This is a genomic window from Oerskovia gallyi (genome assembly GCF_014836745.1).
GTDB lineage: Bacteria > Actinomycetota > Actinomycetes > Actinomycetales > Cellulomonadaceae > Oerskovia > Oerskovia paurometabola.
On sequence record NZ_JACSQE010000015.1, the window covers coordinates 1 to 56,321 of the forward strand.

53 protein-coding genes, 3 tRNA genes and 1 riboswitch (1 of these 57 running past the window's edge) are annotated in these 56,321 nt (G+C 72.0%); of the genes, 15 read left to right on the plus strand and 41 right to left on the minus strand.

All coding sequences use genetic code 11. The annotated features are described in order from the left end of the window. Window positions 1-180 precede the first annotated feature (180 nt). Window positions 181-954 (minus strand): hypothetical protein, encoded by a 774-nt coding sequence (locus H9640_RS16630; RefSeq protein ID WP_191791900.1) that lies wholly within the window; start codon window positions 952-954, stop codon window positions 181-183. 295 nt (window positions 955-1,249) lie between these two features. Between H9640_RS16630 and H9640_RS16635 the strand changes: the two genes are divergently transcribed. The 4 genes from H9640_RS16635 to H9640_RS16650 all read left to right on the plus strand — a co-directional run bounded on the left by H9640_RS16635 (window position 1,250) and on the right by H9640_RS16650 (window position 5,375). Next, window positions 1,250-2,227, plus strand: coding sequence for a carbohydrate ABC transporter permease (locus H9640_RS16635; RefSeq protein ID WP_191791901.1), 978 nt, complete (start codon window positions 1,250-1,252; stop codon window positions 2,225-2,227). Further along, window positions 2,224-3,207, plus strand: coding sequence for a carbohydrate ABC transporter permease (locus H9640_RS16640; RefSeq protein WP_191791902.1), 984 nt, complete (start codon window positions 2,224-2,226; stop codon window positions 3,205-3,207). Before H9640_RS16635 ends, H9640_RS16640 begins: the two co-directional genes overlap by 4 nt. Window positions 3,208-3,273: 66 nt before the next feature. After that, window positions 3,274-4,641, plus strand: coding sequence for an ABC transporter substrate-binding protein (locus H9640_RS16645; RefSeq protein ID WP_318243816.1), 1,368 nt, complete (start codon window positions 3,274-3,276; stop codon window positions 4,639-4,641). After that, window positions 4,638-5,375 carry a glycerophosphodiester phosphodiesterase gene (locus H9640_RS16650; RefSeq protein WP_191791903.1) on the plus strand — a complete coding sequence of 246 codons (738 nt, stop codon included), beginning with the start codon at window positions 4,638-4,640 and terminating at the stop codon, window positions 5,373-5,375. Before H9640_RS16645 ends, H9640_RS16650 begins: the two co-directional genes overlap by 4 nt. Window positions 5,376-5,460: 85 nt before the next feature. On the opposite strand, the gene H9640_RS16655 is transcribed toward H9640_RS16650, so the two are convergent. The 4 genes from H9640_RS16655 to H9640_RS16670 form a co-directional block, all read right to left on the minus strand. Next, the gene (locus H9640_RS16655) at window positions 5,461-6,606 is read right to left on the minus strand and encodes a VanZ family protein (protein WP_191791904.1); all 1,146 of its coding nucleotides are present in this window, start codon (window positions 6,604-6,606) and stop codon (window positions 5,461-5,463) included. Between the two features lie 105 nt (window positions 6,607-6,711). After that, on the minus strand, window positions 6,712-8,337 hold the full coding sequence (locus tag H9640_RS16660) for a mechanosensitive ion channel family protein (RefSeq protein ID WP_191791905.1): 1,626 nt from the start codon (window positions 8,335-8,337) through the stop codon (window positions 6,712-6,714). Window positions 8,338-8,447: 110 nt separating this feature from the next. Next, window positions 8,448-9,044 carry an antibiotic biosynthesis monooxygenase gene (locus H9640_RS16665; protein ID WP_191791906.1) on the minus strand — a complete coding sequence of 199 codons (597 nt, stop codon included), beginning with the start codon at window positions 9,042-9,044 and terminating at the stop codon, window positions 8,448-8,450. A gap of 120 nt (window positions 9,045-9,164) precedes the next feature. After that, on the minus strand, window positions 9,165-9,524 hold the full coding sequence (locus tag H9640_RS16670) for an iron chaperone (RefSeq protein ID WP_191791907.1): 360 nt from the start codon (window positions 9,522-9,524) through the stop codon (window positions 9,165-9,167). Window positions 9,525-9,703: 179 nt separating this feature from the next. Here H9640_RS16670 and H9640_RS16675 point away from each other — a divergent pair, with 179 nt between their 5' ends. The 3 genes from H9640_RS16675 (at window position 9,704) to H9640_RS19325 (ending at window position 13,454) form a co-directional block, all read left to right on the plus strand. Then, window positions 9,704-10,186, plus strand: coding sequence for a pilus assembly protein CpaE (locus H9640_RS16675; protein WP_191791908.1), 483 nt, complete (start codon window positions 9,704-9,706; stop codon window positions 10,184-10,186). 38 nt (window positions 10,187-10,224) lie between these two features. Beyond that, window positions 10,225-11,661, plus strand: coding sequence for a threonine/serine exporter family protein (locus H9640_RS16680; protein ID WP_191791909.1), 1,437 nt, complete (start codon window positions 10,225-10,227; stop codon window positions 11,659-11,661). 449 nt (window positions 11,662-12,110) lie between these two features. Continuing rightward, window positions 12,111-13,454, plus strand: coding sequence for a M15 family metallopeptidase (locus tag H9640_RS19325; protein WP_225227380.1), 1,344 nt, complete (start codon window positions 12,111-12,113; stop codon window positions 13,452-13,454). A 94-nt stretch (window positions 13,455-13,548) separates the two neighbouring features. Here the strand turns inward: H9640_RS19325 and H9640_RS16690 are convergent, their stop codons facing one another. From H9640_RS16690 to H9640_RS16735, 10 genes are all read right to left on the minus strand, one after another. Continuing rightward, window positions 13,549-14,469: a prenyltransferase gene (locus tag H9640_RS16690; RefSeq protein ID WP_307823946.1), complete on the minus strand. Its 921-nt coding sequence runs from the start codon at window positions 14,467-14,469 to the stop codon at window positions 13,549-13,551. Next, window positions 14,466-14,780, minus strand: a complete 315-nt coding sequence (locus tag H9640_RS16695; RefSeq protein ID WP_191791911.1) for a lycopene cyclase domain-containing protein — start codon at window positions 14,778-14,780, stop codon at window positions 14,466-14,468. The genes H9640_RS16690 and H9640_RS16695 overlap by 4 nt, the downstream gene beginning before the upstream one ends. Next, window positions 14,777-15,181, minus strand: coding sequence for a lycopene cyclase domain-containing protein (locus H9640_RS16700; protein ID WP_318243817.1), 405 nt, complete (start codon window positions 15,179-15,181; stop codon window positions 14,777-14,779). The genes H9640_RS16695 and H9640_RS16700 overlap by 4 nt, the downstream gene beginning before the upstream one ends. Further along, entirely contained in the window at window positions 15,178-16,911 is a 1,734-nt protein-coding gene (gene crtI, locus H9640_RS16705) for a phytoene desaturase family protein (RefSeq protein WP_191792002.1), read from the minus strand. The genes H9640_RS16700 and crtI overlap by 4 nt, the downstream gene beginning before the upstream one ends. Before the next feature lie 17 nt (window positions 16,912-16,928). Beyond that, window positions 16,929-17,888: a phytoene/squalene synthase family protein gene (locus tag H9640_RS16710; protein WP_191791912.1), complete on the minus strand. Its 960-nt coding sequence runs from the start codon at window positions 17,886-17,888 to the stop codon at window positions 16,929-16,931. Window position 17,889: 1 nt separating this feature from the next. Continuing rightward, entirely contained in the window at window positions 17,890-19,068 is a 1,179-nt protein-coding gene (locus H9640_RS16715) for a polyprenyl synthetase family protein (protein WP_191791913.1), read from the minus strand. Window positions 19,069-19,199: 131 nt separating this feature from the next. Then, window positions 19,200-20,183, minus strand: a complete 984-nt coding sequence (gene galE / locus H9640_RS16720; RefSeq protein ID WP_191791914.1) for a UDP-glucose 4-epimerase GalE — start codon at window positions 20,181-20,183, stop codon at window positions 19,200-19,202. 66 nt (window positions 20,184-20,249) lie between these two features. After that, on the minus strand, window positions 20,250-21,176 hold the full coding sequence (locus H9640_RS16725; protein WP_191791915.1) for a cation diffusion facilitator family transporter: 927 nt from the start codon (window positions 21,174-21,176) through the stop codon (window positions 20,250-20,252). Beyond that, window positions 21,173-21,586: an ArsR/SmtB family transcription factor gene (locus H9640_RS16730; protein ID WP_225227381.1), complete on the minus strand. Its 414-nt coding sequence runs from the start codon at window positions 21,584-21,586 to the stop codon at window positions 21,173-21,175. Before H9640_RS16730 ends, H9640_RS16725 begins: the two co-directional genes overlap by 4 nt. Window positions 21,587-21,618: 32 nt before the next feature. Beyond that, window positions 21,619-21,963, minus strand: coding sequence for a metallopeptidase family protein (locus tag H9640_RS16735; RefSeq protein WP_191792004.1), 345 nt, complete (start codon window positions 21,961-21,963; stop codon window positions 21,619-21,621). 162 nt (window positions 21,964-22,125) lie between these two features. Between H9640_RS16735 and H9640_RS16740 the strand changes: the two genes are divergently transcribed. The 5 genes from H9640_RS16740 (at window position 22,126) to H9640_RS16760 (ending at window position 23,437) form a co-directional block, all read left to right on the plus strand. After that, a tRNA-Glu gene (locus tag H9640_RS16740) sits at window positions 22,126-22,198 on the plus strand. 88 nt (window positions 22,199-22,286) lie between these two features. Next, a tRNA-Asp gene (locus tag H9640_RS16745) sits at window positions 22,287-22,360 on the plus strand. Window positions 22,361-22,405: 45 nt separating this feature from the next. After that, a tRNA-Phe gene (locus tag H9640_RS16750) sits at window positions 22,406-22,478 on the plus strand. 252 nt (window positions 22,479-22,730) lie between these two features. Beyond that, window positions 22,731-23,153 carry a phage holin family protein gene (locus H9640_RS16755; RefSeq protein ID WP_191791916.1) on the plus strand — a complete coding sequence of 141 codons (423 nt, stop codon included), beginning with the start codon at window positions 22,731-22,733 and terminating at the stop codon, window positions 23,151-23,153. Continuing rightward, window positions 23,150-23,437 carry a DUF3618 domain-containing protein gene (locus H9640_RS16760; RefSeq protein ID WP_191791917.1) on the plus strand — a complete coding sequence of 96 codons (288 nt, stop codon included), beginning with the start codon at window positions 23,150-23,152 and terminating at the stop codon, window positions 23,435-23,437. Before H9640_RS16755 ends, H9640_RS16760 begins: the two co-directional genes overlap by 4 nt. Window positions 23,438-23,639: 202 nt before the next feature. Here H9640_RS16760 and H9640_RS16765 read toward each other — a convergent pair whose 3' ends face one another. After that, on the minus strand, window positions 23,640-23,852 hold the full coding sequence (locus H9640_RS16765) for a BldC family transcriptional regulator (protein ID WP_030151000.1): 213 nt from the start codon (window positions 23,850-23,852) through the stop codon (window positions 23,640-23,642). 446 nt (window positions 23,853-24,298) lie between these two features. Here H9640_RS16765 and H9640_RS16770 point away from each other — a divergent pair, with 446 nt between their 5' ends. Next, a complete protein-coding gene (locus tag H9640_RS16770; protein WP_191792005.1) occupies window positions 24,299-24,511 on the plus strand; it encodes a DUF3073 domain-containing protein in 213 nt (70 codons plus the stop codon). 168 nt (window positions 24,512-24,679) lie between these two features. Here the strand turns inward: H9640_RS16770 and purM are convergent, their stop codons facing one another. The 13 genes from purM to gdhA form a co-directional block, all read right to left on the minus strand. Further along, window positions 24,680-25,798, minus strand: coding sequence for a phosphoribosylformylglycinamidine cyclo-ligase (gene purM, locus H9640_RS16775; protein ID WP_191791918.1), 1,119 nt, complete (start codon window positions 25,796-25,798; stop codon window positions 24,680-24,682). A 56-nt stretch (window positions 25,799-25,854) separates the two neighbouring features. After that, window positions 25,855-27,402, minus strand: coding sequence for an amidophosphoribosyltransferase (purF, locus tag H9640_RS16780; RefSeq protein ID WP_191791919.1), 1,548 nt, complete (start codon window positions 27,400-27,402; stop codon window positions 25,855-25,857). A 93-nt stretch (window positions 27,403-27,495) separates the two neighbouring features. Next, on the minus strand, window positions 27,496-27,936 hold the full coding sequence (locus H9640_RS16785) for a hypothetical protein (RefSeq protein ID WP_191791920.1): 441 nt from the start codon (window positions 27,934-27,936) through the stop codon (window positions 27,496-27,498). Between the two features lie 128 nt (window positions 27,937-28,064). Further along, complete coding sequence (locus H9640_RS16790) at window positions 28,065-32,771, minus strand: ExeM/NucH family extracellular endonuclease (protein WP_191791921.1); 4,707 nt, start codon at window positions 32,769-32,771, stop codon at window positions 28,065-28,067. A 387-nt stretch (window positions 32,772-33,158) separates the two neighbouring features. Beyond that, on the minus strand, window positions 33,159-33,536 hold the full coding sequence (locus tag H9640_RS16795) for a sterol carrier family protein (protein ID WP_191791922.1): 378 nt from the start codon (window positions 33,534-33,536) through the stop codon (window positions 33,159-33,161). Between the two features lie 35 nt (window positions 33,537-33,571). Continuing rightward, a complete protein-coding gene (locus tag H9640_RS16800) occupies window positions 33,572-35,158 on the minus strand; it encodes an RNB domain-containing ribonuclease (protein WP_191791923.1) in 1,587 nt (528 codons plus the stop codon). Between the two features lie 158 nt (window positions 35,159-35,316). Then, window positions 35,317-36,204 (minus strand): ABC transporter ATP-binding protein, encoded by an 888-nt coding sequence (locus H9640_RS16805; protein WP_191791924.1) that lies wholly within the window; start codon window positions 36,202-36,204, stop codon window positions 35,317-35,319. Next, window positions 36,204-37,121, minus strand: a complete 918-nt coding sequence (locus H9640_RS16810) for an ABC transporter ATP-binding protein (protein ID WP_191791925.1) — start codon at window positions 37,119-37,121, stop codon at window positions 36,204-36,206. The genes H9640_RS16805 and H9640_RS16810 overlap by 1 nt, the downstream gene beginning before the upstream one ends. Next, a complete protein-coding gene (locus tag H9640_RS16815) occupies window positions 37,118-38,260 on the minus strand; it encodes an ABC transporter permease (RefSeq protein WP_191791926.1) in 1,143 nt (380 codons plus the stop codon). Before H9640_RS16815 ends, H9640_RS16810 begins: the two co-directional genes overlap by 4 nt. After that, on the minus strand, window positions 38,253-39,248 hold the full coding sequence (locus tag H9640_RS16820) for an ABC transporter permease (RefSeq protein ID WP_191791927.1): 996 nt from the start codon (window positions 39,246-39,248) through the stop codon (window positions 38,253-38,255). The genes H9640_RS16815 and H9640_RS16820 overlap by 8 nt, the downstream gene beginning before the upstream one ends. A gap of 46 nt (window positions 39,249-39,294) precedes the next feature. Next, window positions 39,295-40,977, minus strand: coding sequence for an ABC transporter substrate-binding protein (locus H9640_RS16825; protein WP_191791928.1), 1,683 nt, complete (start codon window positions 40,975-40,977; stop codon window positions 39,295-39,297). A 315-nt stretch (window positions 40,978-41,292) separates the two neighbouring features. Next, on the minus strand, window positions 41,293-42,051 hold the full coding sequence (locus H9640_RS16830) for a copper homeostasis protein CutC (RefSeq protein WP_191791929.1): 759 nt from the start codon (window positions 42,049-42,051) through the stop codon (window positions 41,293-41,295). A 225-nt stretch (window positions 42,052-42,276) separates the two neighbouring features. After that, complete coding sequence (gene gdhA / locus H9640_RS16835; protein ID WP_191791930.1) at window positions 42,277-43,614, minus strand: NADP-specific glutamate dehydrogenase; 1,338 nt, start codon at window positions 43,612-43,614, stop codon at window positions 42,277-42,279. 263 nt (window positions 43,615-43,877) lie between these two features. After that, window positions 43,878-43,987, plus strand: a riboswitch (SAM riboswitch). A 20-nt stretch (window positions 43,988-44,007) separates the two neighbouring features. On the opposite strand from gdhA, the gene H9640_RS16840 reads away from it, so the two are divergent. Together H9640_RS16840 and H9640_RS16845 are read left to right on the plus strand one after the other, a co-directional pair. After that, complete coding sequence (locus H9640_RS16840; protein WP_191791931.1) at window positions 44,008-44,661, plus strand: NADPH-dependent FMN reductase; 654 nt, start codon at window positions 44,008-44,010, stop codon at window positions 44,659-44,661. Continuing rightward, complete coding sequence (locus H9640_RS16845; protein ID WP_191791932.1) at window positions 44,658-45,224, plus strand: flavin reductase family protein; 567 nt, start codon at window positions 44,658-44,660, stop codon at window positions 45,222-45,224. The genes H9640_RS16840 and H9640_RS16845 overlap by 4 nt, the downstream gene beginning before the upstream one ends. A gap of 71 nt (window positions 45,225-45,295) precedes the next feature. Here the strand turns inward: H9640_RS16845 and H9640_RS16850 are convergent, their stop codons facing one another. The 12 genes from H9640_RS16850 to H9640_RS16905 all read right to left on the minus strand — a co-directional run. Beyond that, complete coding sequence (locus H9640_RS16850; RefSeq protein ID WP_225227382.1) at window positions 45,296-45,712, minus strand: hypothetical protein; 417 nt, start codon at window positions 45,710-45,712, stop codon at window positions 45,296-45,298. A 160-nt stretch (window positions 45,713-45,872) separates the two neighbouring features. Beyond that, window positions 45,873-46,970 (minus strand): LLM class flavin-dependent oxidoreductase, encoded by a 1,098-nt coding sequence (locus H9640_RS16855; RefSeq protein WP_191791933.1) that lies wholly within the window; start codon window positions 46,968-46,970, stop codon window positions 45,873-45,875. 43 nt (window positions 46,971-47,013) lie between these two features. Next, a complete protein-coding gene (locus H9640_RS16860) occupies window positions 47,014-48,129 on the minus strand; it encodes an LLM class flavin-dependent oxidoreductase (RefSeq protein ID WP_191791934.1) in 1,116 nt (371 codons plus the stop codon). Between the two features lie 13 nt (window positions 48,130-48,142). After that, entirely contained in the window at window positions 48,143-48,790 is a 648-nt protein-coding gene (locus tag H9640_RS16865) for a GNAT family N-acetyltransferase (RefSeq protein ID WP_191791935.1), read from the minus strand. After that, window positions 48,787-49,176 carry a rhodanese-like domain-containing protein gene (locus tag H9640_RS16870; protein WP_191791936.1) on the minus strand — a complete coding sequence of 130 codons (390 nt, stop codon included), beginning with the start codon at window positions 49,174-49,176 and terminating at the stop codon, window positions 48,787-48,789. The genes H9640_RS16865 and H9640_RS16870 overlap by 4 nt, the downstream gene beginning before the upstream one ends. A 40-nt stretch (window positions 49,177-49,216) precedes the next feature. Continuing rightward, window positions 49,217-50,491: an LLM class flavin-dependent oxidoreductase gene (locus H9640_RS16875; protein ID WP_191791937.1), complete on the minus strand. Its 1,275-nt coding sequence runs from the start codon at window positions 50,489-50,491 to the stop codon at window positions 49,217-49,219. Window positions 50,492-50,590: 99 nt separating this feature from the next. Then, window positions 50,591-51,460 (minus strand): NADPH-dependent oxidoreductase, encoded by an 870-nt coding sequence (locus H9640_RS16880; RefSeq protein ID WP_191791938.1) that lies wholly within the window; start codon window positions 51,458-51,460, stop codon window positions 50,591-50,593. Window positions 51,461-51,521: 61 nt separating this feature from the next. Next, window positions 51,522-52,715 (minus strand): FAD-dependent oxidoreductase, encoded by a 1,194-nt coding sequence (locus tag H9640_RS16885; protein WP_191791939.1) that lies wholly within the window; start codon window positions 52,713-52,715, stop codon window positions 51,522-51,524. 97 nt (window positions 52,716-52,812) lie between these two features. Then, window positions 52,813-53,874 (minus strand): ABC transporter substrate-binding protein, encoded by a 1,062-nt coding sequence (locus H9640_RS16890; protein ID WP_191791940.1) that lies wholly within the window; start codon window positions 53,872-53,874, stop codon window positions 52,813-52,815. A gap of 83 nt (window positions 53,875-53,957) precedes the next feature. Further along, window positions 53,958-54,773, minus strand: coding sequence for an amino acid ABC transporter ATP-binding protein (locus H9640_RS16895; protein WP_191791941.1), 816 nt, complete (start codon window positions 54,771-54,773; stop codon window positions 53,958-53,960). Beyond that, complete coding sequence (locus H9640_RS16900) at window positions 54,770-55,918, minus strand: amino acid ABC transporter permease (protein ID WP_191791942.1); 1,149 nt, start codon at window positions 55,916-55,918, stop codon at window positions 54,770-54,772. Before H9640_RS16900 ends, H9640_RS16895 begins: the two co-directional genes overlap by 4 nt. A gap of 73 nt (window positions 55,919-55,991) precedes the next feature. After that, window positions 55,992-56,321, minus strand: partial view of a GNAT family N-acetyltransferase gene (locus H9640_RS16905; RefSeq protein WP_191791943.1) — the 3' portion only. Its footprint extends 282 nt past the window's final position; 330 of the gene's 612 nt are visible here — the last part of the coding sequence; its start codon lies off the right edge, out of view — the gene reads right to left on this strand; its stop codon occupies window positions 55,992-55,994.

The window sequence follows — 56,321 nt, forward strand, 5'->3', positions numbered from 1 at the left end:
CAGCGCCAACAATGGCGACACGCAACGGACGAGAGCTGCTCACAGGAAAGAACGCCTTCCGGTCGAGGAGGGGAGGTGCGGTCCACGCCGGGGTCGGCAGCCGCACGCTTCGACGGTACGTCCTCAACCACGGTTGAGGTCAAGGTGCACGGTGGAGGCGGCGGGGAAGCCCCTGGACTGTCAGGGCTCGTAGCCCTCGACGAAGCCTCGGATCTCCTTGCGCAGCACGTCCTCGCCCAAGGGCTGCCGGGTCGACGTCGCGATCGTGAACCCGTAGCCCTCGATCGGACCGTTCGTCCAGGAGAAGTCGTACACCCCCGGGTCGTGGGGCCTGTCGACGACCGTGAAGACCTGACCGTCGACCGTCATGTGCCACACCTGAGGGGCCCTCCGAGGTGTGGCGCTGACCCGGCTCTGCAGCCGCTCGATCCGCGGTCTCAGGAGCGCGTCCATCGCCGCCGGGTCCTCCCACGTCTCGACGCTCACGAGCATCCGGTGCGGGCCGAGGTCCCGGTGCCACGCGCCGCCCACGGGAACGAGCTCGACGTCGTAGACCACCGGGACGTCCGGGACGCCCGGGTCGCCGATCGGCTCCGGGACGTAACCAGGGGGAAGATCGGCCTCCGAGAAGAAGTAGTTCGGTCGCACCATCTGCTCGGCCCACGACCGGGCCTCGTCCACGAGGGCGTCGACCACCGTCGCCAGCCTCTCCGACGCGGGCCTGACGTCGCGCCCGGTGGGCACCTCGGTCAACCGGTCCCACCACGCGCGCCACCCGTCCGCGAGCGCCGCGGCCTCGTCGCCCGGCAGGGCCTCGACGGCGAGGCGGGGGACCAGCGCCGGGACGTCGTCAGCCACGGGCAGCGCCAGACGGTCGCGGACGAACAGGGCCACCGTGAAGCCGGTGCCGCGCCCCACGTTGATGTTCCGCAGGTCCTGTCGTTCGTGCGTCATCGCTCACCTCGTCGTCGGGCCCGGCAGGAGTGCTGGCCGGACCGCCCATGCTAGGCCGTCATCGACTCGCCGACCTGGCCTCGGGGGCGAGGTGCGGTCGCCTGCGGCTTTTGGCTTCGCCCCCGCCGCGCGTGTGCCCCGCAGATGACCTCCCGGCATCCCCGATGACCTCGCGCCGAGGCCCCGATGAACGCCTCGGGAACGTTCGGGGAACGGAGCCGCTGAGGCCACTTCTCGGACACTTCGCCCTCCTAGGGTGACGGCGTCCACCCGCTCGTGACTGGAGCCCCACCCCATGACCTCCGTGTCAGCCCCCGTGCGCCCCGCGCCACCCGCACGCCCTCGGACGATCCCCGGGCGGGCCCCGACGGCCCGGTCCCGCTTCACGCGCCCCACCCCGCGCGCCCTGCGCACCTGGCTCGCGTTCCTGCTGCTCGCGGGGCCCAACGTGGTCCTGCTGCTCGTGTTCGTCTACCGCCCGCTGCTGCAGAGCTTCTACTACTCGACCCTGCAGTGGAACATGGGCTCCCCCACGGCCCGCTCGGTCGGACTCGGCAACTACGTCGAGTGGTTCCAGGACCCGACGACGGCCGACGTCATGGTCACGACGGGCGTCTTCACGGTCGCGACCGTGGGCGGCTCGCTGGTCCTGGGACTCGGCCTGGCCCTGCTGCTGAACCGGCGCCTCAAGGGTCGCGGGCTCGCGCGGACCGTCGCGTTCGCTCCCTACGTCCTGTCGGGCGTCGCGGTCGGCATGCTGTGGCTGTTCATCTTCGACCCCCGCTACGGCCTGCTCTCGGCGGGCCTGCGCGCGATCGGGCTCGAGTCCCCCGACTGGTACACGACCTCGCCCTGGGCGCTCGTCATGATCATCGTCGTCTACCTGTGGAAGAACGTCGGGTACGTCGCCCTGATCTTCCTGGCCGGTCTCCAGGCTGTCCCGCAGGAGCTCAAGCAGGCCGCCGCCCTCGACGGAGCGTCCTCGGCCCGCACGTTCCGTTCGATCGTCCTGCCGCTGCTCGCGCCCACGACCTTCTTCCTCACGGTCACGACGCTGCTGAGCTCGCTCCAGTCGTTCGACATCATCCAGGCCATGACCAAGGGCGGCCCCCTGGGCTCGACCACGACCCTCATGTACCAGATCTACGAGGAGGGCTTCGTGACCGGCCGCGCCGGCTACGCGTCGGCCGTCGCGACGATCCTCTTCCTCCTGCTGCTGGTCGTCACGGTCGTCCAGCTGCGCTTCGTCGAGAAGAAGGTGCACTACGCATGAGCGTCCAGAACCCGGTCCGGGACGTCCCCACCACCGCACCTCGCACGACCTCGGGCGCGCCCAGCGCTCAGCACCCCGGGTCACCCGTGGACGCACCACCGGCCCCCGGCGGTGCGAGCCACCGCCCGAGCGGCGCCCGGGCGCCGGAGCGCACGCGCCGTCGTCGGCCTCTGCACCTGGGCTCGTACGCGACCCTGCTGGTCGCGACCGTCGTCATGGCGCTGCCGCTCGTGTGGATGGTGCTCGCGAGCTTCAAGCGCCCTGACGAGCTGTACTCGATCCCGCTCCAGTGGCTCCCGCAGAACCTCGACCTCGCGAACTACGTCCAGACGACGCAGAGCATCCCCGTCGGGCAGCTCTTCCTCAACAGCGTGGGCCTGACGGTCGTCGGCTCGACGCTCAAGCTGCTGCTGGGCCTGTGCTGCGCGTACGCGCTCGTGTTCCTGGACTTCCCGTTCAAGCGCGCGGTGTTCGTCCTGGTCCTGTTCACGCTGCTCATCCCGCAGCAGATCACGATCATCCCCAACTACACGTTCGTCGCCCAGCTCGGGTGGCTCAACACCTACCAGGGCATCCTCGTCCCGGGCCTGGCGAGCGCGTTCGGGACCTTCCTGTTCCGCCAGCACTTCCTGTCGCTGCCGATCTCGATCCTCGAGGCCGCCGAGCTCGACGGCGCGGGCCACTGGCGCAAGCTGTGGCGGTTCGTCGTGCCGCTGTCCTACCCCACGATCGCGGCCGTCGCGCTCGTGTCCGTCGTCGCCGAGTGGAACGACTACCTGTGGCCGTTCCTCGTGACCGACGACGCCGAGAAGATGACGCTCCCCGTGGGACTCACGCTCCTGCAGAGCGTCGACGGCATGAACAACTGGGGCGTCCTCATGGCCGCGACCGTGCTCGTGACCCTCCCGATCCTCGTCGTCTTCCTGCTCCTCCAGCGCCGGCTCGTCGCCGGGCTCACCGCCGGAGCCGTGACCGGCTGACGTGCCGGTCTCCCCCTGTCCCCCGGCACCTGCCGGATCGCTGTTCCCCACCCCAAGGAGCATCACGTGAACCAGCCCCTGCCCGCCCAGTGGACCCCGTCTCGACGCGACGTGCTGCGCCTCGGCGGCCTCGGCGCCCTCGCCCTCTCCCTCGCCGCGTGCGCGGGACCCACCGTCGGCGGCGGCACGTCCGCCCCGTCCGCCTCCGCAGGCACCGACTGGACCACGATCACGCCCGCCTCGCAGATCACGTGGTGGAGCAACCACCCCGGCGCCTCCAAGGCCATCGAGGAGGAGCTGATCCGCCGCTTCAACACGAAGCACCCCGACATCGCGGTCAAGCTCGTGACCGCGGGCGCCGGGTACGACGAGGTCGCGCAGCGCTTCCAGGCCGCGTCGTCGTCGAACAACCTCCCCGACCTCGTCATCGCGAGCGACGTGTGGTGGTTCCGCTACTACCTCAACGGCCAGGTCATGCCGCTCGACGACGTGTTCGCGCACCTCGACGTCGACGTCACCGACTACAACCCGACGCTGTACGGCGACTACGCGTACGACACCCGGCACTGGGCGGTGCCGTACGCGCGCTCGACGCCGCTCTTCTACTACAACAAGACCATGTGGGCCGCAGCCGGCCTGCCCGACCGCGGGCCCGCGACGTGGGCAGAGCTCGCCGAGTGGGCCCCCGCGCTGCGCGCCCAGGTCCCGGCCGACGGCGCCCCGCTGGGCCTCGCGACCGGCACCTCGTGGGCCGCGTGGTGGTTCGAGAACATGCTGTGGGGCCAGGGTGGGCAGTACAGCGACGAGTTCACCGTCACGCTCGACACCCCGCAGGCCCTGGCCGCGGGCGACTTCCTGCACGACCTGTTCCACGGGTCCAAGGTCGCGGGCGTCGGGACCGACGCCGGGGCCGACTTCGCCGCCGGCATCTTCGCCTCGACCATCGGGTCCACGGGCAGCCTCACGGGGCTCCTCGACGCCGCGTCGTTCGAGCTCGGCACGGCCTACCTGCCCGACGGCCCGAGCGGCTCCGGGACGCCCACGGGCGGCACGGGTCTGGCCATCCCGGCCTCGCGCACGCCCGAGCAGCAGCTCGCCGCCGCGATGTTCCTCGCCTTCATCACGGACCCGGAGAACACCGCATACTTCTCCCAGAACACCGGGTACATGCCGGTGCGTACGTCCGCGGTCGAGGGAGAGACCATGAGCAGCATCTACGCGGCCACGCCGCAGTTCCGCACGGCGGTCGACCAGCTCGCCGAGAAGTCCCGCTCGCAGGACTGGGTCCGGGTCTTCGTGCCTGGTGGCGACCAGATCCTCACCGACGGGATCGAGCAGATCGTCCTCAAGGGCACGCCCGCCGCCGAGGCGTTCGCGTCGATCACGCCGCGCCTCGAGAAGGCGTACCAGGAGAACGTGGAGCCGTACCTGTGACGGGCGCGTTCCGGGTCGTCGCGCACCGGGGGAACTCGTCGGTGGCCCCGCAGAACACGCTCGCGGCGTTCGAGGCCGCGTGGCGCGCGGGCGCGGACAGCATCGAGCTCGACGTGCAGCTCACCGCGGACGGCGAGGTGGTCGTGATCCACGACGACACCCTCGACGCCACGACCGACGCGACCGGTCGCGTCGACGCGCTCCCGCTCGCGGAGGTCCGCGCCGTGGACGCGGGTTCGTGGTTCGCCCCCGCCTACGCCGGGCAGCGCGTCCCGACGTTCACGGAGCTCGTGGACTTCCTCGTGACGCACCCGGGCATCGACCTCCTGCTGGAGATCAAGGGCGACTGGGGGCCCGACGCCGTCCGCAGGGTCACGGAGCCCGTCCTACGCGCCGGGCTCGCCGACCGCGTGATCGGGCAGAGCTTCTGGACCTCGACGGTCGCGGCCCTGGCGAAGGTGGCCCCGGACCTGCGCCGCGGGCTGCTGATCGGCGAGCTGTCCGACGACCTGCTCGCGACGTGCGCCGACCTGGGCGTCATGACGTGCAACCCGGCGGGGCACCTGCTCGTCGAGCGGCCCGGTCTGGTCGACGAGCTGCACGCGGCGGGGCTCGAGGTCATGGTGTGGACCTTGAACGAGCCCGCGCAGTGGACCCTGGCCCGGTTGGCCGGTGTCGACGCGGTCATCACCGACCGTCCTGACCGGCTGCGAGGGTGGCTCGCGGGACGCTGAGAAACTGCCGCCGCCGAGAAGTGAGCAGATGCCCCTGGATCCTGCGATCCGGGGGCATCTGCTCACTTCTCGGTGCGTCCGCCCATCAGCTCCGCGCGTCGACCATCCGGGCCCCCGACACGACCCCCGACACCCCGCGCCGGTCGCGCGTGAACAGGACCGAGACGACCGCCACGAAGGCGACGAGAGAACCGAGGGGCGCTGCGACGTCGGGCAGGAGACCACCACTCGGGACCTCCGCCAGGACCAGGCACACCCCCCAGAGGCCGCCCGACACGAAGCCACGCACCACGCGACGCACCGTGGTCCCACGCCCCAGGCCGTCCGCACCGACCGAGCCCTGCGCGACGTCGGCCGTCCAGCGCGGCTCGAGCCACATGGCCCGCTGCCCCCACGACGCCCCGCTCCCCAGGAAGGGCGGCACGAACAGGACCAGGACCACGGGCACGACCGAGCCGAGCACGACGTCGACCGCGCCCGCCTCGACCGGGACGTCCTGCCCCAGCGCGACGAGCGTCACCCGGTAGAACAGGACCAGCACCGTCCCGGTCACCGACACCAGGAACGCGTCGAGCAGCATCCCCAGCCACCGCCGCCACACCGTGACCGGGCGCGGCACGCCCCGCTCGGTCGCGAGGTCCGTCGAGCGCGGCATCCACCGCAGGACCACCGGCGCGATCAGCGCACCGATCAACCCGCCCAGGGTGTTCGTCAGGAGGTCGTCGACGTCGGCCAGCCGGTACGAGCACGGGATGAGGCCGAAGATCCCCGTGCCCTGCGTCGTCTCGATGAGCAGCGACGCCGCGAACGCCGACAGCACCGTGAGCGGTAGCCGCCACCCGAAGAAGCGCCGCACCAGGACGCCCCACGGGACGAAGAGCACCACGTTGAACACCGTCTGGAGCACCGCCGGGCTCCGCAGCCGAGCCGCCGCGCTCATGCCCGCGGTGTCCCGGCGGATGTCCTCGACGAACTGGAACGGGTTCAGCTGCGGCCCCGAGAACCCGTGCTGCGCGCACCACAGCGCGAGGTCGCCCGAGGGCAGCGGCAGGAGCGTGTACGCCACGAGCGCGACACCGTAGACCGCGACCGCCGCCGACCCGAGCAGGCGCAGCCAGCTCAGTCGCCCGTACCGGCGGTACTGCCAGACCACGATCGGCAGCAGGAACATCACGAAGACGACGACCCCGCCGATCACGCCCACGTACGCGGGCCAGGTCCACCTGCTCACGACGAGACCCTAACCAGGGGCGGTCGTCACGGCGCGGCGGACGCGGGTCGGGTGCGTCACGTCGGGGCTGACGGGACCATCACCGTCGGCATCAGGCGTCAGGCGTCAGGCGTCACCGTCGTGGCCGCCGTCGCCCTGCGACTCACCGCGCCCCAGGTCGCGGTCGCCCGGGCGCTCCCTGTCGCCGGGGCGCGCAGCCTCGCGGTCCCGCTCGTCGTCGTCCGGCGAGGCCGGCGCGTCGCGTTCGTCCTCGACCCGGTTCCGCTCGGCCGTCTCCTCGCGCTCGTCGATGACCTCCTGGCCCGGGCCCGCGAAGGCCTGCGCCCGCTCGACTCCCTCGGCCGTACCGCTGAAGAAGGCCGACTCGGCCGCGCCACCGGGCAGGTCCTCCGGAGCGACCTCGGCCTCGCGCCCTACCGCTACGGCTACCTCGACGGGGTCCATGACCCGCGTCTCGACGACGTCCGGTGGTGCGCTGACCGACCCGATGACCCTCGCCTTGTCACGCACCGACAGGCGCCGTGTGGCCTGGCGGGTCGAGAGCGGCGGCTGCCCCGGGATTCCTGGCCCCACGGGGATCGAGGGCGGGAGGTGGACCTCGCGCTCGGGGATCGCGGGGTGTGCCGCCGCGCCCTTCTCCTGCGTGCGACCCGGCGCGACGTCGGGCTCCTCGCTGATGCGTCCTTCCTCGACGCCCTCGAAGCGCGTGCGGGGCAACGAGTCGGCGCTCGACCGCTGGAGCCACTCGACGAGCCCCTCGCGCACGAAGCACCGCAGGTCGAACAGCGTCGGGGCGTCGCGGGCGCTCACGAGCGCTCGCACCCGGACCACGCCGTTGATCGCGTCGGTCACCTGCAGGATGCCCACGCGCTGGTCCCACAGGTCGGTGTGCGCGAGGAGCCGCTTGAGCTCGGTACGCATGGCGCCGAACGGCACCCGGAAGTCCAGGTCGAGCTCGACCGTGCCGAGCAGGTCCGCGGCCCGTCTCGTCCAGTTCTGGAAGGGCGTCGTCGTGAAGTAGGTGCACGGCATGATGAGGCGCCGGTCGTCCCACAGGTGCACCACGACGTACGTCATGGTGATCTCCTCGATCCGCCCCCACTCCCCCTCGAGCACCACGACGTCGTCGACCCGGATGCCGTCCGTGAACGCGATCTGCATGCCCGCGAACACGTTCGCGAGCGACGTCTGCGCCGCGAGGCCCGCGACGATCGAGATGACACCGGCCGACGCGAGGATGCTCGCGCCCGCGGCCCGCGCCGCGGGGAACGTCAGGAGCACCGCGGCGATCGCGCAGATCACGATGATCGCGACCGTCAGGCGTCGCACCACGATGATCTGCGTGCGGATGCGCCGGGCGTGCCGGTTGTCGACGACGTCGACCCGGAAGCGCTTGAGCGCGCTGTCCTCCAGGACGAACGCGAGCGCCCCCACCCACCACGCACCGGCGGCGATGAGCGCGACGAGCAGCGCGTGCTCGACCGCGGGCCGCCACGCGACCGACGCGTCCGTCGTGACCCGCACCGCGATCCACACCGCGACGACCATCAGCACCGCACGGTCGGGGCGGCGCAGCCGCTTCGAGATGTCCCGCGCGAGCTCGCTGCGCCGCCCGAGGCGGTTCGTGATCGCCGAGATGATCGTGCCCAGCACGAACGCGGCCACGAGCGCTCCCGCGACGGCGGCCAGGGTCAGGGCGACGTCGGTCGCGCTCTCGATCTCTTCGTCCATCCGTCCACGCTAGGTGCGCGGGGCGGGCGACGCCCGGACAGGCACCGAATGAGACGGTCCTCACAGGCCAGGGAGCACGCGCGACCGGGGCGTGACGGGCCACGCGCGCCTCAGCGCGCCAACCACGGTGCCAGACGGCGGGTCACCCACGGCAGCACCGCGTACGTCATGATCGGGGTCAGCACGAGCGTCGTCACGAGCACCCTCGGGACCACGGGCAGCTCGCCGAAGCTCGGGACCGCCCAGGACATGAGCAGCGTGAACGCGAGGTTCACCGGGAAGAACCCCAGCCAGATGCTCACCGACTGCTTCCAGCGGGCCGGCGCCCGGTCGGCGCTGATCTGCGGCTCCTCGACGCGGGCGGGCGCGTCGAACCACCCCTCGATGCCCGTCCTGCGCTCGACGCGCTGCTCCTCGACGAGCCCCTGCCCCTCCTGGAGCCACGCGACCCGCTCGGGCGAGGAGTCCCAGGCGTCGAGCGTCGCCTCGTCGGCGAAGCGGTAGAGCATGTGCCAGTCGTGCGAGTCCTTCGCGGCGCGCACCCAGCCCGACCCGAGGAAGCCCGGGTACGTGTTGGCCATGTTGACGCCGGCCTGGACCCAGCGCGTCGCGTCCGGGACCAGGTCAGGGTGGATGCGGCGGTGGATGGAGACGGTGACGGGTCGGTCCGGGGATCGCCCGGCCGTGCACGTGGGAGGAACGGTCATGAGGGCGAGTACACGACGCCGACGTTTCGTGGGTGTGACACCCGGCGACCGTGGGACGACACGTCCCGACAGGTGGGCGCGCTCGAGGGGTCGCCGGGCCTCGCCCGGCCCGAGCCCGCGCTACGCCGAGGCCCCGTACTGGTCGAGCAGGTGCCGCGAGACCGTCTCGATCACGCCGTACGGGATCGGTTCCGAGAGCATGAACTTGAGCGTCCCCTTGGAGGCCCGGTAGGGGGCGACGAGCCGCTCGAAGTCCTCGTCGCCGTCGGGCACGGGGTACAGGCTCACGTGGTGCTTCCACCCCGCGAAGTACACGATGACCCGACCCCGCGCCGTCACGGCCGGGATCTGGTAGCTGATCTTCTCGCCGGCGTCGGGCACGACCCGGTGGATCGTGCGGCGCATCTCCTGCAGGACCGCCTGGGTCTCGGGCGGGAACGAGCCGATGTAGTCGTCGACGGTCGCGAACGTCCCGGTCATGCCGACCTCCCCGTGCTGGGGGCCCCGCGGGCTGCGGGAGTCCTTCCCCTACTGTCTCGCGCGAGCGGGTGAAGGGCCTGCGGGAGCGTCACCCTCGGTGGGACGTGGCGTCACCCTCGGCTGTTCCGGACGTCACCTCCAGGGGGCACGGTCCGGCCCGCCCGACCATACTGGCCAGTATGATCTCCTGGGACCTGGCCCTCGCCCTGCGCGAGGCCGGGGTGCGCTGGCACCCCGAGCCCGGCGACCGCTTCCGGCTGCTGGCCACCGGCCCCACGGGCGACCTCTTCACCGTGAGCGACATGACCATCGAGCCCCACGAGTTCGACACCGGCGTGATCCTCGGCTTCAACGGCACGACCGAGTGGGCGCTCGACTCCGTGGCCCTCGAGGACGCGCTCTGGCACCCGCTCGAGCCACAGCTCCGCGCCCTGCTGGGCGGCACCTTCCGCTGGCTCCAACGATTCGTCGAGGACGACGACGTCCCCGCCTACCTCGTCGAGATCGAGCTCGGCGGGCACCCGCTCACGTTCCGCGGCTACGACCCGGCCGACGCCTACGGCGAGGCTCTCCTGCACCTGGTCGCGGCGTCGTCGGGTCCGCCCTCGGTGCGCCCCTCAGCGGCCCCCGGCCCGGCGGACGGACGCGGGGTGGCGACCTGACCGCCGAGGGCCCTCCCGCGGACGCGCCACCCGAGCAGGTGACGACGCCCGACGACGCCCCCACGGCCGACCCCCGGGACACCTCGCCGCACGCCACGGAGACCGACCCCTCCTCCGCCGAGGACTCCGACCCCGCGCCCCGGCACCGGCACCGGCTCCCCCTGCTCGCCGGGCTCCGCCACGCCCCCTCGACCTTCCGGCGCGTCCTGCAGGCGCTCGGCAACGAGGCCACCCCCGACGACGAGCCCGACGTCCCGGAGATCTCGCCCGACCTGGTCCCCCTGCTCCGCACGCTCGGACGGGCGATGCTCGACTCAGGGCAGTCGGTCAACGACGCCCAGGACGTCCTCAAGCAGGTCGCCGACCTGCACGGCGCGCACACCGTGCAGACCCTGGTGCTGCCGACGTGCGTCTTCATCCGCGTGCAGACCGCCTCCGGAGTCGTCACGGACTTCACCGACGCCGCGGGCAGCGGGCTGGACCTCGACCAGATCGGCGCGCTCTACGCGGTCATCCGCAAGCTGCGCTCCCAGACGATCGACCTCGCCGACGCGCGCACCGAGCTGCGCGCGATCCGGCGCCAGCCGGCCCGGTTCGGTGCCGTGCTCACGATCGTCGGGCACGCGATCCTGACGCTGGGCTTCGGGCTGATCCTCAACCCGACCCTGGATCTGCTGCCCGTCTTCCTGGTGCTCGGGCTCGGCGTCGGGGTGCTGCGGTGGCTCGCCGCACGCTGGCCCACGCTCAGTACGGCCCTGCCCGTCGTCGCGGCCTTCCTCGTGACGGTCCTGGCGATCCAGGTGGTGCACCCCTGGCTCGGCGACAGCCCGCTGCAGGTCCTGGTCCCGCCGCTCATCAGCTTCCTGCCAGGGTCGGTCCTGACCGTCGCGGCGATCGAGCTCACGAGCAACCAGATCGTCTCGGGTGCGAGCAGGCTCCTCTACGGGGTCGCCCAGCTGCTGCTGCTCGTGTTCGGCGTCGTGGCCGGTGCAGCGGTCGCCGGTGACCTGGTCGCCGGGCACGGCGGCGAGCGGATGGGGTGGTGGGCCCCGTGGATCGGGGTCGTGCTCGTGGGCGTCGGGCAGATGTTCTTCTCCTCCACCCCGCGCCGGAGCCTGCCCTGGGTGCTCGTGGTCCTGTTCGCGGCGTACGCGGCCCAGCTCGTGGGGTCCTACATCGCCCCGGAGATCTCCGGCTTCTTCGGCGCGCTCGTGATCGTGCCGCTCGCGACGCTCGTCGAACGGACCCGCACCGGTCCCCCGGCCATCATCACGACGCTCCCGGCCTTCTGGCTCCTGGTGCCGGGCGCCCTGAGCTTCCTGGGGCTGTCGGAGCTCGTGGCGGGGGACACGGGTTCTGTGTCCGACATCGCGAACGCCGTCGTCGCCGTCTTCGCGATCGCGTTGGGCATGCTCGTGGGTACGGCGCTGACTCGCGACGCGAGACGCGTCGGTCGTACCTTCTTCACCGAATAGGCCCGGACCCGGCACACCATCGCCAGCGGATCCTTGCTCGACAAGGCCAGACCGCTCACAAACGTAGTTGAAGATGGAACGAGTTGGCAGGCACCGAGGACCGTCCTCGCATCCCATCTGCCGGCGCACGCGGCTCCCACGTCATCCGGACGCGCCGCGACTCAGGCTGCTGAGGCTCCAAGAACGACTCCCGTCACCGCGACGGCACGGTACGGCGTCGAGCTCCCGCTCGACAGCCGCAGTGCGCACGCGGTCCCGGCCTCGGCCCGACGAACGGAACATCCGAACACCGTGACAACTGCACCGCTCAGCTTCGCCGCGCCTGCAGGGCGCCGCCCGCTCCCGGGCGCCGACGACCGCACGACCTCCCCCTTCGGCACCGCTCTCCTCGACACCGCTCCCCTCGGCGCAGCCGACGGGCCGGGCCTGCGCGCGAGAGGGGGCCGTTGATGGGGAAGCACTCCCAGCGTCGCTTCGCCGCGACCCTCCCCGGGCGTTCCCTGCGCCGCCGCTCCCCCTTCGCGATCGCGGCAGCCCTCGCCACGGTCGCCGTGACCACCACGGCAGGTGCGGCCAGCATGACCACGTCTCCCGACGGCTCCCAGGCCGCGACCGCATCGGCGTCCGCACCGGTCACGAGTGCCGCCGGACCCGTCGCGACGACCCCCGAGGAGAAGTCGGCGCTCGACGCGGCCAGCACCCAGCTCGTCCGCGCCGAGTACCTGGCGAGCGAGGGCACGTCCTCCTTGACACCCGAGCAGCTCGCCCAGGTCACTGCGACCCGCGACCAGCTCCGCCAGCTCCTGGACGTCACGCGCACGTCCGAGACGGCGGCGCGTGGGACGACCACGATCGGGTCGGCGACCGACCCCACGCTCGCCGCGAGCACCGCCCTCGAGACGGGCGCGGCTCTCGACACGAGCGCGTCCCTGGACGACGCCACGACCCTCGCCGCCGGCACCGCCGACGGGACGAGCGCCGACGAGACCCTCGACGGCCGCGACACGTTCCGCGCGAGCCGTGCCGGAGCCGACGGTCGCGAGCCCCTCACGACCGACGGCACGGCCGAGGCCCCTGAGGCCTCGACCGACACCGCGACCACCTCCCCGGAGGAGGCGGCGCAGACGACGACGGACCAGGCGACCACCGGTGCGGTGACCGCCGGCACCACGGCCGACCCGGTGATCGACCATGCGCAGGTCGCGCCGACGACCACGGAGATCGGGGCTGCGACCGAGGCGCTGCGCACGGTGCTCGACGCCGCTGCCGTCGCGGTCTCGGTCCAGCCGGCACCGACGGCCGAGGAGATCGCGGCCCAGCAGGCTGCGGAGGAGGCCGCCCAGCGTGCCGCGATGGCGGCACAGCTCGCGGCCTGGGCGAACAGCACCGCTGGCTACTCGAACGGCACCATCCCCGAGAGCCTCCTGTGCTCGCCGAGCTTCGCGCCCGGCCAGCTCGTGCGCTGCGACGCGGCCTACCAGCTCGAGCAGCTCAACGTGGCCTACCGGGCGGCGTTCGGCACCGACATCTCGGTGACGTCGTCCTACCGCTCGTTCGGCTCGCAGGTCGCGGTCAAGGCGTCGAAGGGCTACCTCGCGGCGGCCCCGGGGACGTCGAACCACGGCATGGCGCAGGCGCTCGACCTCGGCGGCGGCATCAGCAGCTTCGGCAGCGCCCAGTACGCCTGGATGCGCGCGAACGCCCCGGCCTACGGCTGGGACAACCCCGAGTGGGCACGCCAGGGCGGCTCCAAGCCCGAGGCGTGGCACTGGGAGTACGGCACCACGTACTGACCTGGGTCTGCCACGAGCACGACGGCCGCCGTTCCGCGAGGAACGGCGGCCGTCGTCGTCCGCGGGACCTCGACCCAGGGGTCGGACCCAGGCGTCAGCCCCAGGTGGCGGCGATGAGCAGCATCGTCACGAGGAACCCTGTCACCAGGTTGAGCCAGAGGAAGCGACGCCAGCCCGCGTTCGCCCGCTCGCAGTCGTCGTCGCGCACCGTCCAGAAGGACGCCACGTTGACGAGGTAGGGCAGCGGCAGGACCGCGGCGAGCCACCCCGGCCACGGGAGCAGCGCGAGCAGCCCCGCGGCCACGAGGTAGGCGGTCGCCGCGACGACGACCGTCCGGTGCGCCCCGATCACGGTCGCGACCGAGCCGATCCCGCCCTCCCGGTCGGCCCGCACGTCCTGCACCGCGCCGAACGCGTGCGACGCGGCCCCCCACAGCACGAACGCCACGAGCACGGGCCACACGGTCCGTGCTCCGAGGTCCGTCCCGACGAGCACGAGCGCGTAGAGCAGGGGCCCCACGAAGTGCATGGCCGAGGTGAACGAGTCGAGGAACGGACGCTCCTTGAAGCGCAGCACGGGCGCCGAGTAGGCCACGACGAGGAAGACCACGACGGCGAGCGTCAGGTTCGCGGCGACGTCGCCCTGGAGGAGCAACCATGCGAGGAACGGCGCGTTCGCGACGACGCACGCCCACAGGATGCGCCGGTGGGTGGTCCGTGCGGTCGCGGGGTCCGCGAGCGCTCCCTCGATCCCGCCCTTGCGCGGGTTGCGCAGGTCGGACGCGTAGTCGAACACGTCGTTGATCCCGTACATCAGCAGGTTGTAGGGGATCAGGAAGTAGAGCGTCCCGACGACGAGCGTGGCGTCGACCCGTCCCCCGGTGGCGACCAGGTAGCCCGCCGCGAAGGGGTACGCGGTGTTGATCCAGGAGAACGGGCGCGAGGCGGCGACGATCTCCCGGAGCGCGACGAGCGGCCCCGGCGCAGCCCCCGGCTCGACCGCGACCCCGGTCACGACTGCCCTCCCGCGTGCCGACGGCGTCGACCGTCCCCGACCCAGGTCCATACCGCGGGCAGCAGCAGCACCGCGGCCAGCGGGTAGGCGAAGTCCTCGAGCGGCGCCCCGGCGAGGTAGATCCCGAGGATCTTGTCGGGGGCGTAGGTGTACAGCCCGACGGCGATCATGATCGTGTCGAACACCAGCGTCAGGACCACCATGACCGCTGCCGTCCACAGGAGCGGCCCCGCCCGGTGGCGCCGGAGCGTCCACACCGTGACGACCGCGACGAGCGCGATCACGACGAGGTTCAGGACGATGTTGGTCATGCGCCCGCTCCCGTCGTCGGACCGTCCGCGGCGCGCGCGGGTGCCTCGTCCGCTCTCGTGGCACCACCGTCCGTCCGCCGGGCTGCGCGCTCCCGCGCACGCAGGTCGAGGAACCGCCAGACGAGCAGGGTGTTGTAGCACAGGAGCGTGAGGAAGACGGCCTCCTCGACGGGCAGCTCGGGGGCGAGCTGGAGCCCGGTCATGTGGGGCGAGTCGCCGCGCGCGAAGATCCCGAGGGCGAGCCCCGCGACGTCCCACGCGAGGAAGAACAGCACGCCGGCCACGAGCGTGATCGCCGTCCGGGCCGGGTCGGCCCAGAACGCGAGGCGGAACCGACGGTCGAGCACGGCGAGACCGCCGAGCGAGACGAGGAGCGCAGCGAGGTACGCGAAGCCGATCACGCGCCACCGCCCCGCAGTCGCTCGGGACGGCGGCTCGCCGCGAGGTAGCCGGGGCGCAGCGGGGTCGGCAGGGGCCGGGAAGACGTCTCGCCCAGGAGCCGCTTGGCGACGAGCTCGGCGCTGATGAGGCACATCGGCAGCCCGACGCCAGGGGCCGTGCCCGCTCCCGCGTAGTAGAGGTTGGTGACCTTGCGCGAGGCGCCCGGCGGGCGGAACATCGCGCTCTGCGCGAGCGTGTGCTCCATCCCGAGGGCCGTCCCTCGCCAGGACGAGAACTCGGTCGCGAAGTGCGCGGGGCCCAGGACCCGCCGGGTCACGACCCGCCCGCGCAGGTCGTCGATCCCGGCCCAGGCGCCGACCTGGTCGAGGTACCCGTCGGCGAGCTCCTCGAGCTCGGCCTGCGACGCGGCCGAGCCACCGAGCGCCGGGTCCGCGGGGAACGGCACCAGGACGAAGAGGTTCTCGTGGCCGGGAGGCGCAGCGGGGTGGTCGATCGTCGCGTCGTCGGTCGCCGACGTCCTCGAGACGTAGAGGGAGGCGGGGGACGGGACCCGCAACGAGTCCACGGGGCTGTCGGCCGCGTCGCCCAGGACGTCGGCGAAGTTCCCCCGCCAGTCCTCGGTGAAGAAGAGCGAGTGGTGGGCCAGCTCGGGCAGCTCGCCACGGACGCCGGCGAGGATCAGCAGCGCCGAGATCCCGGGTCCGCGGTCGTCCCACGCGGGCGCGGGCAGGTCGGCGTACGCGGGGGGCACGAGCGCGGTCTGGGTGTGGTGCAGGTCGGCGGCCGACACCACGACGTCCGCAGGCACGACCTCGCCCGTGCTCAGCCGCACCCCGGTCGCGACGCCTCGTGCGCGTCGCCCGGGCCTGCCGGTCCGCGCGCGGGGCGAGGCTCCGCCGTCGGGCGTGGGAGCGTGCGGCGCGACCTCGATCCCGACGACGTCGCTCGCCGTGCGGATCGTCACGCCCTGCGAGCGGGCGATCTTCTCCATGGCCTCGATGATCGTGTACATCCCACCGCGCGGGAACCGTACGCCCTCGACCAGGTCGAGGTGGCTCATGAGCGAGTACAGCGCGGGCACCCGGTAGGGCGAGCTGCCGAGGAAGACCGCGTGGTAGCCGAGGACCTGGCGCAGGCGCGGGTCGTGCACGCGGCGTTCGACGCGGTCCGCGAGCGAGCGTCCCAGCAGGGCCGCGAGCCGCGGGAGCCGGCGCAGCACGGCGCCGTCGACGGCCCGGTCGGGACGCTCGAACGTCGTGTAGAGGAAGTGGTCCAGGGCGAGGCGGTAGGCCTCGCTCGACTCCTCGGCGTAGGCCCGCATGCGCTCGCCGTCGCCCGGCGAGAGCGCGTCGAAGCGAGCCCAGTTGACCTCCGGGTCGCGGGTGACGTCGAGGACGGTGCGAGCCGGGGGGAGGTTCGTGGCGCCGTCGGGCTGCTCGCTGGACGAGGCCCGCTCGAAGAAGACACGGTACGACGGGTCGAGCGGGACCAGGTCGAGGTGGTCCTCGGCGCGCTCGCCCAGGAGCGCGAACCAGTGCTCGAAGACCTCGGGCATGAAGTACCAGGACGGTCCGGTGTCGAACCGGAACCCGTCGAGGTCGAGCGTCCCGGCCCGCCCCCCGACCCGCTCGTGGCGTTCGAGCAGGGTCACACGGGCGCCGCCCCGGGCCAGGAGCGCGGCGGTGGCGAGGCCGCCGATCCCTCCCCCCACGACCACGACGTGCGGCATCTCGGGTGGGGCGACGTTCACAGGGCTCCTCTGGTGTCGGTGAACCTGGTCGACCGGCGGGACATGGCGTGCACGTCGCGTCGCAGCGACTCACGCGCCACGGCACGCGCCGCGACGACGATCTTGACCGGGTCCGGGACCCGCACGCGCGCCCGGAGCAGGTCCTGCGGAGCCGTCGAGGCGAGCCGTCCCAGCAGCGAGTCGTAGAGCGCCAGGGTCGCGGCGACCGCCATCCGTGCGCGACGCGGGAGGGACGGGAGCGCGGCGCGCGCGGCGTCGAGGTCGCTGCCGATCTCCGCGAGGATCGCGTCGACGTCCTCCTGCGTGAGGTCGGCCGGCGTGATCCCGGGGAAGTAGCTGCGCCCCAGCTCCTCGTGGTCGGTGCGCAGGTCGCGCAGGAAGTTGATCTTCTGGAACGCGGCGCCCAGACCCTGCGCACCGCGCAGCACGGCGGCGTCGGCGCGGACCACGGGATCCCCGGGCCGACGGTCCGCGTTGAGGAACACCGCGAGGCACATGAGCCCCACGACCTCGGCCGAGCCGTGGACGTACTGCTCGTAGCTCGCCTTGTCGTGCACCTGGACCGTGAGGTCCATGCGCATCGACGCGAAGAACGGGTCGATCTCCGGGTGCCCGATCCCGGTGCGCCGGGCAGTGCGGGCGAACGAGTGGACGACGAGGTTGGTCGAGTACCCGCTCGCGAGCGCGCGCGCCGTCTCCTCCTCGAGCCCGGTCAGCAGCGCGTCGGCGCCCTCGCCCCTGCGCGTGTCGACGACCTCGTCGGCCACGCGGACCAGGCCGTAGACCGCGTCGATGTCGCGACGCGCCACGCTCCCCAGGAGCCGGGACCCGAGCCCGAAGGACGTCGAGTACCCGGTCAGGACCGCCCGGCTCGCGCGGGCGGCGGTGCGGTCGTACAGCATCTGCGACACGTTGGCCTCCCTGGCCATGGTCTCGGACGTCGTGCTCGTCGGCATCTCAGGCGACCCTCTCCGCGAACGAGTCGGCCAGGTCGGTCAGATATCGCGCGAGAGGAGCAGGCAGCCGGGAAGCCGCCGCCCGGGCCTCGTCGAGGTGGCGGGTCACGGTCTCCCGGACCGCTCCGGGGGCTCCGGAGCGCTGCATGGCCTCCCGCACGACGTCGGCCTCCGCCTCGGTGAGGTCGGCCCGCCCCACGTACCGGTCCAGCAGCGCGACGTCCGCGGGCGTGGCCCGACGGTAGGCGCAGGCGAGGAGCAGGGTGCGCTTGCCCTCGCGCAGGTCGGAGAGCGTCGACTTCCCCGTGACCCGCGGGTCGCCGAACACCCCGAGCAGGTCGTCGACGAGCTGGAAGGCGATCCCCAGCGCGCGGCCGCAGGTCTCCAGGTCCGACCGCACAGCCCGGTCCGCGCCGGCGAGCGTGGCGCCCGACAGGAGCGGGACGACGCACGTGTAGGTCGCCGTCTTGAGCTCCGCGACGAGCAGGGGGGCGACGTCGAGGGGGGAGCGGAGCTGTCCCGACACGTCGAGCACCTCGCCCGCGACGGCCGTCTGGACCGCGCGCACGAGCTGTCGGGTGACCTCGAGCCGGACGGGCGGTGGGGCGGTCGACGTCAGCACGAGGTCGAAGGCTCCGCTGATCGCGAGGTCCCCGGCGAGGAGGGAGGCGGCCTGGACGAGCTCGTCGGCGTGGGCTGCCTCGACGCCCGTCCCCGCGAGGCGCGCACGTGTGGTGCCCGCGAGGTTGGGGCGGCCGCGACGCGACTCGTCGTGGTCGAGGAGGTCGTCGTGCACGAGCATCGCGGTGTGCAGGACCTCCTGTGCAGCGGCGACGGGCACCGCCGCCCCGAGGTCCCGGCCGCCGAGGCCGAGATAGGCCGCGAGGACCAGGCGCGGGCGGACGAGCTTTCCCCCGGTCTGGTCGGCCAGGTCCTTCCAGAGATCGACGACCCGGGGGTCGGTCGCCCGCGACGCCGCCGTGGCGAAGTACTCGGCGAGCGCGCGACGTGTGGCTGTGAGAGCGTGGTCGAGGTCGACGGCGAGCCGGACGTCCCGCGTCGACGCGGCGAGCCCGGGCTCGGTCCCGGGCCGGGGTTCGGCCCCAGCAGATGCTGCACGGACTGCGCCCGTCGACGACCGCTCGGCGACGTCGTCGATGGTCGTGCTCGTTGCGGACATGGCACACCCCTTCATCCTCAGCGTGCTGAGTAATTTTGCTCAGCATACTGAGGATCTGACGGGATGTCAGCGCCGGACGCGCAGAAGGGCCCCCTCGCGCGAGGCGAGAGAGCCCTTCCGTCACGCCGTGGTCAGACGTCGATGCGGCGCGGCCCTGCCTGCCACGCCTCCCAGGCCGACGAGATGATCTCCTCGAGCCCGTGCGACCCTCTCCACTCGAGCACCGTGTTGATGCGCTCGGGCGAGGCGACGAGCTGCGGCGGGTCGCCGGGACGGCGCGGGAAGACGTCCGGGGTGGCGTCGAGGCCCGACACCCTGCCGATCTCGTCGATGACCTCGCGGACCGAGGCCCCCACGCCCGTCCCCACGTTGAACACGTCGTAGTCCCGCTCGTCCTCGTCCAGGTAGGAGAGCGCTACGAGGTGCGCCTCGGCGAGGTCCATGACGTGCAGGTAGTCACGGATGCAGGTGCCGTCGGGCGTCGGGTAGTCGTCGCCGAAGACCCGGGGCCGCTCGCCCCGTGCCAGGCGGTCGAACACCATCGGGACGAGGTTGAGGAGCGTCTGGTCACCCAGGTCCGGCCACCCCGCACCGGCGACGTTGAAGTAGCGCAGCGCCACGAACCGCAGCCCCCACGACCGGCCGGCCGCCCGCCCGAGCCACTCTCCGACGAGCTTCGTCTCGCCGTAGGGGTTGATGGGGTCGGCGTGCAGCTTCTCCTCGACGAGCGCGACCGAGGGCATGCCGTAGGTCGCCGCCGAGGACGAGAAGACGAGACGGTCGACCCCGGCGGCCTCCATCGCGGCGACGAGGTTCGTGAACCCGCCCACGTTCTGCTGGTAGTACCAGACGGGCTTCTCGACCGACTCGCCGATCTGCTTGCGGGCCGCGAAGTGCACCACGGCGCTGACCTCGTGCTCGACCATGGTCCGGGTCAGCACGTCGACCGCCTCGGCGCTCGACACGTCGAGGTGCACGAGCGGCGCCCCCCCGACGCGCTTCTCCTGCCCGGTGCTCAGGTCGTCCACGACGACGACCTGGTCTCCTCTCTCCTGCAGCAGGCGCACCACGTGCGCACCGATGAACCCCGCTCCGCCTGTCACCAGAATCGTCATGGGAGGAGCGTAGAACGCCCGGCGAGCCACCTTCGACGACACCCTCGCCCGCGAGACGCCCGCCGGTCAGTGGTGGACCGAATCCTCGGTCGCCTGCATCGAGGGCGGCTCGATCTGGAACGTGCAGTGGTCGACGTCGAAGTGCCCGCCCAGGCACTCCTTGAGCCGTCGCAGCACCTCCGTCCCCCCTCCGCTCGCCAGGACCTCGTCCTCGACGACCACGTGTGCCGACATGACGGGTACGCCCGAGGTGATGGTCCAGGCGTGCAGGTCGTGCACGCCCACCACTCCCGGGGTGCCCTCCATGTGGGTGCGCACCTTCTCGAGGTCCACGCCGGCGGGGGTCGACTCGAGGAGCACCGCCGCGACCTCGCGCAGGAGCATGAAGGCGCGCGGCAGGATCAGCAGCCCGATCGCGACGGACGCGAGACCGTCGGCCCCCGGGAACCCGACCGCGACGAGGACGCCGGCGACGATCACCGCGACCGACCCGAGCAGGTCGCCGAGCACCTCGAGGTAGGCCCCGCGGACGTTGAGGCTCTCGGCCTGGCCCGCCGACAGCAGGCGCAGCCCGATCGCGTTCGCGACGAGACCGACGACCGCCACCCCGATCATCAGCCCGGCCTGGATCTCGGGGTCCGGCGCGCGGAACCGCGAGACGCCCTCGATGATCGCGAGCACGGCGACCGTGCCGAGGATCAGCGCGTTGGTCAGCGCGGCGAGGATCTCGGCGCGCTGCCACCCGAAGGTCCGCGTCGGGGAAGCCGGACGCGTCGCGAGCCAGCTCGCGAAGAGTGCGATCCCGATCCCGCTGGCGTCGGTCAGCATGTGCCCGGCGTCGGCGAGGAGCGCGAGCGACCCGGAGACCAGGGCGCCCACGACCTCCAGCATCATCACGCCGAGCGTGATGCACAGGACGATCACGAGCCGACGGCGGTGCGCGCCCGTCGCGGTCGACGCGCCGTGGGAGTGCGAGTGCGAGTGGCCGCTCATCGGGAACCCCTCGTGGCGTCGACGATCCGCTCGGCGTCGGCCAGGATGTGCGCGACCTCGGGGCGCGCGAGGCGGTACCAGGACGAACGACCCTCTCGGCGGGTCTCGACGAGTCCCGCGTCGCGGAGCGTCGCCAGGTGGGCGGACACGGTGGACTGCGCGAGCCCCAGCTCGCGGGTCAGGTCGACCACGCGGTGCTCGGCGACCGCGAGGAGGTGCACCACGGAGAGTCGGTGCGGCTCGGCGAGGGCGTGCAGGAGCCGCGCGACCGCGGTGTGGTCGTGCCCGACGACGGGCGGGGTGCACGGTTGCTGCGGATGCTCGGCCGCCGGCTGCTCGACGAGACCGTCGGTCGCGGTGCGCCGCGCCCGCAGGTGCGTGCGGGTGCTCGTCTCCCTTTTCATCGTCATATAACGATGTTATCGCCCTTCGGCGATGAATGCTAGGCCCATCCGAGCTCGTGCAGCCTGTCGTCGTCGATCCCGAAGTGGTGCGCGATCTCGTGGACGACCGTGACCACGACCTCCTCGACGACCTCCTCCCGCGTCTCGCAGATCGCGAGCGTGGGGTTGCGGAAGATCGTGATCCTGTCCGGGAGCGCACCCGCAGCCCACATGAGGTCGCGCTCTGTCAGCGGGACCCCCTCGTACAGCCCCAGCAGCTCGGGGTCGTCGACGGGCGCGTCGTCCTCGACCAGGACGACCACGTTGTCCATCTGCTCCGCCAGCTCCTCCGGGATCTCGTCCAGCGCATCGCGCACCGCGTCCTCGAAGTCCTCGCGCGTCATCTCCACCACGGGACCATCCTCCCCCGCCCTCCTACGGGGCACCGACAGCCGCGAGCCGCACGCGCGCACCGTTTTGCACGCCGACCTTGCTTCCCCGTATGCTGACGGAGGTCTCTCGGCGACTCGTGCCCCGCAGGCGGTGCGGGTTGTCCAGGAAACTAGGCCCCCATCGTTTAGCGGCCTAGGACGCCGCCCTTTCACGGCGGTAGCACGGGTTCGAATCCCGTTGGGGGTACTCGGAAGGATCCGATTAACGGATTCGCCCGGCAGTGAGATACGATTCTCGAGGTTCGAACGGCCCAGGCCGGGAGAAACTCACGCAAGGCCCTGTAGCGCAGTTGGTTAGCGCGCCGCCCTGTCACGGCGGAGGTCGCGGGTTCAAGTCCCGTCAGGGTCGCTCGACAGCGACTGCCCGGTCATCACGACCGGGCTTTCGTGTCAAGGCTCTGTAGCTCAGTTGGTAGAGCGTTCGACTGAAAATCGAAAGGTCACCGGATCGACGCCGGTCGGAGCCACTTCCACGAAGCCCCGCCTCGTTTCCCACGAGGCGGGGCTTCGTCGTACCCGCCGGTCCCGCCCGCTGGGCCGCCCGCTGGGCCGCCCGCTCTCTGCGCAGCACACCGGACGGACACTCGCACGCCCGGCGCGCGGAATTGCCCTCGGGCCGGTTGACCGGTTGAGTGGGACATGAAGAACCGACTCTTCAGGGCGCGGGTGAACCCCGCGCGCACGGGCGCCCCGACCGGAGCGCCAGGAAGGTGACCACCATGAGCGACTGGGACGACGGACAGCCCCCTCCCCCGAGCCCGAAGCCCTCGATCGGCAAGCTCGTCGAGCAGATGTCCGAGCAGGCCACGCGCCTGGTCCGGACGGAGATCGCGCTCGCCAAGAAGGAGCTGACGACCAAGGCCGCCCGATCGGGCATCGGGATCGGGATGTTCGTGGTGGCCGGTGTGCTCTCGCTCTACGGGCTCGGGTTCGCGCTGCACTCCGCGATGGTCGGGCTCGCGCACGCCGTACCGCTGTGGCTCGCGGCCCTCATCGTCGGCGTCGTGCTGTTCCTGCTCGCGGGCATCCTCGCCTTCGTCGGCAGCAAGCAGCTCAAGAAGGGGATGCCCCCTACCCCGGAGAACGCCATCGCGGGGATCAAGGAAGACGTCGCCACCGTCAAGGAAGGACTGCGCCCGTGACCACAGAACCGACCCAGGCCGAGCTGGAAGCCGAGATCGCCCGGACCCGGTCCGAGCTCGCGAGCACGATCGACGAGCTGACCACCCGCCTCGACCCTCGCACCCAGGCGGCGAACGTGGCGCACCAGACCAAGCAGGCCGCTGCCGACACCGGCAGCTTCTTCACGGGCGGCGGGCTCCCCGAGCACGACCCCGCGCGAGCGCGCAACGTCAAGATCCTCATCGGCGGTGCCGTGGCGACGGTCGCGCTCGTCGCCGCGGCGATCCTCCGGCGTCGCTCCTGACGTCGCGACGTGCTGGCCGGGTCGGCCGAGGTCGACCGAACAGCACCCCCAGGAACGACCGAGCCCGGCGCCACAGGCGCCGGGCTTTCGGCTGGTCGTGAGGAAGGGGTCAGGACGCGACGGGGAGCATCGGGAAGCAGGTCCCGAGGCTCCTCAACGGCCCGACGGCGCAGGCTGGGCGCGCGGGGACACCGCGCGTCGGTCAGCCCTTGTCGACGCCCTCGGCGTTCTCGCTCGCGGCACCCAGGAGTGCGCGAACCTCGGACTCGCGATAGCGACGATGCCCCCCGAGGGTCCGGATCGACGACAGCTTGCCGGCCTTGGCCCAGCGAGTGACGGTCTTGGGATCGACGCGGAACAGGCTCGCGACCTCGGCCGGTGTGAGCAGAACTTCGGACTCTCCATGGACGGACATCACTGCACCTCCTCCTAGCGACTGGCTGGTCCGACGGTGACGTCGGAACGCGACGACAGCGCTGCGCTAGCCCTTCCATTGTCGCAGCATGAGGATTTTGGGCGACTTGGCGGACAGGGTGAATTAGGCGGGGTATGGGTGGTACAGGTGTTTCGGACCGAGATCCGGGCGTGTCGCGCGGCCCGGATCTCTCCCTCCGGCCGCTCCTGCCCCACCCTCTGCGACCTCGCCGCGACCGGCCTCGACCCCCTGGTACGGCGTCCGGCGCGGCCCGACGGGCCGCCGTTGTGTGGAGACAGTGTGACAAGGCACCCGTTCGGGGGACCTGAGTGGCTGGAATGCATCCGGACCATGTACCGTTGGACTCTGAACAGACGAAACACACTCCCGGGGCCGCACGTCGAAGTACGTTGCCGCCCCGCTTCTACGTTGAGGGGGTCGGAGCCATGGGCCGCGGCCGTCAGAAGGCTAAGCAGACCAAGGTCGCTCGTGCGCTGAAGTACTACAGCCCCGAGACGAACTACCAAGCTCTCGAACAAGAGCTCACTGGTCACAGCCACACGGATCTCGCGACAGATCCTCGCTACGGAGCGAGGTCTTCCGAGGACAACAGCGGAGAGTACGACCAGCCGTTCGCCGGCTGGTCCGACGACCGCTGACTCGACCTCACCCCCTCCTGCGACCTTCGGGCCCCAGGCGGTCCGTGAGTCGACAGATCGCGAGTACGTCCTCAGTGACCTGCCCGCGACCTCACGTCGTTCGACGAAAGCGCGTCCTGCACCCCAGGCCTCCCGGCCCGAGTCGCAGGACGCGCTTTTCGTCGTACGTCAGTTGCGGTAGTCACCCGTCAGGCGCACAGCCCCTGCGTGGACGCCCTTGGTGCCGACCACCAGGTCCTCTCCCCCGGCGGCAGACGTCTCGGCCGGGTCGAGAGCGCCCACGGTGCCCAGGACCCAGGCCGTGAGGCCCAGCTCGGTGCATCGCGCGAGGGCGGCGTCAGCGCCGTCGGCGCCCACGATCGCGACCATGCCCACGCCCAGGTTGAGCGTGTTCTCCAGGTCACGTCGAGGCACGTTCCCGAGGTCACGGACCACGGTGAAGATCGGCGGGACCTCCCACGAGCCGCGGTCGATCGTCCCGACGAGGCCAGCCGGGAGCACACGGGCCAGGTTGGCCGCGAGCCCACCACCCGTGACGTGCGTGAACGCGTGCACCTGCGCCGCGTCGTCGTGGGCCAGGGCCAGGCAGTCGCTCGCGTAGACGCGCGTGGGCTCGAGCAGCTCCTCGCCGAGCGTCCGACCGAACTCCTCGACCTCTCGGTCCAGCTCCCAGCCCGCGTGCTTCACGACCGCACGCACCAGCGAGTAGCCGTTCGAGTGCAGGCCCGACGATCCCAGCGCGATGAGGACGTCGCCCTCGCGCACCCGCTCGGGGCCCAGGAGGCGGTCGGCCTCGACCACGCCCGTCGCGGCACCCGCGACGTCGTACTCGTCCTCGCCCAGGAGACCCGGGTGCTCGGCCGTCTCCCCGCCGACGAGGGCCGTGCCGGCGACCTCGCACGCCGCCGCGATGCCACGGACGATGCCTGCGATGCGCTCGGGCACGACCTTGCCGCACGCGATGTAGTCCGTCATGAAGAGCGGCTTGGCCCCCACCACGACGATGTCGTCGACGACCATGCCCACGAGGTCGAACCCGATCGTGTCGTGGACGTCCATCGCCTGCGCGATCGCGACCTTGGTCCCCACGCCGTCGGTCGAGGTGGCCAGCAGGGGCTTGGTGTAGGTCGCGACCTCGCTGAAGTCGTAGAGCCCGGCGAACCCGCCCACTCCCCCGAGGACCTGGGGGCCGTGCGTACGGCGTACGGCGTCCTTCATCAGCTCGACGGCCTTGTCGCCCGCCTCGGTGTCGACACCGGCTGCGGCGTACGTGAGACCTTCAGACACGAATGAACTCCTGGTGGTTGCGGCGCGCCCCGGGTGGGGCGGTGCGTCGTACGGGGTCAGGGGTGGTCGAGGGCGGTCCCGCCGCCGACTCCCACGGAGAGGCTGCGCAGCCCGTCCTCCGGAGCGCCCAGCGGCAGCTCGGCCTGCTCGAGCAGGTGCTTGCCGAGCTGGTCGTCCGGGGGCAGCTCGATGGGGTACTTCCCGGTGAAGCAGGCCGTGCAGAGCTGGGAGGCGGACTGCTCGGTCGCCGCGATCATCCCCTCCTCGGAGATGTACCCGAGGGTGTCGGCGCCCAGCGAGGCGCCCACCTCCTCCGGCGACAGGCCGTTGGCGATGAGCTCGGCGCGCGACGCGAAGTCGATGCCGTAGAAGCACGGCCACTTGACCGGCGGGGAGCTGATGCGGACGTGGACCTCGGCGGCCCCCGCCTCGCGCAGCATGCGGATCAGGGCACGCTGGGTGTTGCCGCGGACGATCGAGTCGTCGACGACGACGAGACGCTTGCCCCGGATGACGTCGCGCAGCGGGTTCAGCTTGAGCCGGATGCCGAGCTGGCGCAGCGTGTCCGACGGCTGGATGAAGGTGCGCCCGACGTAGGCGTTCTTGGTCAGCCCCTGGCCGAACGGGATGCCCGACTCCTGGGCGTACCCCACGGCGGCGGGGGTGCCGGACTCGGGGACCGGGATCACGAGGTCTGCGTCGATGCCGTGCTCGCGAGCGAGCTGGCGCCCCATCTCGACGCGCGCGGCGTGCACCGAGCGGCCGTTGATCGAGGTGTCCGGGCGGGCCAGGTAGACGTACTCGAAGACGCAGCCCGCGCGCTCGACCGGTGCGAAGCGCTGCGAGCGCAGGCCGTCACCGTCGATCGCGATGAGCTCGCCCGGCTCGACCTCACGGACGAACGACGCGCCCACGATGTCCAGGGCGGGGGTCTCGCTCGCGACGACCCAGCCGCGCTCGAGGCGACCCAGGACGAGCGGGCGCACCCCCTGCGGGTCACGCGCCGCGTAGAGCGTCTTCTCGTCCATGAAGACGAGGCTGAAGGCGCCTCTGAGCCGCGGCAGGACCTCCATCGCGGTGTCCTCGAGCGAGTGGTCGTCGTCCCCCGCGAAGAGCGCGGTGATGAGGGCCGTGTCGGTCGTGTTACCGCGGGCCAGCTCGCCGCGGCGCTGCGCGCCGTAGCGCTCGGCGACGAGGTTCACGAGCTCGGCGGAGTTGGTCAGGTTGCCGTTGTGCCCCAGCGCGACCGTCCCCGACGACGTCGCACCCAGCGTGGGCTGCGCGTTCTCCCAGGTCACGCCACCGGTGGTCGAGTACCGGCAGTGCCCGACGGCGATGTGTCCCGTCAGGGCGTTGAGGGCCGTCTCGTCGAACACCTGGGAGACGAGTCCCATGTCCTTGTAGACGAGGATCTGCTCACCATTGCTGGTCGCGATCCCGGCCGACTCCTGACCGCGGTGCTGCAACGAGTACAGACCGAAGTAGGCAAGCTTGGCGACCTCTTCGCCGGGCGCCCAGACACCGAAGACGCCACAAGCGTCCTGGGGGCCTTTCTCGCCGGGCATGAGGTCGTGGTTGAGAAGTCCATCTCCGCGGGGGGCCACGGCTCCAGTGTCCCATACGGTCCCGGGCTGCCCGAAGTCACGACCAGGGGGTGGACCACGTGACCGGACGAGGATCCGGCTCAGCGTGCTCGCTCAGCGGCGCAGGCTGCGCTTGTCCGCCCAGATCGCCAGCGCGCCCGCGACGAGCGTCGTGAGCGTCGTCGTCCCCAGCACGACGACCGTGAGGTAGACGCCGGGCTTGAGCACGCCGCGGGACTCCGGGGAGCCGAGCCACGTGATCCCGAGGCACAGCCCCACGACGATCCCGACGACCGCGCCCGTCGTGAAGAACGCCTTGTACCGGGGCGCGCGACGGATCGTCGTCGGGTCGATCATCGACTCGATCTCGACCTCGTCACCACGGATGCCGCCGTCGTTCGCATCACCGGGCTCGGTCGACGCGGTGTCCGCGGCAGCGGGCGTGGTCGGAGGTACCGGGGCGGCCGGGGCGGCAGCGCCGGTCTCCGGCGGAGCGGCGGGAACGGGGCCGTCAGGGGTCGCGTTCACGTCGGGGGTGGGGGTGCTGGGGCTCACGCGCCGACAGTACCCCGTCCTGCTGAGAATCCCCTGGGCCGCACCCGTGCCAACGGGGCGCGAGACGCCGTCGGGCCTGCTCCCCCAGCAGGGAAGCAGGCCCGACGGATCCTCAGGTGATCAGCGCGTCAGCCGCACGTGACCGCCGGGTAGGCGACCTCATAGACCTCGGTCAGCGTCTGACCGCCCTGCGACTTCGTCGCTCGGACCTCGACCGTGCCGGCCGGCACGGACGTGGCGCGGGTGTTGAACGACTGCGCCGCGATCTTGCCCTCCTTGAGGTTCGGGAAGGTCTTGGTGCCGTAGGGCGTCGTGAACTTCACGTCGATCGGGCCGGACTCGCCGTTCACGCCCTTGACCGACAGGTGCACGCGGCCTCCGACGCACTGGCCCTTCGCGGTCAGGTCGTCCATGACGACGTCGGGAAGGTCGACCCCCTCGACCGTGAGGGCCAGGCGCGTGACCGTGCCGCTCGGGTCCGCGACCACGTACAGGCCGTACTCGCCGCCCGCCGTCTCCGCCGGGACCGGCACCTCGAGGCTCGCAGCCCCGTTCGTGACCGTGCCCGTGGCCACGGGCGTGCCCGGGTTGGCCGCGTCGAACGCCGTGCCCGCAGGCACGAGGTACGCCGAGACCCCCGTGTTGGCCGGGCTGCCGAGCGACGTCAGGTTCAGACGAGAGACCGCCGCGGTGACGGACTCACCTGCGGTGACCGTGCCCAGCCCGTCCGCGACCACGCCACGACGGGCGAAGTCGGGGGCGAGGTCCGGGTGGGCCTGCAGGTAGGAGATCCACGCGTCACGGTCGATCAGACCCGAGTCGCGCGCGTCCGTGCCCTGCGAGAAGACCCGGAAGTTGTCGCCGCCCGTCGCGAGGAACGAGAACGTCGCGACCCGGTAGACCTTCGCCGGGTCGAGCGGCTCACCGTTGATGAGGACCGACGTGATGTTGTCACCCGGGGTGGCGTTCACGTCCGCGGTCTTCGTGGTGTAGCTGACGTTGTCCGACAACCCCAGGGCCAGGTACGGACGCGACGGGCGCGTGCCGTCCGCGTTGGTCTGCCACTGCTGCTCGAGCATCGTCTCGACCTGCGCGCCCGTGAGGGACACGGTCCACAGGTTGTTGACGAACGGCAGGACCGCGTTGGCCTCGGCGTACGTGATGACGCCGTCCTCGCCGAAGTAGAGCTCGTTGCGGAGCCCGCCCGGGTTGACGACACCGAAGTCGGCACCGCCGCGGGCCGGGTCGGCCAGCGTGTCGCGCAGCGAGGTCGCGACGAGGTTCCCGAGCGTCGACTCCGACGCACGGTCGTCACGCCCCGTGGAGGGCAGCGGGCCCGAGCCCGTGTACTTGCCGTCCACGTACGAGCCCCCCAGGTAGGCGGTCGTGATGTCGGCCGTGACCGAGCCGACCGGCTGAGCGCCGATGACCTCGGCCTGCGCGAGCGCCGCGTCGACGATCGTCTTGACCTGGGCCACGCGGGGGTAGGTCGCGACGAGCTCGCCGGCAGGCGTCGTGGTGCGCTTGACGTTCTCGACGGAGTAGTCCGTGACGAGGTCCGTCGCGGTGTCGAACGTCAGGCTCACGTGCCCGACGTTCTCGCCGTAGCTCCCGGTCTGCAGGACCGGACGGGTCCGGTCGGTGCCGGGGATCGGGGCCTCCCACGCGTACTGCTTGTGCGTGTGGCCCGTGAAGATCGCCGAGACGCGGGCGTCCGTGTCGTTGACGATCTGCTCGAACGCGCCCTGGTGGGCGAGCTCCTGCTCGAGCGTCGAGCCGTCGGGCGTGCCCGCGCTGGCGCCCTCGTGGTAGAGGGCGACCAGCAGGTCGGCCTCACCGTTCGCGGCGTCACCGTCGCGCAGCTGCGCGGCGACACGGTTCACGGCCTCGACGGGGTCGCCGAAGTCGAGGTCCGCCACGCCGGACGGCGTCACGAGCGTCGGGGTCTCCTCGGTCACGGCGCCGATGACGCCGACCTTGACCCCGTCGACGTCGATCACCGCGTACTCCGGCAGGGCCGGGTTCGTGGTGCCCTTGGCGTAGACGTTGGCCCCCAGGTAGGACCAGTCGGCCGCGTCGCTCACGCGCCCGGTCAGGTCCGCGAAGCCCTTGTCGAACTCGTGGTTGCCCACCGCGGAGGCGGACAGGTCCAGGGCGTTGAGCACGTCGATCGTCGGCTGGTCGTCCTGCAGCGCCGACGCGAACAGCGAGGCGCCGATGTTGTCACCGACCGAGAGGAACGCGGTACCCGCCGGGTTGGCGGCGCGCAGCTGCTCGACCGTCCCGGCGAACGCGACGGTGTTCGCGTCGATGCGACCGTGGAAGTCGTTGATCGCGAGCAGGTCGAGCTCCTTGACCCCGCCCGGCTCCTCGCCGCCCAGCTCGAGGCCGACGACGATCGGGTCGTGGTCGGACGAGCGGAACGCCGTGGTGTCGTACAGGTTCGAGACGTTGTAGTTGAAGCGGCTGTACTCGTTCGCGATGGGCTCGACCGAGTTGATGTTCCAGATGTCGGTGTCCGTGACCGCGTTCGCGGCGCCGGGCGATGCGAGCACGTGGTCGAGCGAGCCGACGAGGCCGTCGAACAGGTACGTCTCCTTGCCCGTCGTCGGGCCCAGGTCGACGTAGCCCGCGTCCGTGAGGACCTTGATCGGGTCCTCCTGGGCGTAGGCGTTGAAGTCGCCCGCGAGCAGCACCTTGTCGGTGCCCGCAGCCGACGAGACCTGGTCGGCGAACGTCACGAGCGCCGTGGCCTGCTTGACGCGCGACGCGTTCGACGCGCCCTGCCCGTCGCCCTGGTCGGCGTCCGCCCCCGAGCCCGAGCCCTTGGACTTGAAGTGGTTCGCGATGACGACGAAGTCCGTCGAGGCCTCGCCCCCGGCGACCCGGAAGGTCTGGGCGAGCGGCTCACGCGCGTTGTCGAAGGCCGCGACGTCGTGGACGACCGAGGCCCCCACGGGCTCGACGGCCGCCGGACGGTAGATGAACGCCGTGCGGATGACGTCCTCCGACGCGGGCAGCGTCGTGGGCGAGGGCACGAAGGCCCAGGTCCCGGCACCGGCCGCGGCGTTGAGGCGGTCCGTGAGCGTCGAGAGCGCGGCGTCACGGTTCTTGCCGAACGCCTTGGAGTTCTCGATCTCCTCGAGCGAGACGACGTCCGCGTCCAGGGCGTTGATCGCCGCGACGATCTTGGTCTCCTGACGTTGCAGGTTCGCCGCGTTCGCCGCACCGCGGGCGTCGCAGCCCGTGCGCACCGTGATCGGGTTGCCCTCGCGGTCCGTGTAGAACTGGCACCCGCTGAGCTGGTCGCCCGTCGTGGTGAAGTAGTTCAGGACGTTGAACGTCGCCACGGTCACGTCGCCGCCCACGGCCTCCGGGGCGTCCGTGCGCGTGTTCGCGAACGTCGCGGGCTGGACCGCGGCCGCGTTGGCCGGGGTGAGCTCCGTGACGGGCTGGAAGTTCCAGCCGTCGAACCGGTAGTCGAGGACCACGGGCGACGTGAACGTCGCGAGCGCGCCGACGCGCACCGGCGCGCCGCCGGTCAGGTACGGCAACGGCTTGGCCTTGTTCGCGGCGTTGTTGAAGTTCGTCGTCGCCCCGTCGTCGAGGTTGACGCGGCGGGCGTTCGCGTCGGCGACCGCGGCCGCGGCCTCCGCGCTGCCCGGACGGCCGACCGACGTGGGCTGCCGCAGCGGCTCGGTGCCGCTCGCCAGGACGACCGAACCGTAGTAGTTCGTGTCGTAGTTGTCGGCGACGACGTAGTCGCCGGCGGGCTGGACGAGCATGCCCTCGAGCTTCTCGCGGTCCGCGGCGGTCGCGGGGTACGCGACGTTCGCGGGCTTGACGACCTCGGCCGGGTCCGTCAGGACCTTCCAGCCGGTCGCCGCGGGCGTGACCTGCGTCAGCCCGAAGTACTCCGAGACCACGCCCGTGACCTCGACGTGCTGGCCGACCTGCAGCGCCGTCGCCGCAGCCTTCGAGTACACGAAGAGGCCGTCCGACGCGGTGTGCGTCGCGAGGTCCAGGTCGCCCCCCGAGCCGGCCGTCTGGATGTAGAGACCGTCGAAGCCGCCCGAGGGGTAGGTCGCGGTCACGACGCCGCGCGTCGTGACGGTCTGGCCCACGAGGGGGCTCGCGTCACCCGTGCCCTGGATCTCGGCGATGGTCTTCGCTGCGCCGGGCTCCGGGTCGGGGCCGGGTCCTGAGCCGCCGCCGCTGTTCTGCGGCGTGACCGTGCTGCTGACCGCGAAGTCCTTGGAGTTGTCGTCCGTGTCCGCGCCGGCCGCGCGGTTGAGCGAGCCCGGCACGGTGTTGGCCGTTCCCGCGGGAGCCGCCGCGGCCTCGAACGTGTTGGACGTGCCGTAGCCCAGCAGGTCCACGACCTGCGGGTTGCCCACGACGGAGCCGGGCGTGATCGTGATCGCCGAGGCCGACCTGACCAGGGCGAGCGTCCCGTTCTGGCCCTGCGGCGCGATGGTGCCGGTCGCGTCGGGCGTCGGGAGCGCGGCGCCGTTGGCGCCGTTCGAGGCGCCCTGCACCAGGTAGTAGCCGCCCGCCTTGATCTTGCCCGTGAGCGGGACGACGCCGTTCGAGGCGCCCGTGCCCGTCGCGGACCGGTACTGGACCGACCAGCCCGTGAGGTCGATGTCCGCAGCCGTGGGGTTGTAGAGCTCGACGAACTTGTTGAGGTAGGGGGCGTTGGCGCTCCCGCCGTTGAGGTACGCCTCGTTGATGACGACGGACGAGCCGTCGACCGCAGCAGATGCCGTCCCTGCGGCTACCGTGCTGAGCGCCGCCGTGGCGACGAGCGACGCCGAGAGGGTGGCCGCGACCACACCTCTCCTGCGTCGGGACTGGTGGTGACTACCGATCACGCTGACTCCTTCGTGTCGTGGCCGGGTTCCCGGCGCGCCCGCCTCGGCGCGGGTGGCGCGGGTGCAGGCTCTGGAATCCAACAGCAGGCTGATGAACACGTGGTGTCCGGCCGGTCTCCACCGGTCGAACGACCACGTCTCCCAGGCGGACGGCACCCTCCGGCCGGGGTGCGCGACGTCGTCGTGCGCGGACCGGTCGACGGGCACCGTCGCCCGTTCGCCTCGCACGCTATCTCACGATGCAGACACTGCGAACTTCGAAGGGCCCTCGCTCTCGCCCGAGGGCGGCGGCAGCCGGTGCCGAGGGCGACGGCAGCCGGTGCGGGGCGGCTGCGCGTCGAGGGTGGCCTACCGGTCGCGGCGGCGCGCGGCCTGCAACGGCAGCAGCGACGAGATGTCCGACCGTTCGCCCGAGGCGCTGATGCGACCGTCGGCGACGGCCTCGGCCCAGTCGACCGCCCCGGTCACGAGGCCGAGCCACGTCTCGGGGTCGGTCTCGACGACGTTGGGCGGGGTCCCGCGGGTGTGCTTCGGGCCCTCGACCGCCTGGACCGCTCCGTACGGGGGCACCCTGACCTCGACGGCGTGGCCGGGGGCTACCTCGGCCAGCTCTTCGAGCGTGAAGCGGACGGCGGTCGTGATCTCGGGGCGGCCGGCGGCACCGTCCTGCCAGACGGCGAGAGCGGTGCGGCCGACGGCCGGGTCGGTGCGGCGACGAGGAGGCATGGGTCCATCCTCACGCACTCGACGGACCCGACCCCTCAGGCGAGCTCGAAGTCGACCCGACGACGTTCGATCGACGCCTCGCGCACCCTGACCCGCACCGGGTCGCCCAGCGGCAGGTCGGCCCCCTCGACGCTCGCCCGGACCGCGGGCTCGGCGATCACGACCTGGCCCCGCACGAGGTGCCGGTCGTCGGACGCCGGTGCGGGACTGACGGGGGTGGCCTCGGACGCCGGCGTGACCGCCGCAGTCTCCTTCGCCGCCCGCTCCGCAGCCTTGGCCGCACGACGGCCTCGCTCCTCGTCGTTCTCGACGTCGACGACCACGGCGTCGAGCACCTCCCCGACCCGCCCCGTGAGGAGCGCCGCCTCGATGATGTCCACGCTCGCCCGCTCGTACGACCCGGCACGCTGGCCGGTCCTGGCCATGGTGCGCGGCAGTCCCGGCAGGGCGTCGCGCACCCAGGTCGGCACGTCCTCGCCCGCGCACAGGGCCAGGCAGATCTCGGTCCCGTAGCGGTCGACCAGGCGCCGCAGCGGCGCGGTCACGTGCGCGTACTCGGCGGCGATCGCGGCGTGCGCGACGTCGTCGGGCACGCCCGCCGGCTGTCCCGTGCCACCGAACGGGACGTACGACGCGCCACGGAACAGCGACGTCGCCTCGTTGAGGAAGGCCGCGTGCCGTGACGTCGCCGAGTCGAGCGCGGCGAGCAGCTCACCGTAGGACTGGTCCTGAGGCCAGTCGATGCCGAGCGCGCCCGCCGTGCGGCGCAGGCGCGCCAGGTCACGCGGGTCTGCCGCCGGGAGCGTCCGGAAGATCCCCACCCCGCCCGACCGCATGATCCGCGCGGCGGCGATGCCGGTCAGCAGCGAGACCTGCGCGTTCCACCCCTCGACCGGGAGGGTTGCTCGGAACTCGAGCCCGAACGTCCCGTCCTCGTGCGCCACGACGTCCTGCTCAGGAACGTTGAGGGACACCCCACCCCGCTCGCGCTCGCGTGCCTCGCGCAGCAGCCCGATCTCGGGCAACAGGTCGAGCATCTCGCCCGCCTCCCCCGCGTCGAGACGCGCCTGAACCTCCTCGTACGTCAGCCGCGCGGTGCTGCGCACGAGGGCGCGCTCGACCCGGGCGGACGTGATCTCGCCCCGCTCGTCGAGCTCCACGTGCCAGACAGCGGCGGCCCGGTCCGCGTCCGGCAGAAGGCTCGCGGCGGCCTCGGACAGGACCGCAGGATGCAGAGGAGTGCGCTCGTCGGGGCCGTAGAGCGTCATCCCCCGCTCGTTCACCTCGGCGTCGAGGGCGCCGCCCGGGGTCACGAAGACCGCGAGGTCGGCGATCGCGTACCGCACGAGGTAGCCGCCGGGGCGGCTCTCGAGGTGGAGCGCCTGGTCGAGGTCCATCGACCCGGGCGGATCGATCGTCACGAACGGCACGTCACGCTGGTCGGCGCGCCCGTCCGTGACGTCACGTCGTGCGGCCTCAGCCGCCTCGTCGAGGGCCGGCCGGGGGAACTCTGCGGGGATCTCCATCTCGGCCCGCAGCGCGGCGAGCGCGCTCAGGACGGGGTCGACCGCGGGCAGGACGGTGGCGGTGGGGGGCGCGACGCGCAGGTTCCGGGAGGGCACGTCCCGACTCTAGGGGGTGTCTGGCGCTGTCGGGCGGCACGGCGGCTCCTCAGTCGCCGCCCGCCCCGGCACACGAGTGACGGCTCCGGGCCGTGGCCCGGAGCCGTCACTCGTGCGTCGGTCGCCTGCTCGCGCCGACACCGCCTGGTGGAGCCGCCCTAGAGGCCGGCCGTTCCGAAGCGGTCACGCACCGCGGCGGCCTCCCCCGAGGCGGTCGCCGTGGATGCGAGCTCGTTGCGCACCTCGTCTCGCAGCTTGCCCTGGTTCCGAGGATCAGGTGCAGCCGACAGGAGGAGCTTGGTGTACTCGTGCTGCGGGTTCAGGATGACGTCGTCCGCCGGACCCCGCTCCACGATGTTGCCACGGAACATGACGATGATCTCGTCGGAGAAGTGGCGCGCTGTCGCGAGGTCGTGCGTGATGTACAGGACCCCGAGGTTCTCCTCGCGCTGGAGGCGCGCGAGCAGGTTGAGGACGCCGAGCCGGATCGAGACGTCGAGCATCGACACGGGCTCGTCCGCGATGAGGAAGCGAGCCCCCGGTGCGAGCGCCCTGGCGATCGCGACGCGCTGCCGCTGGCCCCCCGACATCTCGTGCGGGCGCTTCTCGGCGAAGATCGCCGCAGGCGTCAGGTTGACGCGCGTGAGCAGCTCCTCGACCGCCTCGTCGAGCTCGGCGTTCGTCTTCGCCCGACCGTGGATCCGGAGCGGGCGCTCGAGGTGGTGGCGGATCGAGTGGAACGGGTTGAGCGACGCGAAGGGGTCCTGGAAGACCATCTGGACGTTGTGCCGGTACGTCGCCAGGGCCCGGCCGCGGTGGGCGCTCGGCGTGCCGTCGATGAGGATCTGCCCCGACGTCGGCGTCTCGAGCTTGGCGATCATGCGCGCGACCGTGGACTTGCCCGACCCGGACTCCCCGACGATCGCGATCGTCTTGCCGGGCTCGAGCGTGAACGAGACGTCGTTCACGGCACGGAGCCGCGACCTCTTGAGCCCGTTGCGGATCGTGAAGTCCTTGGTCACGTTGCGGACCTCGAGCGTGCCCATCAGGCCACCTCTCCCGTGTTGTCTCCCGAGCCTTCGCCGGACCGGACGAACGCCCCGCGCTCCCCCGTCAGGCTGGGGAACGATGCCAGCAGCTTGCGCGTGTACTCGTGCGCAGGTGCGCGGTAGATCTCCTCGGAGGTGTTCAGCTCGACGATCTCGCCCTGGAGCATGACCGCGATGCGGTCGCTGATCTCCAGGAGCATGGGCAGGTCGTGCGTGATGAAGACGACTGCGAAACCGAACTGCTCACGCAGGCGCATGATCTCGCGGAGGATCCCGCGCTGGACGACCACGTCGAGGGCGGTCGTCGGCTCGTCCATGATCATGACCTGCGGGTTCAGCGCGAGCGCCATCGCGATCATGACGCGCTGACGCATGCCGCCCGAGAGCTCGTGGGCGTAGCTGTTCAGACGGTTCGGGTCCACGCCGACCAGCTCGAGAAGCTCGCGACTGCGAGCGACCTTCTCCTTCTTGGACATCCCCCGACGGTGGGTGTCGAGGACGTCGAAGAGCTGGGCCTTGATGCTGATGACCGGGTTCAGGGAGTTCATCGCCCCCTGGAAGACCATGGAGACCTTGTCCCACCGGAACGCGCGGAGCGCGTCCCCCGTCAGGGCTGCCACGTCGATGTCGTGACCGTCCTTGTCGTGCAGGACGATCTCCCCGCTCGTGCGGAGCGCGGGTGGCTTGAGGAGCTGGTTGAGGCCGTACGCCAGCGTCGTCTTGCCGCACCCGGACTCCCCGGCCAGGCCGAGGATCTCGCCACGGTGGAGCGTCAGTGACACGTCCTTGACGGCCCGGACCACGGGACTGACCTGGTACTCGATCGAGACGTTCTTTGCGGTCAGGACGGGGACGGCGTCGGCCGCGGCTCCGGCGTTCCCGGCGGGCCTGGAGGTCAGGGTCGGCGTGCTCATGCTTCCACCTTCTCGTCGTGGCGGGCCGAGACCTCGACCGGCGGACGCTTCGCCGACGGGGTTGCTCCGCGCTTCCCACGCTTCTTCTGGGCGAGCCGGACGTTCTTCACAGCCGCAGGGGCCGTCCGGAGCTTGGGGTTGATGATCTCGTCGATGCTGAAGTTGATCAGCGCGAGACCGCAGCCGAACAGCGCGATCAGCAGGCCCGGCGGCACGAACCACCACCACCGTCCGTAGGCCATCGCGTTCTGGGTGCTGGCCTCGTTGAGGATCGTGCCCCACGTGACCGACCCCGAGGGGCCCAGGCCCAGGTAGGAGAGCCCGGCCTCGCTGAGGATCGCGAGGATCACGGCACCCAGGAAGTTCGCCGCGAGCAGCGGGAGCAGGTTCGGCAGGATCTCGACCAGGATGATCCGGGGCGCCTTCTCGCCCGCGACCTTCGCTGCGTACACGTAGTCACGGCTGCGCAGCGACCGGGCCTGGGCGCGGAGCACGATCGCGGCTCCGGCCCACCCCGTGATACCGAGGATCAGGGCGATGAGCAGGAGCGAGCGGGACTCGAGGTAGGCCGAGATCACGATGATGAGCGGCAGCCCCGGGATCACGAGCATGATGTTCGTGATGAACGAGAGGATCTCGTTGGTCCAGCCGCCCACGTAGCCGGCGATGATGCCGAACGCCAGGGACAGGACCATCGCGATGACACCTGCGAGCAGACCGACCGTGAGGGACCCCATGCCACCGTGAGCGACCTGGGCGAAGATGTCCACGCCGATGTTGTTGGTGCCGAGCAGGTGCTCGGAGCTCGGCGGGAGGTACTGCGCGTTCTTGGTCGAGGTCGGGCTCTGGCTGAAGAGCGGCGCCAGGACCGAGAAGAGGACGATGCCGAGCGTCAGGACGAGACCGACGACGAGCTTGCCGGAGCGGCGAGGAAGCATGGCCCGCAGGCCTCGCTTGGGCGCGGCGCTGGTCTGGACGGGCTCGCCGGCGACGACCGACTCCGGCGACGCGATCGGGACGTCGGGCACGAGCCCGCGCGTCTCGTTGCGGGCGGGAAGTCCGTCGACCACGACCGAGCTGGCCGGGGCGGCGTCGGCAGCCGGGGTGACGGTCTCGGCGTCACGGATGTCGTCAGCCATTGTTGCGCGTCCTCGGGTCGATGATGCCGTTGATCAGGTCCATGAGGAAGTTCGCGGCAAGCACCACGACGGTGATCACCAGGAACGCTCCCTGCATGAGGGCGTAGTCCTTGGCCTGGACCGCCGTGAAGAGCAGCTTGCCGATCCCGGGGTAGCTGAACGCCTGCTCCATGACCACGGACCCTGCGACGACGAAGCCCAGCGCGATGCCGAACCCTGTGACCGACGGCAGGACCGCGTTGCGGGTCGCGTAGGTCGTGGCGACGCGCATGGGGCGCAGCCCCTTGGCCTCGGCCGTGGTGACGTAGTCCTCGGCGAGGGTGGACACCATCATGTTGCGCATCCCGAGGAGCCACCCGCCCATCGCGGACAGGACGATCGTGATGGCGGGCAGGGTGCCGTGGTAGATCACGCTGCCGATGAACTCCCACGACCACTCGGGGCCGTTGTCGAACATGAAGATGTCGTAGGCACCGACGATGGGGAACCAGCCCAGCGACACCGAGAAGACCGAGATCAAGACCAGAGCGAGCCAGAAGTAGGGCACGGCCTGGAGGAAGGTCGACGCGGGGATGATGTGGTCGACCCAGGTCCCGCGCTTCCACCCGACCCAGGCGCCGCCACCGACGCCCAGGAGGAAGGCGATGATCGTCGCCAGCCCGACGAGGCCCACCGTCCAGGGGAGGGCCTCGCCGATCAGCTGGTCGACGGTTGCCGGGAAGTAGACCACCGAGGTACCGAAGTCACCCTTGAAGAGGTTCCCCCAGTAGGCGAGGTACTGGTCCCAGAGCGATGCGTCGTCACTGCCGAAGAGGAGATCGATGCTGTTGAGCATCCCAGGAGTCAGTTCGCCATTCCTCCGCAGAAGCGTATCGATGTAGATCTGCTTCGGGTCACCGGGTATGGCCCGGGGAAGAATGAAGTTGAGTGAGACGGCGGCCCAGAGGGTGACCACGTAGAACGTGATCCGCCGTGCGAAATACCTCATGCGATGGACTCCTCGTGGCTCCGAGCTCCTCTTCGGCAGTACGACATCAGCTGTTGGACTCGAGCTGCGAGAGGATGACGCCGTTGCTGATGGTGGCCCACGACGGCGGGAACGCGTACATGTCACCCTCGGCGGGCCAGCCCGTGTAGTCCTTCGTGTTGACGAACGACATGGTCGGGTTCACGACCAGCGCGATGTACGGGAGGTCACGGACGATCTCCTTCTGGACCGTGGCGTACGCCTCCTTCTTGGCCTCTTCGTCGTTCGTGGCGGCGGCTGCGGCCACCGCGTCGTCGACGAGCGGGTTCGAGTAGCGCGGGAAGTTGAAGCGGCCGGCCTCGATCGTCTCGCCCACCGGCGTCGTGTACTCGGTCGTGAGCCACTGGCGGTAGATCGCGAACGGGTCGTCGAGCGAGGTGCCCGTGATGCCGCTGATCATCATCTGGTAGTTGCCGGCGGTCCGGGCGTCGGACATCTCCTGCTGCGTGATCTTCACGTGGTTGATCTGGACGCCCGCGTCGATCCCCTGCTGAGCGATCAGGTCGCCCGCGGCGTTGTGGTCGCTCCAGCCCTCGACGGAGATGAGCTCGACGACGAGCTTCTGGCCGTCCTTCTCGTAGATGCCGTCGGCACCCTTGGTGTAGCCGGCGCCCGTGAGGACCTTGTCGGCCTCCGCGACGTTGGCCTCCTGCGGGCTCTCCTTCTCGATGTCCGGCGAGATCCACCGGTCGTCGCGACCGACGAGCGCGAGCGAGGGCGACGCCACCGCTGCGTGCCCCGAGAACGCCTTGTCGTTGATCTCGCCACGGTCGATCAGCAGGTTGACCGCCTCACGGACCGCGAGGTCCGTCTGGGGGCCCACGCAGCCGAGCGCGGCGTTCATGCAGGACATGATCGTCGTCGGGTCCTGCGGGGTGTTGAGGAGGGAGAGCTGCCCCTTGCCCGTGATGGGCTCCGGGTCGGCGACGAACATCGTCGTCCAGTCGATCTTGCCCGTGGCCAGGAGGTCCTGGGCGCTCTGGTTCTTGTCGAGGGCCAGGTAGCGGACCTTCTTGAGCTTGGGCGCCTCGCCCCAGTAGTCCTCGTTGGCCACGACGGTGTACGTCGCGTCCGAGATGGTGTCGAGGATGTAGGGGCCGGTGCCGACCGGCTTGTCGTTCGTGAACGTGATCTTGTCGGCGACGCCCTCGTAGATGTGCTCGGGCACCATGAGCGTCGTGCCGAGGATCTGGACGGCGGCCGTGAACTGTGCGCCGTTGAACGTCAGCTTGACCGTCGAGTCGTCGACCTTCTCGGCCGCGCTGAGGTAGTCACGCTTGGCGGTCTCGTTGGTGTACGAGAAGATGACGTCCTCGACCGTGAACGGCTCGCCGTCGGTCCACTTGACGCCCTCGCGGATCTTGATGGTGAGCTCGGTGCCGTCCTCGGACCACTCGTAGGACTCGCCGAGGCGCGGCGTCGGGTCGCCGGCCTCTGCCCGGTTGTAGAAGAAGAGCGGCTCGTAGATCCCGCCGTTGGTCACGTGCAGGGGGTTCGGGGCGTAGGGGTTGAAGTTCGCGACCATGGGGGTCTGCGTCCCGGCCCACACGTTCAGGACACGGCTGCTCTCGCCGCCGCCCCCCTCGTTCTTCTCGCCCCCGGAGCTGGAGCAACCGGCCGCGAACATCGTCACACCGGTCACCAGGGCAACCGCCGTGAGCAGGCGCTTGCGCGCCACGCTTCGAATCATCATTGGTCCTTTCGAGTCGTCAACGCGTCGTCACGCTGATCGGCCGCTCGCCACCGTGCGAGCTCGTGGCAGGAACACTAACGAATCCCGGACGGGGTTCCGACCAATACAACAGGAAAGTTACCTAAATGAAATCTCGCCGACTCCGGAGCACCCCGGAACCGCTAGATCCTGCGGATTCGAGCCGAGGCGCCCCACCGACGATCGGTGCGCAGTGCACAACGGAACCGTCCTGCGGGGACGCTCGTCGGTCGGGTGGCCGCCGTGGGAACGCTCCGACGACGACCTCTCCCAGCGCCCTCCTGAGTGGTGGCCCTAGAGGCGCGCGAGAGCCTCGTCGACCGCGTCCCGCGCCGCGCGGGCGACAGCCGGGTCGGTGACCTCGTAGCCGGCCCCGCCCCCGCCGCCGGGGCCGCCGTCGTCGGACAGCGTGCGCTTGGCCGAGAGGTGGACCGCGTCCACCCCCGCGTCGACGAGCGCGGCGACGTCCTGCGGGCGCACTCCACCGCCCGCCTGGACCTGCACGCGCCCCGCGGAGTGGCGCGCCATCTCCCGCAGCCGGTCGACCCCGTCGATGCTGCTCGGAGCGCCGCCCGAGGTCAGGACGCGGGAGACGCCCAGGCCCGCAAGGAGGTCGAGCGCCGCCGTCACGTCCTCGACGACGTCGATCGCCCGGTGGAACGTCACCTCGCGCCCGTCCGCCGCCTCGACGAGAGCGCGCACCGCGTCGGAGTCGACGAGCCCGTCGGCGGTGAGCGCACCGATCACGACCCCGGACGCCCCCGCGACCACCGCCGCGCGCACGTCGCGCACCTGCACGTCGACCTCTGCCGCAGTGAACACGAAGCCGCCCGGGCGCGGCCGGATCAGGGGGTGCACCTCGACGGGCGCGGCGTCCCCCGCCACCTCGAGGGCCGCAGCGACCGCCGCCTCGACGAGCCCGATGCTCGGCGTCAGCCCGCCCGTCGCCCCGAGCGCCGCGCACAGCTCGACGCGCTGGGCGCCGACCTCCGCCGCGACCCGCACGCCGTCGGTGTCCTGGACTGCGATCTCGAGGGCGACCTCGCGTGCCATGTGGGGATGCTCCTTGGGTCAGGGGTCGGCACGCCGCAGCGCACCCGGTGTCAGCGGTCAGCGTAGACCCGACGGGACCGCGCGCGCTCTGCCGTCAGGGGCCGCTCCCCTCGCCACGGCGTCGAGCCCCCGGAACGCCGACGGGAGCGGCGTCCTGCGCACGCCGTGAGGCGCACGGAGGACGACGCTCCCGTCGGTCGGTAGGGCCCCAAGGGCTCAGGTCGGTCAGATGACGCCCAGCGAGATCATCGCGTCGGCGACCTTGGTGAAGCCCGCGATGTTCGCACCCAGGACGTAGTTGCCCGGCGTCCCGTACTCGTCGGCGGTCTCCTCGCAGCGCGCGTGGATGCCCGCCATGATGTGCGCGAGGCGCTCCTCGGTGTACTCGAACGTCCACGCGTCGCGCGAGGCGTTCTGCTGCATCTCGAGGGCCGAGGTCGCGACGCCGCCGGCGTTCGCGGCCTTGCCGGGTGCGAACAGCACGCCGGCGTCCTGCAGGAGCGCGACGGCGCCCGGGGTCGTGGGCATGTTGGCGCCCTCCGCGACCGCGAGGACGCCGTTCGCGACGAGCTGCTTGGCGTCCTGCTCGGTCAGCTCGTTCTGGGTGGCGCACGGCAGCGCGACCGTCGCGGGGACGTCCCAGATGCTGCCGCCCGTCACGAGGCGCGCGCCGGGGCGGCGCTCGACGTAGTCGGCCACGCGCCCGCGCTCGACCTCCTTGATCTGGCGGAGCAGGTCGACGTCCACGCCTGCCTCGTCCACCACGTAGCCCGAGGAGTCGGAGAAGGACACGACGTTCGCACCGAGCTGCTGGGCCTTCTGGATCGCGTAGGTCGCGACGTTCCCCGATCCGGAGACGACGACGCGCTGGCCGTCGAAGCTCTGGCCCTTGGTACGCAGCATGTGGTCCGCGAAGAACACCGTGCCGTAGCCCGTGGCCTCGGTCCGCACGAGCGACCCGCCCCAGCTGATGCCCTTGCCCGTGAGGACGCCGGACTCGTAGCGGTTCGTGATGCGCTTGTACTGGCCGAACAGGTAGCCGATCTCGCGGCCTCCCACGCCGATGTCCCCCGCGGGGACGTCGGTGTACTCGCCGATGTGGCGGTAGAGCTCGGTCATGAAGGACTGGCAGAAGCGCATGACCTCGCCGTCGGACTTGCCGCGCGGGTCGAAGTCAGAGCCGCCCTTGCCGCCGCCGATGGGCATGCCCGTGAGGGAGTTCTTGAAGATCTGCTCGAACCCGAGGAACTTGACGATTCCCAGGTACACCGACGGGTGGAAGCGCAGACCGCCCTTGAACGGGCCGAGGGCCGAGTTGAACTCGACGCGGAAGCCGCGGTTGATCTGGACGTGGTTCTGGTCGTCGACCCACGGCACGCGGAAGATGATCTGGCGCTCGGGCTCGCAGATGCGCTCGAGCACGGCCGCGTCGACGTACTGGGGGTTCTTCTGGAGCACCGGCCCGAGCGAGTCGAAGACCTCGCGAACCGCCTGGTGGAACTCGACCTCACCAGGGTTGCGGGCGAGGACCTCGTCGAAGACGGACTGCAGACGACTATCCATGGAGTGCTCCTCGGCAGGGCGGGCTTTGAACCGCACCAGGTTACGTACTCGTAAACAGCGCCGTACTCCCGTCCCACTCTGGGAGACGCCGGGCTCACGACCTGGGACGTTGCTCGTGCCCGGGGCAACGGTCCGGTCTCCCTGCGTCGGTCGACACCGTGTGACGTGCCAGAGCACGCAGCACGAAACCTCCGTCCACCCCGTGAGAATTCTCGACCGGATCGGTGCAGAAAGCCCCCCACGGGTCTATACCCCTGTCCAGAGGTCACGAGCACCAGCGCGAAGCCCCGGCTCGCTGGTCAGCAACCCCTTCACGACGGGGTGCTCCGGGAGATGACCCGGCCGCGCCGGCACGACGCGGCAAGCGTGCAGCACGACGACAGTGAGGAAGCGATGACCCAGCACCCTGCAGCCCCCCGCCCCACGCAGACCGACCACCCGCGACCGGCCCTGGTCACCCTGGTCGGCAACCCCCGTCCCGGTTCGCGGACCCTGGCCGCCGCCCGGACGGTCGCGGCCCGGGTCGCCGACCACCTGGGCCTGGCCGCGGCCGACGTGAACGGGCCTGACGTGAACGGGCCCGACCAGGCCACGATCGACCTCGCCGAGATCGCGACCGAGATCCTCGCCCCCGAGCACCCGCGCGCCGACGCCGCGCGGGAGACCGCCGCGGGCGCCGCGGTCCTGGTCGTCGCGACGCCCGTCTACAAGGGCTCGTACACCGGCCTCCTCAAGGCGTTCCTCGACCTCTACGGCCCGGACGGGCTGGCCAGCGTCGTGGCCGTCCCGGTCGTGGTGTCGGGCAACCCCGCGCACGCTCTCGCGGGCGAGGTGCACCTGCGCCCGCTCCTCGTCGAGCTCGGCGCGACGGTCCCCGCACGCACGCTGACCCTCCTGGACTCCCGGCTGGGCGAGGCCGACCTCACGAGCGCCGTCGACGCCTGGCTCGGCCACGCGGGAGGTCCCCTGCTGCGGGCGGCGGGCGACGCCGTCGGGCAGGAGACCACCCACGCGACCGCCCCCGAGCTCGCCGAGGTGACCCGATGACCGCCGAACCCACGACCCGCTCCGACGTCGCGCGCCTCGCCGGGCTCGAGGCCCTGCTCCACGAGCAGGACGAGCCGCAGCTCAGCGCCGACGCCTACAAGGCGGTGTTCCGGCAGCACCCCGCGGGCGTCGCGGTGATCGCGCTCGAGCACGAGGGCCGGCCCGTGGGCTTCACGGCGACGTCGGTCATCTCGGTCTCGGCCGCGCCGCCGCTGCTCGCGTTCTCGCTCGCGTCGACGTCGTCGTCGTGGCCCGCGATCTCCGCGGCCCGCACGGTCACGGTCAACTTCCTCAGCGCCGACCAGGACGACGTGTCCGCGCGGTTCGCGACGAGCGGGATCGACCGCTTCGCAGCCGGCGGGTGGGCTCCTCTCGCGTCCGGGGAGCCCGTGATCGACGGCGCGCTGTCCTGGGTGCGCGGCCGCATCATCCAGCGCACGCCCGTGGGCGACAGCTACCTGGTCTCGCTGCGCGCGCTCGCGTCGGGGACCCGGGCGGACGCCACGCCGCTCGTCTACCACGACCGGTCCTACCACCGGATCGGGGACCACTCGGCCCTCTGAGGCCCACGATCTGGGTGAGGGGCCCGACGGCGGAGCGCGCCGCCGTCGGGCCCCTCACCCGTGCCGCCTGGCTACCAGGTCCACCCGCGCGCGCTGAGCTCGAGCTCCTCGCGCAGCCGCTCGTCCTCGTCGCTGCGCAGGCCCGCGCGCAGCGGGTCGGCCACGACGTCGAGGCCGCTGAGCCGGCACGCCTCGCGCAGCAGCGCGTCGTACGCGCCCTGCGCGGCGAGGTAGTGGTGGGCGCGGGCGTAGACGTCCGGGTCGGCCTCGACCGCGCGCAGCTCGTCGGCGAGCCGCCCGAGGCGGATCTGGAGAGCGAGCGCGACGAGAGGATCGGGAGCCCGACGGCGCCGCTCGCGCAGGGTGGTCCGGTGCGGTCCGGGTGGCGGGAGGGCATCGGTGGAAGACCGGCCGACGCGCATCGTGGACCAGGCGATGGCGGCGACCAGGGCCGCGCCCACCGCTCCGGAGACCACGAGGAGCCACATCGTCGGAGCCTTCTTCCGTGCCCGTGCCCGGCGCACGCGAGGGCCTGCCGGACACTTCCAGCCTAGGCCGAGCGGGAACGCTCCGCCAGGGTGCCGGTCGTGCCCGGCCGGCCCGCGGTCGGCCTCTGCCGGGCGTCCCTCGCCCGCTCCCCAGCCAGGCCTACCGTGCCGTGAACCCCTTGGCCCGGCGGGCGTCGGCGGGCCCCCAGAGGTCGGTCTTGACCTCGGCCCTGACCAGCGGCACGACCTCCTCCGCGAACCGGCGCAGCACGTCGTCCTGCCGGGCGGGCTCCAGGAGGTGGTTGATCGAGACCGACTGGAGGTCGTGCCCGTAGCTCTGGTGGTAGTCGAGGATCTTCTCGGCCACGCGCTCGGGAGAGCCGACGAGGGCGGGGCCGCGCTCGACGGCCTCCTCGATGGTCCGGAAGCTCGTGACCTTGCCGACCGCGGACGGGTCGTGCTTGCGCAGGTCTGCGCGCGCGACGGCGCCCTCGTAGATGGGGCGGAACTCCTCGATCGCCTGCTCGGTCGTGTCCGCGAGGAACAGCCCGCCGGACCCCGACCCGACGAACCCGTACGCCGGGTCGTGCCCTGCGGCCGCGTACTGCTCGCGGTAGTGGTCGATCAGTACCTGGTAGCTCTCGCGGGGCTGGAGCGCGTTGGCGCTCACGATCGGGTCGCCCCACCTCGCGGCGAGCTCGACAGCGAACCGCGAGGTCGCGGACCCGTGCCAGATCCGGAACGCACCGTCGTACGGGCGCGGCAGGGTCGTGGCGCCTTGCAGGTCGGGGCGGTGACGTCCCTCCCAGTCGACCTCCTCGCCGCTCAGGAGCAGCCGGAGCAGCTCGTAGTTCTCCTCGAGGTACTCGTACTGCTTGGCGAGGTCGAGACCCAGCAGCGGGTACTGGAGGGCCTCGTTGCCCTTGCCGATGACCATCTCGAACCGGCCCCGGCTGAGCTGGTCGATCGTCGCGTAGTCCTCGGCGACCCGGATCGGGTCGAGCAGGGACAGCACCGTCACGCCCGTGCTCAGCAGGATGCGCGACGTCCGGGCGGCGATCGCCCCGAGGATCACCGTCGGCGACGAGGACAGCACGTCCCCAGCGTGCCGCTCGCCGACCGCGAACGCGTCGAGGCCGAGCTCCTCCGCCAGGACCGCGGTCTCGACGACGCGTTCGAGCCGGTCGGCCGCGGGCACGGCCTCGCCCGTGACGGGGTGGGGCGGGTTGAAGACGATGTCGAGGACCTGGAAACGCACGGAAGCTCCTTGGTGGGGGTGGGTGGTGGTGCCGAGGGAGTGCTCAGGCCGCCTGGGTCGACGCCGCCTCGGCGTCGCGCTTGGCGACCTCCTCGCGCACGATCGGGATGACGTAGCGACCGAAGTCGGTCGCGTCGTCGAGCAGGTCGTAGCCACGAGCCGAGATGATGCGGACTCCCAGGTCGTAGTACGCGAGCAGCGCCTGCGCGACGGTCTCGGGCGTCCCGACGAGCGCGTTCGAGTTGCCCGCTCCCCCCGTGGCCCTGGCCGTCGCGGTCCACAGGGCCGTGTCGAACCGGTCGCCCTGGGCCGCGATCTCCAGGAGGCGCTGCGAGCCCGCGTTCTCCGGCTTGTCGATCGGGTGGCGACGGCTCGGCACGCCCCCGGCCGCGGCCTTGCGCTCCTCGATCCGGTCGAGCACGCGGTGGGCCTTCTCCCAGGCCAGCTCCTCGGTCGCGCCGAGGATCGGGCGGAACGCGGCGTGGATCCGCGGGGGCGTGGAGCGCCCGGCGGCAGCGGCCTCCGCGTGGACCCGCTGGATCTGCTCGGCCGTGCGGTCGAGCGGCTCGCCCCACACCGCGTAGATGTCGGCCTCGGCCGCACCGACCTTGAACGCCGCGTCGGAGGACCCGCCGAACGAGATCGTTGGCGTGCGTCCCTCGAACGGCTTGGCGTCCAGCACGAAGTCGTCGAAGTCGTAGAACGTCCCGTGGTGGTCGAACGGCTCGGCGCTCGACCACGCCCTCTTGACGATCTGGATGTACTCCTGGGTGCGGGCGTAGCGCTCGTCCTTGGTCAGCGTGTCGCCCTCGCGCCCCTGCTCGTGGTCGTTGCCGCCCGTGATGAAGTGGACGGACAGCCGCCCCTCGGAGAGCTGGTCGAGCGTCGCGAACGACTTGGCCGCGAACGTCGGGTAGGAGACGTTGGGGCGGTGCGCGAGCAGCAGCTCGACCGTGTCGAGGCGGGCCGCGGTCCAGGCCGCGAGCGCCGACGGCTCAGGGCCGCTCGACCCGTAGGCGAACAGGACGCGGGTCCACCCGTTGTCCTCGTGCGCGCGCACGAGGCGCTCGAGGTACTGCTTGTCGAAGGGGGCGGTCGTACGGGCGGTGGTCTCGGAGGCGTCGCTCGTGGTGGCGATGCCGAGGAACTCGACGGGCATGGTGTTCTCCGGTTCAGGTGAGGTCGGGTGCGGTGGGGTGCTGTCTCGGTGAGCGTGGCTCCGGGGTGAGGTCGAGGCCGTACGCGTGCAGCCGGCCACCGCCCTCCCCCTCGATCACGCGGGTCTCACGCTCGGTCAGGCGCCGGAACCCGAGCGCCTCGTAGAGCCTGTGCGCGCGGGTCATCTGCGGGCCGGAGTTCATGACGACCCGCTGCGCTCCCTGGGCACGGGCCACGTCGAGGACGTGCCGCGTGAGCGCGGTCCCGATCCCCCGCCCCCGGGCCGCGGGAGCGACACCGAGCAGCCGGAAGTCGAGCTCGCCCTCGCGGGCCAGCGGCGAGATGTGCCGGCCGGGCGACGGCGTCGCGACGGTCCCGAGCAGGGCGCCGGTCTCGTCGTCGACCGCGACCCACACGTCGTGCTCGGCGGCGCGGCTCGTGACGTCGCGCAGCACGGCCCGGTACGACTCCGAGATCGAGTACTCGTGCCCGTACGCCGCGTCGAGCAGGTCGGCGACGGCCTCGTGCTCGGCGGGCGTCACGAGCCGCACGGTCACCCCGTCCCCGGGCGTCCCCACTCCCCGGGGGGTCTGCTCGCTCCGGTGAGCGACGCCGTCGGGCAGGCTGTCCGCGCGCGGGCGCGACGTGGTGGGCGCGCTCATGCGCGCTGCCGGACGGGCTCGTGCGGGCCCGACGGCGCCGCTCCCGTCCCCGGCTCGGCCGGGAGTCCCGCGTCGCGCCAGGCGGGGAAGCCGCCCTCGACGTGCGTGACGTTCGTGTAGCCGCGTGCCGCGAGGGCCTCGGCGACGGGGCCCGAGCCGCGCTCGGAGCCGCAGACCACGACGACCGGGGTGTCGAGCGACACCGCAGGGGCGGCGGCAGGGCCGAAGATCGCGTCGAGGTCGTCGCGGTCGGTGACCGTGGCGCCGGGGATCGTGCCGGCGGTCGCGCGGCCACCCTCGCTGCGCACGTCGATCAGGAAGGCCCCGTCGGCGACGCGGGCTCCCGCGTCGGTGGCCGGGGTGAGGAGGGGCTGGTGCTGGGTCATGTGGGTTCTCCGGGTTCTGGTGGGGCGGGTCGCGGGTGGTCTACCTGGCGAGGGCGGGTTCACGGGTGGGGGCGTCGACGACGCCCTGCAGACCCCAGTGCCGGGCCAGGAGCTCGAACGAGCGCGCCCGGTCGGCGGGGTCGTGGGCGGCGGTCGTGACGACGATCTCGTCGGCAGCGGTCACGCGCGCCAGGGTCTCGAGGCGTTCGACGACGGTCTCGGGCGACCCGACGAACCGCGTCTCGACGCGGTCCTGGACGGCGGCCCGGTCGGCATCGGTCAGGTCCTCCCACGCCGGCGACGTGCCGGGCGCCGGGTACGCGACGGCACCGCCCGCCCCGCGACGGATCGACAGGACCCAGGCCGTGAACGGCTCGCCGATCCGGCGGGCCTCGTCGTCGGTGTCCGCGACGAGGACGTCGGCCGAGACCACGACGTACGGGCGGTCGAGCACTCCCGGCCGGAACGCCGCCCGGTAGGCCGCGACGGTGTCGAGGGTCGCGGACGGGCCCACGTGGTAGTTCGCGGCGAGCGGCAGCCCGAGCTCGCCCGCGACGCGGGCGCTCACGCCGCCGCTCGACGCGAGGACGAACAGGTCGAACGCCGCGCCCTCGACGGGAGGGCTCGTCCACCCGGTGCCCGCTCCGTCGGTGAACGTCCCGGCGCGCAGCCCGAGGACCAGCTCGAGCTCGGCGCCGAACTCCCCCGGGGTCCGGCTCGCACCGACGACCTCCTTCTGGGCGAGCAGCCGCTCACGCAGGGCGGAGTCGGAGAGGTCGACGCCCGGCGCGGCGGGGACCAGGAGCCCGTCGACCACGCGCGTCCCGGCCGGACGCTCGGGGGCGGGCTGGACCGGGGGTGCGGCGGGTGCCTCTCCCGTGCCCGACGGCGGGACCTCGCCTCCCGCGCTCTGCGCACCCTTGGCGGGGGGTGGGGTGAAGGCCCGCCCCAGGCCGAGGTCCACGCGCCCAGGGTGCAGGGCCGCGACGGTCCCGAACTGCTCGGCCGCGATCAGCGGGCTCGTCGTGCTCAGCAGCACGGCCCCCGACCCGACGCGGATGCGCGACGTGCGCTCCGCGACGAGGGCCGCGAGGACCGCGGGGGACGCCGACGCGACGCCGGGCGACAGGTGGTGCTCGGCGAACCAGATGCGGCGGTAACCGAGGGCGTCCGCGCGGACAGCGGTGTCGAGGGTGTCGCGCAGGGCCTGGGCACCGGTCGATCCCTCGCTCACGACGGCGAGGTCGAGGATCGACAGCGGGACCCGGCTCGGGGGCGACAGCTGAGGGACGGTCGGCTGGTCGGAGGTGGTCATCGAAAGGTCCTCTGTGAGTCGGTGGGGCGCTGGGTGCGGAGTAGTTGTCGTCGATCGCCCGATCTGACGACATCTGCACCGCACTCAGCAGGAGATGGGTCAGCGGGACGGCAGGCCGCGGGCCGCGAGCGCCGAGTGCAGGTGCGCGTGGCCGCGCTGGGGGCCGGGGATCGCGAGCCGGTCGACCACGCGGCGGCGCCAGCTCTCCGTGAGCCCCTCGTCGCGGTAGAACGGCGCGATGACGTCCTCGTAGGCGTCGACGTGCTCGACCTGGGCGTCGAGGTCGTAGGTCTCGTGGTGCAGCACGGCGGCCTGGGGCAGGCGCGGCTTGACCCGCTCGCCTCCCGCGGGGTCCGGGTGCCCGACGACGAGCCCCACCACCGCGACGGTGCCCTCGGGCAGGCCGAGCTCGGCCGCGACCTGCTCGGGGTGGTGGCGCAGCGCACCGATGTACACGGTCCCGAGCCCCAGCGACTCCGCGGCGACGACGGCGTTCTGCGCGGCGAGGGCCGCGTCGACGAACGCCACGACCGTCGAGTCCAGGTAGTCGGTGCCTTCGAGCGAGGTGCCGTGCGCCTCGCCGATCGCGCGCGCACGCGCCAGGTCCGCGACCCACACGAGCAGGAGCGGCGCCTGCCGGATGTGCTCCTGACCACCCGCGAGCGCCGCGAGCCGGTCCTTGCGCTCCGGGTCGGTGACCGCGACGACGCTCCAGAACTGCATGTTGGACGACGTCGGGGCGGACTGCGCGGCCGCGACGAGGGTCGGCAGGACCGCCTCGTCGAGCGCGTCGGGGAGGTAGGCGCGCACCGTGCGGTGCCGCAGGATCCCGTCGATCGCCGCGGTGGGCTCCGCGAGGACGACGGCCTGGCCGGGGCCGTAGCGCTCGGTCAGGGGCGAGGCCGTCGCGAGGGGGTCCGTCGCGAGGACGGCCTTGGGGGGTGCGGCGAGGTCGGTCGAGGTCGACATGGTGGCCTTTCGGTGGTCGGAGCGGAACGAGGTGGTCGGTGTCGCAGGCGGGGTCTGCCGGTCAGTCCGCCCGGCCGCGAACCTGCGCCAGCGGACCGCGCGCGAAGCGGGCCAGGGAGAACACCCGGTCCGCGGCCTCGGGCGATGCGTCCGGGTCCTCGCGGGCCAGCTCGGCCAGGACCCGCCCGATCGACGGCGCGAACTTGAAGCCGTGCCCCGAGAACCCCGCGGCGATCACGACGCGGCCCACGCGGTCGAGCACGAAGTCGTGGTCCGGAGTCGTGGTGTACGTGCAGGAGACGGGCACGAGCCGCTCCGCGTCGGCGCCCGGCACCCACGCCCGGACGTAGTCCTGGAGCTGGGCGAGCTGCCCCGGCTCGGGACGGAAGGTCCGCCGGTCGGGGTCCGTGCGGGGACCGACGCCGTGGAACCCGACCTTGATCCCCTCCCCCGGGGTCGCGAGCCCGTAGACGCCGCTGGGCCACGCGTGCGGCTCGGCGGGGGCGTGCGTGAACGCCGGCCAGGCGCCCTCCGCCGGTGCACCCAGGGTGAGGGCGAAGTGCGCGGGCTGCTCCTGGGTGACGACGAGGGACGGGAGGGGCGCGGCGCCGTCGGGCTCGGGGAACGCCGCCCCCAGCAGGCCCGTGCTCCACGCGCCCACGGCGACCACGACCGTGCCCGCGACCAGGTCGCCCCGGTCCGTGACGACACGTACCGAGCCCGGACCCGGGTGGACGTGGCGGACGTGCACGCCGTGGCGGACGTCGGCACCGTGCGCGCGGGCCGCGGACTGGAACGCCGCGACGGCACGGTCGGCGTGTACCCGCCCGGCCGTCTCGGTCTCGTGCAGGACGTCGCCCTCGAAGCGCAGGCCCGGCCAGCGTTCGGCCGCCTCCTCGGGGCGCAACCACTCGTGCGGGATGCCGCGCGCGACGAACGCGTCCCCGATCTCGGTGCGCCGTGGGAAGCCGTGGCTCACGCCACCGGTCAGCGTGAGGACCGCGCCCGCGCGCAGCCCTGCGTCGCGTTCGAGCTCGCGCCACAGGCCGAACGCCTCCTGCGCGAGGTCGAGGTACGCGGGCTGGGAGTACGTCGTGCGGTAGATGCGCGACGCGCCGTGCGAGGCGCCGTTCGCGTGGCCGGGCTCGAAGCGTTCGAGCAGGACGACGTCGTGCCCCGCGCGTGCGAGCTGCCACGCCGCGGCGGACCCCATGACGCCGCCGCCGACGACGACGTGCGACACGTGCTCGGTCATGCTGGGTGCCTCTCTCGGGGCTGCTTCACGGTGGGTGGTCCGGTGCCGCCGGCCCGCGGGTCCCAGGAGGAGCCCCGCGGGCCGGGCGGCCGTCCGGTCAGGGCTTGGGCAGCCCGGGCGGGTTGGTCTCCGAGGCGGCGATCGCCTCGTCCTCCAGGCCCCAGTGCTCGAGGAGCTTGGCGTAGCTGCCGTCCTCGATCGCGTGGTTGATGGCCGCCGTGACGGCCGGGGCGAGCTCGCTGCCCTTGAGGGTCGCGACCGCGATCTGCGCCGTCGCGGGCCAGCCGCCGTTGAGCGTGCCCACGACCTTGTACTGGTCGGGCGCGGTCGCGGCGCTGTACGCGAGGCTCGCGTTGGGGCCCACGTACAGGTCGAGGCGACCCGAGGCGACCGCGAGCAGCGCGTCCTTGTAGTCCTCGTAGTACTCGGGCTCACCGCCCTTGAGGGGGTCGAGGCCCGCGGCCACGTTCTCCTCGTTCCAGGCGAGCAGGATCTTCTCCTGGTTGGTGCCCGACCCGACGCCCACCGTGAGGCCCGCGATGTCCTTGGCCTCCTTGATCGGTGGCACCTTGTCGTTCGACGCGCCCGCGAGCCAGCCGAGCTGGTCGTTGCGGTAGGACGAGAAGTCGTACAGCTCCTTGCGCTCCTCGGTCACGGTGACGTTCGAGATCACGGCGTCGACGTCCCCGGACTGCAGCGCGAGCGGCCAGTCGGCCCACGCCTTGACCTCGAGCTCGAGGTCGAGACCCAGGGCGTCCGCGACGAGGACGGCGATGTTGGGCTCGTTGCCGATGGGCGTCTTGTCGTCGTCCGCGAGGAACCCCAGGGGCGGCAGCCCGCCCGCGGTCGTGGAGACCTTGAGGACCCCTGCGGCCTTGACGTCCTCGGGCAGGAGCGCGATCGCCTCGGGCGACTCGGTCGTGTGGATGAACTCCTGGTCGGGCGAGGTGTCGATCACGAGACCGGCGGCCTCCGCGGCCTTCTCGTTGTCGGCCGTGCCGGGCTCGGCGTCGGCGTTCGTCGCGCACGCCGCGAGCAGCGCGAGGAGGGGAAGGGTCGCGACGGCGGCGACCGCGCGGTGGGAGAGACGGGCGGGGCGGCGACCGGTGCGGGACGCCGCCGAGGGGCGGGCGGGCGCGCCGGAGGTGTGCAGGGACATCGTGTTCTCTTTCGTGGTGGGTGGGAGTGCGGTGGGGCGGGTGACGCGGACCGGCCTCGGGTGTGCCAGACCCCGGGGGTCGGTCACAGGACCTTGTCGAGGAAGGCCCTGGTCCGGTCGTGGCGGGGCGCGTCGAGGACCTGGGCTGGGGGCCCCTGCTCGACGATGCGACCCGCGTCCATGAAGACGACCGTGTCGGCGACCTCGCGGGCGAAGCCGATCTCGTGCGTGACGACGACCATGGTCGTGCCGCCGTGCGCGAGGTCCTTGATGACGTCGAGCACCTCGCCGACGAGCTCGGGGTCGAGCGCCGACGTCGGTTCGTCGAAGAGCAGGACGCGGGGCCGGGTCGCGAGCGCGCGGGCGATCGCCACGCGCTGCTGCTGCCCGCCCGAGAGCTGGCGCGGGCGGGCGTCGACCTTGTCGGCGAGGCCGACCCGGGCCAGGAGCTCGCGCGCCTCGACCTCGACCTCGGCGCGTGGTCGGCCCTGCGCCGAGACGGGCGCCTCGACGACGTTCTCGAGGGCCGTGAGGTGCGGGAAGAGGTTGAAGCTCTGGAACACGAACCCGATCCGGGTCCGCTGGACGAGGATGTCCTTCTCCTTGAGCTCGCGCAGCGTGTCTCCTCGGCGGGAGTACCCGATGAGGTCGCCGTCGACCGCGACGAACCCGCGGTCGACCTTCTCCAGGTGGTTGATGACGCGCAGCAGCGTCGACTTCCCCGAGCCGGACGGGCCGAGGATCACGGTCACCTCGCCCGGGCGGACCACGAGGTCGATGCCCGCGAGCACCTCGAGCGTGCCGTACGACTTGTGGACGCCGCGGACCTCGACGAGGCCCAGGGGCGTGGTGGGCGGGTTGGCCGGCTCGGCCGCGGGACGGGTGGTCGTGGCGGTCATGCGGCACCTCCAGGGTGGCGGCCGGTCGCCCCGGTGCGGGTCAGGTGACCGCGCCCGACGGCGGCGCGCGCCGCGTAGGCGGGTGGCAGGTGGGCGGGCGCGGGGCGTCCGGTGACCCGGGACCACGCGACCTGGAGCGTCCACCGGACGCGCTGGACCGGGGTCGGGGGCAGCGTGCGGACGGCGCCCTTGGCGTAGTGCCGTTCGACGTAGTACTGCGCGATCGTCAGGACCGTCGTGATGACGAGGTACCAGATGGCCGCGACCATGAGCAGCGGGACGACGCGCTGGTTGCGGCCGTAGATGACGCCGATCGTGTAGAACAGCTCGCCGTACGCGAGGACGTACACGACCGAGGTCCCCTTGACGAGGCCGATGATCTCGTTGACCGACGTCGGCACGATGGTCCGCATGGCCTGCGGCAGCACGATGCGCAGCGTCTGGCGCGAGCGCGGGATGCCCAGGGACGCCGCGGCCTCGTGCTGGCCCTGGTCGACCGAGAGGATCCCGGCGCGCACGATCTCCGAGGAGTAGGCGGCCTGCGACAGGCCCAGGCCCAGGATCGCGGCGCCGAACTTGTCGATCACGTCGAGCGTGCCGAACTCCAGGAAGCCGGGGCCGAACGGGATGCCGAGCGACAGCGTCGGGTACAGGTAGGCCAGGTTGTACCAGAGGAGAAGCTGCAGGATCAGGGGCACCGAGCGGAACACCCACGTGTACGCCGACGACACGGCCTGGAGCAGCGGGGAGCGGGACAGTCGCATGAGCGCGAGGACCGTCCCGAGCCCGAACCCGATGACCGCGGCGACCGCCGTCAGCCGGATGGTCCCCCACAGCCCGCCCAGCACAGAGGGCCAGGTCAGGTACTGCGCGACGACCGACCACTCCCACTTGGGGTTGGTCACGAGCGAGCTGACGACCATCGCGACCAGGACCGCGACGAACGCGGTCGCGACCCAGCGTCCCGGGTGGCGGGCGGGGACGACCTTGAGGTCCTCCCAGCGCGAGGTGGCCTCGTCGGGAGCGGTGGCCCCGTCGGAGACGGATCGGTCGACAGTGGCGGTGGCGCCCGGCGGGTCGGGCAGGGATCCGGGGGGTGGCGCGAGCTGGCGCGACTCGTCCTGCGGGAGGGACAGGGTGCTCATGGTGGACCTCGGGGAGAGAAGGGGGGTGGGCGTGGGCTGGTCCAGCCGTGTCAGAGCGAGCGTGACCTCGGGGTCACACCGGTTCTGACACGTGCGGACAGAGCCACTTCTCGAACGCCAGGGGCCCGATCTCCTCGGGGTCGCGCGTCACGTCGAACAGCGGGGTGTAGCCCGCGCTGAGGTACAGGCCTGCGGCCTCGGGCTGGCGGGGTCCGGTCGTCAGGTAGATCCGGGGGTAGCCGCGCCCGGCCGCGCGCTGCTCGAGCTCGGCGAGGACCTGGCGGGCGAGCCCGCGCCGCCGGTGGGCCGAGTGGGTCCAGATGCGCTTGAGCTCGGCGGTCGCGACGAGGGGGACGCCGTCGTCGGAGTGCGTGGCGCCCCGGGCGTGCGGCCCGGCGTCCGG

Bases quoted from the DNA above. Each gene is read 5' to 3' on its own strand.
- H9640_RS16870 (WP_191791936.1), bottom strand. From the start codon at position 49,176: ATGACCCAGCACCAGCCCCTCCTCACCCCGGCCACCGACGCGGGAGCC.
- H9640_RS16845 (WP_191791932.1), top strand. From the start codon at position 44,658: ATGACCGCCGAACCCACGACCCGCTCCGACGTCGCGCGCCTCGCCGGG.
- H9640_RS16735 (WP_191792004.1), bottom strand. From the start codon at position 21,963: ATGACGCGCGAGGACTTCGAGGACGCGGTGCGCGATGCGCTGGACGAG.
- H9640_RS16755 (WP_191791916.1), top strand. From the start codon at position 22,731: ATGAGCGACTGGGACGACGGACAGCCCCCTCCCCCGAGCCCGAAGCCC.
- H9640_RS16840 (WP_191791931.1), top strand. From the start codon at position 44,008: ATGACCCAGCACCCTGCAGCCCCCCGCCCCACGCAGACCGACCACCCG.
- H9640_RS16895 (WP_191791941.1), bottom strand. From the start codon at position 54,773: ATGACCGCCACGACCACCCGTCCCGCGGCCGAGCCGGCCAACCCGCCC.
- H9640_RS16850 (WP_225227382.1), bottom strand. From the start codon at position 45,712: ATGTGGCTCCTCGTGGTCTCCGGAGCGGTGGGCGCGGCCCTGGTCGCC.
- H9640_RS16710 (WP_191791912.1), bottom strand. From the start codon at position 17,888: ATGCCGACGAGCACGACGTCCGAGACCATGGCCAGGGAGGCCAACGTG.
- H9640_RS16885 (WP_191791939.1), bottom strand. From the start codon at position 52,715: ATGACCGAGCACGTGTCGCACGTCGTCGTCGGCGGCGGCGTCATGGGG.
- H9640_RS16865 (WP_191791935.1), bottom strand. From the start codon at position 48,790: ATGAGCGCGCCCACCACGTCGCGCCCGCGCGCGGACAGCCTGCCCGAC.
- H9640_RS16875 (WP_191791937.1), bottom strand. From the start codon at position 50,491: ATGACCACCTCCGACCAGCCGACCGTCCCTCAGCTGTCGCCCCCGAGC.
- H9640_RS16730 (WP_225227381.1), bottom strand. From the start codon at position 21,586: ATGACGATGAAAAGGGAGACGAGCACCCGCACGCACCTGCGGGCGCGG.
- H9640_RS16640 (WP_191791902.1), top strand. From the start codon at position 2,224: ATGAGCGTCCAGAACCCGGTCCGGGACGTCCCCACCACCGCACCTCGC.
- H9640_RS16805 (WP_191791924.1), bottom strand. From the start codon at position 36,204: ATGGGCACGCTCGAGGTCCGCAACGTGACCAAGGACTTCACGATCCGC.
- H9640_RS16810 (WP_191791925.1), bottom strand. From the start codon at position 37,121: ATGAGCACGCCGACCCTGACCTCCAGGCCCGCCGGGAACGCCGGAGCC.
- H9640_RS16695 (WP_191791911.1), bottom strand. From the start codon at position 14,780: ATGACCAACATCGTCCTGAACCTCGTCGTGATCGCGCTCGTCGCGGTC.
- H9640_RS16795 (WP_191791922.1), bottom strand. From the start codon at position 33,536: ATGCCTCCTCGTCGCCGCACCGACCCGGCCGTCGGCCGCACCGCTCTC.
- H9640_RS16675 (WP_191791908.1), top strand. From the start codon at position 9,704: ATGATCTCCTGGGACCTGGCCCTCGCCCTGCGCGAGGCCGGGGTGCGC.
- gdhA (WP_191791930.1), bottom strand. From the start codon at position 43,614: ATGGATAGTCGTCTGCAGTCCGTCTTCGACGAGGTCCTCGCCCGCAAC.
- H9640_RS16900 (WP_191791942.1), bottom strand. From the start codon at position 55,918: ATGAGCACCCTGTCCCTCCCGCAGGACGAGTCGCGCCAGCTCGCGCCA.
- H9640_RS16635 (WP_191791901.1), top strand. From the start codon at position 1,250: ATGACCTCCGTGTCAGCCCCCGTGCGCCCCGCGCCACCCGCACGCCCT.
- galE (WP_191791914.1), bottom strand. From the start codon at position 20,183: ATGACGATTCTGGTGACAGGCGGAGCGGGGTTCATCGGTGCGCACGTG.
- H9640_RS16660 (WP_191791905.1), bottom strand. From the start codon at position 8,337: ATGGACGAAGAGATCGAGAGCGCGACCGACGTCGCCCTGACCCTGGCC.
- H9640_RS16830 (WP_191791929.1), bottom strand. From the start codon at position 42,051: ATGGCACGCGAGGTCGCCCTCGAGATCGCAGTCCAGGACACCGACGGC.
- H9640_RS16880 (WP_191791938.1), bottom strand. From the start codon at position 51,460: ATGTCGACCTCGACCGACCTCGCCGCACCCCCCAAGGCCGTCCTCGCG.
- H9640_RS16725 (WP_191791915.1), bottom strand. From the start codon at position 21,176: ATGAGCGGCCACTCGCACTCGCACTCCCACGGCGCGTCGACCGCGACG.
- H9640_RS16765 (WP_030151000.1), bottom strand. From the start codon at position 23,852: ATGTCCGTCCATGGAGAGTCCGAAGTTCTGCTCACACCGGCCGAGGTC.
- H9640_RS16715 (WP_191791913.1), bottom strand. From the start codon at position 19,068: ATGTCCGCAACGAGCACGACCATCGACGACGTCGCCGAGCGGTCGTCG.
- H9640_RS16665 (WP_191791906.1), bottom strand. From the start codon at position 9,044: ATGACCGTTCCTCCCACGTGCACGGCCGGGCGATCCCCGGACCGACCC.
- H9640_RS16860 (WP_191791934.1), bottom strand. From the start codon at position 48,129: ATGCCCGTCGAGTTCCTCGGCATCGCCACCACGAGCGACGCCTCCGAG.
- H9640_RS16630 (WP_191791900.1), bottom strand. From the start codon at position 954: ATGACGCACGAACGACAGGACCTGCGGAACATCAACGTGGGGCGCGGC.
- H9640_RS19325 (WP_225227380.1), top strand. From the start codon at position 12,111: ATGGGGAAGCACTCCCAGCGTCGCTTCGCCGCGACCCTCCCCGGGCGT.
- H9640_RS16820 (WP_191791927.1), bottom strand. From the start codon at position 39,248: ATGAGGTATTTCGCACGGCGGATCACGTTCTACGTGGTCACCCTCTGG.
- crtI (WP_191792002.1), bottom strand. From the start codon at position 16,911: ATGCCGCACGTCGTGGTCGTGGGGGGAGGGATCGGCGGCCTCGCCACC.
- H9640_RS16825 (WP_191791928.1), bottom strand. From the start codon at position 40,977: ATGATTCGAAGCGTGGCGCGCAAGCGCCTGCTCACGGCGGTTGCCCTG.
- H9640_RS16815 (WP_191791926.1), bottom strand. From the start codon at position 38,260: ATGGCTGACGACATCCGTGACGCCGAGACCGTCACCCCGGCTGCCGAC.
- H9640_RS16890 (WP_191791940.1), bottom strand. From the start codon at position 53,874: ATGTCCCTGCACACCTCCGGCGCGCCCGCCCGCCCCTCGGCGGCGTCC.
- H9640_RS16670 (WP_191791907.1), bottom strand. From the start codon at position 9,524: ATGACCGGGACGTTCGCGACCGTCGACGACTACATCGGCTCGTTCCCG.
- H9640_RS16770 (WP_191792005.1), top strand. From the start codon at position 24,299: ATGGGCCGCGGCCGTCAGAAGGCTAAGCAGACCAAGGTCGCTCGTGCG.